The 55,517-nt window shown below is 60.6% G+C and carries 53 protein-coding genes and 2 pseudogenes (2 of these 55 only partly in view); 18 read left to right on the forward strand and 37 right to left on the reverse strand.

Annotation, left to right across the window (positions count from 1 at the left end; all coding sequences use genetic code 11):
• The 3 genes in view from A7317_RS28205 to A7317_RS28215 are tightly spaced (each overlapping or abutting the next) and all read left to right on the forward strand, a layout consistent with a single transcriptional unit that may run on beyond the window.
• Positions 1-350, forward strand: partial view of an amino acid ABC transporter permease gene (locus A7317_RS28205; RefSeq protein WP_017736949.1) — the 3' portion only. It extends 319 nt beyond the left edge of the window; the window shows 350 of its 669 coding nt (coding positions 320-669); the start codon falls outside the window, past its left edge; its stop codon occupies positions 348-350.
• Positions 347-997, forward strand: a complete 651-nt coding sequence (locus A7317_RS28210) for an amino acid ABC transporter permease (protein WP_024078023.1) — start codon at positions 347-349, stop codon at positions 995-997. The genes A7317_RS28205 and A7317_RS28210 overlap by 4 nt, the downstream gene beginning before the upstream one ends.
• Complete coding sequence (locus A7317_RS28215; RefSeq protein WP_024078024.1) at positions 984-1,721, forward strand: amino acid ABC transporter ATP-binding protein; 738 nt, start codon at positions 984-986, stop codon at positions 1,719-1,721. Before A7317_RS28210 ends, A7317_RS28215 begins: the two co-directional genes overlap by 14 nt.
• 4 nt (positions 1,722-1,725) lie before the next feature.
• Here A7317_RS28215 and A7317_RS28220 read toward each other — a convergent pair whose 3' ends face one another.
• From A7317_RS28220 to A7317_RS28240, 5 genes are all read right to left on the reverse strand, one after another.
• Positions 1,726-2,241: a hypothetical protein gene (locus A7317_RS28220; protein ID WP_158244166.1), complete on the reverse strand. Its 516-nt coding sequence runs from the start codon at positions 2,239-2,241 to the stop codon at positions 1,726-1,728.
• A 10-nt stretch (positions 2,242-2,251) separates the two neighbouring features.
• A complete protein-coding gene (locus tag A7317_RS28225; protein ID WP_237141781.1) occupies positions 2,252-4,759 on the reverse strand; it encodes a fimbria/pilus outer membrane usher protein in 2,508 nt (835 codons plus the stop codon).
• Positions 4,760-4,765: 6 nt separating this feature from the next.
• Positions 4,766-5,482 (reverse strand): fimbria/pilus chaperone family protein, encoded by a 717-nt coding sequence (locus A7317_RS28230; RefSeq protein WP_024078027.1) that lies wholly within the window; start codon positions 5,480-5,482, stop codon positions 4,766-4,768.
• Positions 5,483-5,580: 98 nt separating this feature from the next.
• Positions 5,581-6,225 (reverse strand): DUF1120 domain-containing protein, encoded by a 645-nt coding sequence (locus A7317_RS28235; RefSeq protein WP_069077251.1) that lies wholly within the window; start codon positions 6,223-6,225, stop codon positions 5,581-5,583.
• Between the two features lie 139 nt (positions 6,226-6,364).
• Positions 6,365-7,018 carry a DUF1120 domain-containing protein gene (locus tag A7317_RS28240; protein WP_024078029.1) on the reverse strand — a complete coding sequence of 218 codons (654 nt, stop codon included), beginning with the start codon at positions 7,016-7,018 and terminating at the stop codon, positions 6,365-6,367.
• 499 nt (positions 7,019-7,517) lie between these two features.
• Between A7317_RS28240 and ppx the strand changes: the two genes are divergently transcribed.
• Together ppx and A7317_RS30425 are read left to right on the forward strand one after the other, a co-directional pair.
• Positions 7,518-9,020, forward strand: a complete 1,503-nt coding sequence (ppx, locus tag A7317_RS28245; protein WP_069077252.1) for an exopolyphosphatase — start codon at positions 7,518-7,520, stop codon at positions 9,018-9,020.
• A 229-nt stretch (positions 9,021-9,249) separates the two neighbouring features.
• Complete coding sequence (locus A7317_RS30425) at positions 9,250-10,491, forward strand: hypothetical protein (protein ID WP_081329263.1); 1,242 nt, start codon at positions 9,250-9,252, stop codon at positions 10,489-10,491.
• A gap of 521 nt (positions 10,492-11,012) precedes the next feature.
• On the opposite strand, the pseudogene A7317_RS31725 reads toward A7317_RS30425, so the two are convergent.
• The 3 genes and pseudogenes from A7317_RS31725 to hemB form a co-directional block, all read right to left on the reverse strand.
• Positions 11,013-11,126 (reverse strand): annotated as a pseudogene (locus A7317_RS31725) (hypothetical protein); the annotation flags it as partial.
• Between the two features lie 380 nt (positions 11,127-11,506).
• Complete coding sequence (gene ppk1 / locus A7317_RS28255) at positions 11,507-13,735, reverse strand: polyphosphate kinase 1 (protein WP_024078032.1); 2,229 nt, start codon at positions 13,733-13,735, stop codon at positions 11,507-11,509.
• Between the two features lie 18 nt (positions 13,736-13,753).
• On the reverse strand, positions 13,754-14,767 hold the full coding sequence (hemB, locus tag A7317_RS28260) for a porphobilinogen synthase (protein ID WP_069077254.1): 1,014 nt from the start codon (positions 14,765-14,767) through the stop codon (positions 13,754-13,756).
• A 207-nt stretch (positions 14,768-14,974) separates the two neighbouring features.
• Between hemB and A7317_RS28265 the strand changes: the two genes are divergently transcribed.
• Entirely contained in the window at positions 14,975-15,622 is a 648-nt protein-coding gene (locus A7317_RS28265) for a DedA family protein (RefSeq protein ID WP_024078034.1), read from the forward strand.
• Here A7317_RS28265 and A7317_RS28270 read toward each other — a convergent pair.
• Positions 15,603-16,838: a sterol desaturase family protein gene (locus A7317_RS28270; RefSeq protein WP_069077255.1), complete on the reverse strand. Its 1,236-nt coding sequence runs from the start codon at positions 16,836-16,838 to the stop codon at positions 15,603-15,605. The two genes, A7317_RS28265 and A7317_RS28270, sit on opposite strands and share 20 nt — an antisense overlap.
• A gap of 116 nt (positions 16,839-16,954) precedes the next feature.
• Between A7317_RS28270 and elbB the strand changes: the two genes are divergently transcribed.
• Positions 16,955-17,620 (forward strand): isoprenoid biosynthesis glyoxalase ElbB, encoded by a 666-nt coding sequence (elbB, locus tag A7317_RS28275; RefSeq protein ID WP_041161052.1) that lies wholly within the window; start codon positions 16,955-16,957, stop codon positions 17,618-17,620.
• 111 nt (positions 17,621-17,731) lie between these two features.
• On the opposite strand, the gene A7317_RS28280 is transcribed toward elbB, so the two are convergent.
• On the reverse strand, positions 17,732-18,187 hold the full coding sequence (locus A7317_RS28280; RefSeq protein ID WP_024078037.1) for a YaiI/YqxD family protein: 456 nt from the start codon (positions 18,185-18,187) through the stop codon (positions 17,732-17,734).
• 2 nt (positions 18,188-18,189) lie between these two features.
• Positions 18,190-20,085 carry an FTR1 family protein gene (locus A7317_RS28285; RefSeq protein ID WP_069077256.1) on the reverse strand — a complete coding sequence of 632 codons (1,896 nt, stop codon included), beginning with the start codon at positions 20,083-20,085 and terminating at the stop codon, positions 18,190-18,192.
• A gap of 316 nt (positions 20,086-20,401) precedes the next feature.
• Between A7317_RS28285 and A7317_RS28290 the strand changes: the two genes are divergently transcribed.
• Genes A7317_RS28290 through A7317_RS28305 form a run of 4 tightly spaced genes read left to right on the forward strand, consistent with a single transcriptional unit; the run spans position 20,402 to position 23,548 of the window.
• Complete coding sequence (locus A7317_RS28290) at positions 20,402-21,799, forward strand: COG3014 family protein (RefSeq protein WP_069077257.1); 1,398 nt, start codon at positions 20,402-20,404, stop codon at positions 21,797-21,799.
• A 10-nt stretch (positions 21,800-21,809) separates the two neighbouring features.
• Positions 21,810-22,181 (forward strand): YcfL family protein, encoded by a 372-nt coding sequence (locus tag A7317_RS28295; protein WP_024078040.1) that lies wholly within the window; start codon positions 21,810-21,812, stop codon positions 22,179-22,181.
• Positions 22,182-22,216: 35 nt separating this feature from the next.
• Positions 22,217-22,804: a penicillin-binding protein activator LpoB gene (lpoB, locus tag A7317_RS28300; protein ID WP_024078041.1), complete on the forward strand. Its 588-nt coding sequence runs from the start codon at positions 22,217-22,219 to the stop codon at positions 22,802-22,804.
• A 3-nt stretch (positions 22,805-22,807) separates the two neighbouring features.
• Positions 22,808-23,548: a penicillin-binding protein activator LpoB gene (locus A7317_RS28305; protein WP_069077258.1), complete on the forward strand. Its 741-nt coding sequence runs from the start codon at positions 22,808-22,810 to the stop codon at positions 23,546-23,548.
• Between the two features lie 93 nt (positions 23,549-23,641).
• Here the strand turns inward: A7317_RS28305 and A7317_RS28310 are convergent, their stop codons facing one another.
• The 3 genes from A7317_RS28310 to A7317_RS28320 all read right to left on the reverse strand — a co-directional run bounded on the left by A7317_RS28310 (position 23,642) and on the right by A7317_RS28320 (position 26,923).
• The gene (locus tag A7317_RS28310) at positions 23,642-24,274 is read right to left on the reverse strand and encodes a LysE family transporter (RefSeq protein ID WP_069077259.1); all 633 of its coding nucleotides are present in this window, start codon (positions 24,272-24,274) and stop codon (positions 23,642-23,644) included.
• A 172-nt stretch (positions 24,275-24,446) separates the two neighbouring features.
• Positions 24,447-25,013 (reverse strand): mechanosensitive ion channel family protein, encoded by a 567-nt coding sequence (locus tag A7317_RS28315; protein WP_069077260.1) that lies wholly within the window; start codon positions 25,011-25,013, stop codon positions 24,447-24,449.
• Positions 25,013-26,923, reverse strand: a complete 1,911-nt coding sequence (locus A7317_RS28320) for an ATP-binding cassette domain-containing protein (RefSeq protein WP_024078045.1) — start codon at positions 26,921-26,923, stop codon at positions 25,013-25,015. The genes A7317_RS28315 and A7317_RS28320 overlap by 1 nt, the downstream gene beginning before the upstream one ends.
• 50 nt (positions 26,924-26,973) lie before the next feature.
• Here A7317_RS28320 and A7317_RS28325 point away from each other — a divergent pair, with 50 nt between their 5' ends.
• Entirely contained in the window at positions 26,974-27,441 is a 468-nt protein-coding gene (locus A7317_RS28325) for a TIGR02444 family protein (RefSeq protein WP_069077261.1), read from the forward strand.
• A 401-nt stretch (positions 27,442-27,842) separates the two neighbouring features.
• Here A7317_RS28325 and A7317_RS30435 read toward each other — a convergent pair.
• The 10 genes from A7317_RS30435 to exbB form a co-directional block, all read right to left on the reverse strand.
• Positions 27,843-29,218 (reverse strand): IS3 family transposase gene (locus A7317_RS30435; RefSeq protein WP_420492573.1). Its coding sequence is split into 2 segments (ribosomal slippage): positions 27,843-28,724 and positions 28,727-29,218, totalling 1,374 coding nucleotides; the frame shifts between segments, so codons are not numbered across the junction.
• A 111-nt stretch (positions 29,219-29,329) separates the two neighbouring features.
• Positions 29,330-30,730: an aminoacyl-tRNA deacylase and HDOD domain-containing protein gene (locus A7317_RS28340; protein WP_069077262.1), complete on the reverse strand. Its 1,401-nt coding sequence runs from the start codon at positions 30,728-30,730 to the stop codon at positions 29,330-29,332.
• A gap of 77 nt (positions 30,731-30,807) precedes the next feature.
• On the reverse strand, positions 30,808-32,883 hold the full coding sequence (gene recG / locus A7317_RS28345; protein WP_024078114.1) for an ATP-dependent DNA helicase RecG: 2,076 nt from the start codon (positions 32,881-32,883) through the stop codon (positions 30,808-30,810).
• Positions 32,884-32,891: 8 nt separating this feature from the next.
• Positions 32,892-33,806, reverse strand: coding sequence for a hydrogen peroxide-inducible genes activator (locus A7317_RS28350; protein ID WP_069077263.1), 915 nt, complete (start codon positions 33,804-33,806; stop codon positions 32,892-32,894).
• 113 nt (positions 33,807-33,919) lie between these two features.
• Positions 33,920-34,450 (reverse strand): iron transporter, encoded by a 531-nt coding sequence (locus A7317_RS28355; protein ID WP_024078112.1) that lies wholly within the window; start codon positions 34,448-34,450, stop codon positions 33,920-33,922.
• A gap of 20 nt (positions 34,451-34,470) precedes the next feature.
• The gene (locus A7317_RS28360; protein WP_069077264.1) at positions 34,471-35,289 is read right to left on the reverse strand and encodes an FTR1 family iron permease; all 819 of its coding nucleotides are present in this window, start codon (positions 35,287-35,289) and stop codon (positions 34,471-34,473) included.
• A gap of 3 nt (positions 35,290-35,292) precedes the next feature.
• Positions 35,293-35,628: a cupredoxin domain-containing protein gene (locus A7317_RS28365; protein WP_024078110.1), complete on the reverse strand. Its 336-nt coding sequence runs from the start codon at positions 35,626-35,628 to the stop codon at positions 35,293-35,295.
• A gap of 168 nt (positions 35,629-35,796) precedes the next feature.
• A complete protein-coding gene (locus tag A7317_RS28370; protein WP_069077265.1) occupies positions 35,797-36,546 on the reverse strand; it encodes a TonB family protein in 750 nt (249 codons plus the stop codon).
• Entirely contained in the window at positions 36,543-36,968 is a 426-nt protein-coding gene (gene exbD / locus A7317_RS28375) for a TonB system transport protein ExbD (protein ID WP_003195519.1), read from the reverse strand. The genes A7317_RS28370 and exbD overlap by 4 nt, the downstream gene beginning before the upstream one ends.
• A 6-nt stretch (positions 36,969-36,974) precedes the next feature.
• Positions 36,975-37,946 carry a tonB-system energizer ExbB gene (gene exbB, locus A7317_RS28380; RefSeq protein ID WP_069077266.1) on the reverse strand — a complete coding sequence of 324 codons (972 nt, stop codon included), beginning with the start codon at positions 37,944-37,946 and terminating at the stop codon, positions 36,975-36,977.
• Between the two features lie 188 nt (positions 37,947-38,134).
• Here exbB and A7317_RS28385 point away from each other — a divergent pair, with 188 nt between their 5' ends.
• Positions 38,135-38,992, forward strand: a complete 858-nt coding sequence (locus tag A7317_RS28385; protein WP_024078107.1) for an SDR family oxidoreductase — start codon at positions 38,135-38,137, stop codon at positions 38,990-38,992.
• A 136-nt stretch (positions 38,993-39,128) separates the two neighbouring features.
• Here the strand turns inward: A7317_RS28385 and A7317_RS28390 are convergent, their stop codons facing one another.
• The 7 genes from A7317_RS28390 to A7317_RS28420 all read right to left on the reverse strand — a co-directional run bounded on the left by A7317_RS28390 (position 39,129) and on the right by A7317_RS28420 (position 45,242).
• Complete coding sequence (locus A7317_RS28390; RefSeq protein ID WP_069077267.1) at positions 39,129-39,869, reverse strand: hypothetical protein; 741 nt, start codon at positions 39,867-39,869, stop codon at positions 39,129-39,131.
• A 75-nt stretch (positions 39,870-39,944) separates the two neighbouring features.
• Positions 39,945-40,688: a hypothetical protein gene (locus tag A7317_RS28395; protein WP_024078105.1), complete on the reverse strand. Its 744-nt coding sequence runs from the start codon at positions 40,686-40,688 to the stop codon at positions 39,945-39,947.
• Positions 40,689-40,745: 57 nt separating this feature from the next.
• A complete protein-coding gene (locus A7317_RS28400; RefSeq protein WP_003176922.1) occupies positions 40,746-41,126 on the reverse strand; it encodes a RidA family protein in 381 nt (126 codons plus the stop codon).
• Positions 41,127-41,150: 24 nt separating this feature from the next.
• Entirely contained in the window at positions 41,151-43,256 is a 2,106-nt protein-coding gene (spoT, locus tag A7317_RS28405) for a bifunctional GTP diphosphokinase/guanosine-3',5'-bis pyrophosphate 3'-pyrophosphohydrolase (protein WP_024078104.1), read from the reverse strand.
• 60 nt (positions 43,257-43,316) lie between these two features.
• A complete protein-coding gene (gene rpoZ / locus A7317_RS28410) occupies positions 43,317-43,580 on the reverse strand; it encodes a DNA-directed RNA polymerase subunit omega (protein WP_003176920.1) in 264 nt (87 codons plus the stop codon).
• A 167-nt stretch (positions 43,581-43,747) separates the two neighbouring features.
• On the reverse strand, positions 43,748-44,368 hold the full coding sequence (gene gmk / locus A7317_RS28415) for a guanylate kinase (protein WP_024078103.1): 621 nt from the start codon (positions 44,366-44,368) through the stop codon (positions 43,748-43,750).
• A gap of 10 nt (positions 44,369-44,378) precedes the next feature.
• Positions 44,379-45,242, reverse strand: a complete 864-nt coding sequence (locus A7317_RS28420) for a YicC/YloC family endoribonuclease (RefSeq protein ID WP_024078102.1) — start codon at positions 45,240-45,242, stop codon at positions 44,379-44,381.
• A gap of 228 nt (positions 45,243-45,470) precedes the next feature.
• On the opposite strand from A7317_RS28420, the gene rph reads away from it, so the two are divergent.
• Together rph and A7317_RS28430 are read left to right on the forward strand one after the other, a co-directional pair.
• The gene (rph, locus tag A7317_RS28425) at positions 45,471-46,193 is read left to right on the forward strand and encodes a ribonuclease PH (RefSeq protein WP_024078101.1); all 723 of its coding nucleotides are present in this window, start codon (positions 45,471-45,473) and stop codon (positions 46,191-46,193) included.
• A 22-nt stretch (positions 46,194-46,215) separates the two neighbouring features.
• A complete protein-coding gene (locus tag A7317_RS28430; protein ID WP_024078100.1) occupies positions 46,216-46,584 on the forward strand; it encodes a DUF4870 domain-containing protein in 369 nt (122 codons plus the stop codon).
• Between the two features lie 58 nt (positions 46,585-46,642).
• Here A7317_RS28430 and A7317_RS28435 read toward each other — a convergent pair whose 3' ends face one another.
• On the reverse strand, positions 46,643-47,422 hold the full coding sequence (locus A7317_RS28435) for an exodeoxyribonuclease III (RefSeq protein WP_003176915.1): 780 nt from the start codon (positions 47,420-47,422) through the stop codon (positions 46,643-46,645).
• A gap of 82 nt (positions 47,423-47,504) precedes the next feature.
• Here A7317_RS28435 and pyrE point away from each other — a divergent pair, with 82 nt between their 5' ends.
• Positions 47,505-48,152: an orotate phosphoribosyltransferase gene (pyrE, locus tag A7317_RS28440; RefSeq protein WP_024078099.1), complete on the forward strand. Its 648-nt coding sequence runs from the start codon at positions 47,505-47,507 to the stop codon at positions 48,150-48,152.
• Positions 48,153-48,301: 149 nt separating this feature from the next.
• Here pyrE and argB read toward each other — a convergent pair whose 3' ends face one another.
• From argB to coaBC, 4 genes and pseudogenes are all read right to left on the reverse strand, one after another.
• Complete coding sequence (gene argB / locus A7317_RS28445; protein ID WP_024078097.1) at positions 48,302-49,207, reverse strand: acetylglutamate kinase; 906 nt, start codon at positions 49,205-49,207, stop codon at positions 48,302-48,304.
• Positions 49,208-49,228: 21 nt separating this feature from the next.
• Positions 49,229-50,650, reverse strand: a pseudogene (locus A7317_RS28450) (phosphomannomutase/phosphoglucomutase); the annotation flags it as partial.
• Positions 50,651-50,890: 240 nt separating this feature from the next.
• On the reverse strand, positions 50,891-51,346 hold the full coding sequence (gene dut, locus A7317_RS28455; protein WP_041161320.1) for a dUTP diphosphatase: 456 nt from the start codon (positions 51,344-51,346) through the stop codon (positions 50,891-50,893).
• Positions 51,347-51,351: 5 nt separating this feature from the next.
• Positions 51,352-52,560 carry a bifunctional phosphopantothenoylcysteine decarboxylase/phosphopantothenate--cysteine ligase CoaBC gene (gene coaBC / locus A7317_RS28460; protein ID WP_024078094.1) on the reverse strand — a complete coding sequence of 403 codons (1,209 nt, stop codon included), beginning with the start codon at positions 52,558-52,560 and terminating at the stop codon, positions 51,352-51,354.
• Positions 52,561-52,703: 143 nt separating this feature from the next.
• On the opposite strand from coaBC, the gene radC reads away from it, so the two are divergent.
• Positions 52,704-53,378 carry a RadC family protein gene (gene radC, locus A7317_RS28465; RefSeq protein ID WP_024078093.1) on the forward strand — a complete coding sequence of 225 codons (675 nt, stop codon included), beginning with the start codon at positions 52,704-52,706 and terminating at the stop codon, positions 53,376-53,378.
• Positions 53,379-53,407: 29 nt separating this feature from the next.
• Here radC and A7317_RS28470 read toward each other — a convergent pair whose 3' ends face one another.
• On the reverse strand, positions 53,408-55,000 hold the full coding sequence (locus A7317_RS28470) for an ABC transporter substrate-binding protein (protein ID WP_069077268.1): 1,593 nt from the start codon (positions 54,998-55,000) through the stop codon (positions 53,408-53,410).
• Between the two features lie 458 nt (positions 55,001-55,458).
• On the opposite strand from A7317_RS28470, the gene rpmB reads away from it, so the two are divergent.
• Positions 55,459-55,517 carry the start of a 50S ribosomal protein L28 gene (rpmB, locus tag A7317_RS28475; protein WP_003176907.1) on the forward strand. It continues 175 nt past the right edge of the window, so the window shows 59 of its 234 coding nt (coding positions 1-59); it begins with the start codon at positions 55,459-55,461; its stop codon lies off the right edge, out of view.

Below are 55,517 nucleotides of genomic sequence, written 5' to 3' on the forward strand. Positions count from 1 at the left end.
AAATCATCCGCGCCGGTATCCAGGCCATCCCGCGCGGGCAACTGGAGGCCGCCGCAGCGCTGGCGATGACACGCTTCGAAGCATTCCGCCATGTGGTGCTGCTACCGGCGCTGGGCAAGGTGTGGCCGGCCTTGAGCAGCCAGATCATCATTGTGATGCTCGGCTCGGCGGTGTGTTCGCAGATCGCCACCGAGGAACTGAGCTTTGCCGCCAACTTTATCCAGTCGCGTAACTTCCGCGCGTTTGAAACCTATGCCCTGACCACCCTGGTGTACCTGTGCATGGCGTTGATGATTCGCCAGTTGCTCAACTGGATTGGCCGCCGCTTCGTGATGAGGAACAGTCGATGAGTGATTTTTCCTTCTGGGACATCGTCCGCAACCTGGCCACCGGCCTGCAGTGGACATTGTTGTTGTCGTTGGTGGCGTTTGTCGGCGGTGGCCTGATCGGCTTGCTGGTGATGACGATGCGCATCAGCCGCAAGGCTTTCCCGCGTAATGTCGCGCGCACCTACATCGAACTGTTCCAGGGCACGCCGCTGTTGATGCAACTGTTCCTGGTGTTTTTCGGCATCGCCCTGCTTGGCGTGGATATCTCGCCCTGGCTGGCCGCGGCGATTGCCTTGACGCTGTTCACCAGCGCCTACCTCGCCGAAATCTGGCGTGGCTGTGTCGACTCCATCGCCCACGGGCAGTGGGAAGCCTCGGCCAGCCTGGCCCTCAACCCATTTGAGCAACTGCGCTACGTGATCCTGCCCCAGGCCCTGCGAATTGCCGTGGCGCCCACCGTGGGCTTCTCGGTGCAGGTGGTCAAAGGCACCGCAGTGACCTCGATCATCGGCTTCACCGAATTGACCAAGACCGGCGGCATGCTCGCCAATGCCACTTTCGAGCCCTTTATGGTCTACGGCCTGGTGGCCCTCGGTTACTTCCTGCTCTGCTACCCCTTGTCCCTCAGTGCGCGCTACTTGGAAAGGAGACTGCATGCCTCTGCTTAGAATTTCCGCCCTGCATAAGTATTACGGCGATCACCACGTACTCAAGGGCATCGACCTGACGGTTGAAGAAGGCCAGGTGGTGGCGATCATCGGCCGCAGCGGCTCGGGTAAATCCACTTTACTGCGAACCCTCAATGGCCTGGAATCGATCAACGACGGCGTGATTGAAGTTGACGGCGAATACCTCGACGCCGCCCGTGCCGACCTGCGCAGCCTGCGGCAGAAAGTGGGCATGGTGTTCCAGCAGTTCAACCTGTTCCCGCACCTTACGGTGGGCGAAAACGTCATGCTTGCGCCACAGGTCGTACAAAAAGTGCCCAAGGCCAAGGCGACACAATTGGCGCGACAGATGCTGGAACGCGTTGGCCTGGGCGAGAAGTTCGACGCCTTTCCCGATCGCCTTTCAGGCGGCCAGCAGCAACGCGTTGCCATCGCTCGTGCGCTGGCGATGTCGCCCAAGGTGCTGCTGTGCGATGAAATCACTTCGGCGCTGGACCCGGAACTGGTCAATGAAGTCCTCAGTGTGGTTCGCCAGTTGGCCAAGGACGGCATGACCCTGATCATGGTGACCCACGAAATGCGCTTTGCCCGGGAAGTCGGGGATAAGCTGGTGTTCATGCACCAGGGCAAGGTGCATGAAGTCGGTGATCCCAAGGTGCTGTTTGCAAACCCTCAGACTGCCGAGCTCGCGAATTTCATCGGCACTACCGAGGCCTCCGCCTGACCCGTCAGCCTCCTGGCACCAGCTCGAATCGTCCATTGCCCTCCAGCGTGGTTTTATCGCGAACGGCAATGGCCGCACTCGACAGCCAGGTGTCGACCTGCACCTGCGCTGAAAAGGTACGCCCGGTGGCAGGCAACCCACCTGCCAACACAACCAGCACCTGCCCTGGGCGCAGGGCCCCGCCTCGCTCGGCGTGGTTGTACAACTGCGCCAGCTCCACGGGCTTCCCATCCAGCAGGGGATGCTGGAGGGTCAGGTTGAAATAGTCTTGCCGACCAAACCTGTAGCCCTCAGCGTTGGCGGGCGTACCGTCAAAACGCAGCGCAATCACGGTTGCCCCAGGGCACACCACATTCAAACGCACTGTGCGCTTGCCCATGGAAACGGCCTGGCTGGCCGACTGCCCGTCACTTCGCAGCAGGCCATAGTCAACCAGCGGCTGGCTCAAGGACAAACGACAAGCCGCACTGGCCTCACCCGCCAGCAACAGCCCCGCCAGCAGCACACCAGCACGCTTCAAGGCGCCAGCCCTAGCGGCAGGTCGCCGAAGCGGCTTCATAAAATTGGCCATCATTCGTTTGCTCCGCGAGGTCGAGTTTCAGTACGCAAGAAGTCGCATTCGACGAGGATACTTTCAGGGTTTTCAACGCGTCGGCATTACTCAGGAAAATCATGCCGTCACCCACTACCGTGGTCAGGAAAGTATTGTCAGCTCCAAGGACCGCAGCGCCCTGGGGCAAAGGGTTACCCCACGAGTCGGTGGCACGCAGCAGCACTCGTCGCACCTTCACCACATCGAAGTTGACCTGACTGAACGAACCTCGCCCTGCCTCCAGGGTCCGGGTGCCATTCTTGATATCCACTTGTTTCGGCAAGCTTTTGCCTTCGACTTCCAACTGGCTGGTTTGATAGGCCGGCAAGGCGGCAATGACCGCATTGCCCCATGGGTCGGTCCATACGGGGCCTTGCGGCGTGGTAATCCGTGCGCCAGGGATATCGCCGACCGAGACCACGCCAAACGTGTCCTCGACAGGGTAAGGCGATAGCGTGACGCCTTCCGAGTGAGCAACCACACCGCCTTGCACCTGTCCGCTGTAGCTGGTGTTGTAAGAATCGCGGTTGATTCCCAGGCCCACCTGGGCATAGCGGGATGTCGTATTGAGCGTTGCGCCCAGTGTGTTTCCAGCAGGTTCACCCAGCTCATGATCACTGCGGACCTGGTAGTTCAGCGTTTCATCGACGCGCTCGTCATAGGCGGTACCGATGCTGGATCGCAGGCCCTGGCGGCGGGCATACGTACTCAGGGAACGATCGCCACCCAAGGGCACGCTGACCTGCAAGCGCACACCTACGCCGTCGTCGTTTCGGCCCTTGTCCTTTGCCTGGCTGGATTGGCCTACTTGCGAGTCCACCGTCACGCCCACGTTGGCGTACAAGAAGTTCTTGTTCCATGAGCCATAGACGTGCTCGGAAGTGCGGCTGTTGAAATGCGATCCACGCGTATAGCCGATAGAGAAGCCACCGAATAGCGGGTCCGCCCAGCTGAAACCCGCGGTGTACTGGTTCTTGAAGCGCGAGCCTTCATGCCCTTCACGGGATACGGCATCGAGTACGTCCCGGTAACCCTGCGTCTGGGTCGTGGCGCTCAACGCCATCTGCACATCCCAGGGCAATGCAGCGCCTACGGAAATACTGCTTCGGGCGCCCTGTACTTTTTTCGAATGGTCTCGAGACAGGTTATTACGCACCCCGACGGAAAAGCGCTGGGAGAAATTACTGTCCAGCGCCCATCCCAACGAGTTATAGCCTTCAGTGGCCTGCACACCTGCGCTGAGCGCGCTGTTCCTGCCCACCGCCCAAGTGCCACTCCCCATGGCCATCAAGGGCTCCCTGGCGCCTCGCCGCTCGACATCGCGAATCTTGCCCACCGACGCGGCGTAGCCCGACTTGACGGGCACTGCCGCACGAAACGAGGCGGCGGGTACCACAAAGCTGCGCTGGCCACCGCGAGTGTCGATGACGGTGACGTTAAGATCGCTGGTGCCATTGAGCAAGGGCAGGTTCTTCAAGGCGAAAGGCCCCTCTGGCACCACTGTTGTGTAGATCAGGGCACCGGACTGCCTCACCTCGACCCGTGATTGGCTAAGAGCCTGCCCTTCCACCAGGACGCCTGCGTTGGCCGCACGGTTTTCTATACCGTCAGGGAACAGCTGTGCCCCCATCAGTTGCACGCCACCAAACACAGGACTGGTTCCAGTAACCTGTCCGACTTGGAATGTAGAAGCCAGCGGCGCAAAGTCGCGCTGTGCATAGGCGTACAGATGCTCGGACGTGGTGTTACGGTCGTTGGCGATGTAGAGCTGGCGACTGCGGGCAATCCAGTCGCCCAGGTTGAAACCCACCTCGGTGGAGGCGGACATATAACGGTTGGTGTCTGCTCGCGAGTGACTATTGACTGCCTGAATGTCGTAATTGAGCAGTGCGGCGGTGCCCCCCCGAGCGTAGCTGCCGGAACCTCGCTGACCATCGTGCAGCGCGTCCGTGGGCACCACTAACGCCACTTCTTCACTTCCAGGACGCAGGGTCGTGACCGTCTTGGGGTACTCGGCCCGAAAATCATGGCAGGCGTGATCAGCGTCGGCCCCCTTGTCAATCACCGAGGAAGGCACACGCAGGCCTGCGCGCTCCAGCAAGGCACGGGTAAAACACAATTCGCCCTCGCTATCGAAGCGTGCATCCGTCAAGCCAATACGTTCACCATTCACGGTCAGGTCTACGACCCTCAGGCCCTCGCTAAAACGCGGGGCGCTACGGAAATACTGGGCAACCGAAGGGCTGATGCCACGCGCCTGCAACGTCGCCAGATCAAAACCCGCGATGGTCGATGTCGGTGCCGCATAAGACCCCGTCGCCACCCCCGACATCATCACTACACACACCGACAGGCTCAGGCCATTGACGCTGAACAGCGGCTGGGGTGTTTGTTTTTCACGTGAACGACTACGAACCGTGCCGGTGACTCCGTTGATATCACTCATGGCGGATTACGGTGCGTTCGCTACGAGCAACGCTTCGTAGCTATCGACGGAAAAACCATACACGGTGGCAGGCTCGAGGGTGACGGAGGTCGCCCCTGGTGCCGCTGTCTTCAACTCCACGCTCAATACTTCGCCCGGCAGGATGTAGGTACGGGGAAGGCTGGTGCTGATTTTCTGTGGATTGAGCCGTACTTCAGCCGCCAAACGAACCACATAGGGGCTGTCGTTACGCACACTCAAGGTTTTGTTCCGGAGTTGCCATGCCAGCAACTCCCAGGGTGCCTCGTGCCGCGGCAGTCCCTTCGGATGCAGGATCAGCGGCAGATTCTGTCGAAGGCTGATACCGATGGTTGCGCCCGAACCGGGTTGAGCCTGGGGAATGCCTTCGAAGGAAACGCGCTTCAACCGCTGGGTCTTGAGCGGTTCCTTGGCGGTTATCAGGAACCTCACCATTTGCCGCTCACCACCATCGACCCGTGCAACCGGCGGGGTCAACACCACCAGGGGCTCAAGATCTTCTGGAATATCCTCGATGGTCGAATGCAGCAACGCGGGTCGGGCATCCGTATTTGTCACATTGATGCTGGCCTCCCCATCGGCCTCATTCAAAACGACGACAGTGGTTTCAGGTTGCATGCCATCGCCCACCGCCACGCTGCATAAAAGAAAGTTGAAGCATACAAACAACGAAAGGAGAGCCTTTGCCTTTGACACTATTATCATTTGTTCTTCCCTTCATTTAACGAGCATCAAAACGATTGGTGCAACTTCCAGCACGCCACGCAAGAGCACTGATTTGCCCTGACCACACCCACTACCCCTTAGAGATAGCGCAACTCCAAAGTCGCGAGACCGTCCAACCTGGCCACATCCTTAAAATTCAATTCAGAGGTTTTATTGATGACGGCTTGAAACTGTAGATATCCAGAAATAACAGTAAGCCGCACAGGCGCCATTGTTCCTGAATACCAGCTGGTTAAATGTCCCCCCTGCCCCAGCGCACCCTCACCCCCCACCCAGCGTCCTTGACCGTCCCCATAAAGAGGCAAAACAGGCCTTCCGTCAGCGGTGGAATTAAGCAATTGCATTATGTAACCACCAATCTTTTGATTCGCCGCGGTCAACCCAAGCCCGAAATTGAAGCGATCAGTAACCGGATGATCGAACTGACGTCTCATCATGTCCGGAATTTTACTGGCGGCGCGATTATCTACAGCGGTCACAGCCAACTGGGTTCCAGAAGAGCACTTAATGTTATAAGGCGTACTTTTCGCTTCCAGCGTGGTGTAGTTTGTAGCGCTTAATAGTTGAGGGTCAATGGCGCCATAATCGATGACCGCATTGACCAATGTGAAGCTGCAACTTGCAGGCACAATAAAGCCCTTTACACGCACATCAATAGCCTGGGCATTAAAACCTGCGACAACCAGAAATATGCCCGTCATCACTGCAACTATTTTTTTCATACAATTTACCGCTCATAAGACTGTCTGTTGCAGGTTTTGTAGTCCTGCCCCAATCACGCCTCTCTGACAGGTAATGAAATCCAATACTGTTAAAGGGAACGTTCACGAGACAGGAACCTGTAGCAGGTGGGCACACGTCTTAGAGGTAGCGCAGCTCCAGTGTGGCCTGACCATCCAGGCTTACCCGGCTACTCAAGTCGAGCTCGGACGTTTTATTGATGACGGCCTGGACTTCCAGGTTTCCGGAAAGGGTATTGAGTTGAATAGGGGTAGCGGTGCCCGAGTACCACGAGGCAACATTGGAAACGAGCCCCAAGGCTTGGCCACCCGCCGACCAACTTGCACCATTATTGGTGGAGGTCAGAACGCCGACCGCTTTACCATCCGCTACCGAATTGCGCAGGTGAACAACATAGCCGCCAACCTTCTGATTTTTGGAATTAACGCCCAGGCCGTAGTTGTAAGTATCCGTGTAGCTACTACCGAACTGAGACACCATCAAGTTAGGGATGCGGGTACTGGCACGGTTATCGACTGCCTTGATGCCCACTTTGGCCTTGGCGTGAGATCCGCACCTTATTGCATACGGCGTGCTTTTCTTTGCGAGCTTGGTGTAATTTGTTGCACTCAGTGTATTCGGATCAATACTGCCATAATCAATAACCGAGTTAGTAATAGTAAAGCTGCAGCTGGGAGGAGCAATGGATCCTTTTACGCGTAGATCTGCCGCTTGAGCTGTCAAGCCAGCAACAGCCAAAAATACACCTGCGAATATTGCTATATTCTTCTTCATCTAAAGCGCACCTTAATCAAGAATTAGAGGGTGTATCAATAAAGATCAAAAAGCTCCTCATGCGCGCCCGGCGACGACGCCTACCAATATCTTCTTCCTGAAACGCTGACCGATAGATCAATAACACCACGGCACAATCGCCGGTCGGAAGTATCAACGCTTCACATCGGCGATAAAGCCGGAAAAAATATCAATTTCCGTAAGAACCATCAGCCGCGTAACGCGAAACCTTCAACCAGGGCCGTACGAATAAAAGCGCCACCAATAAGGTACAAAGATAAATCCAGTAGGACTTAGCCAATAAATCAGTAAATTTACGGGTAGCGGAACATGTCTTACAGCGGCTATCCGCCTTGCAATACAATATTTATGAACATTTCTTACATCCCTTACTCAATTGCCCTACCGAGCACGCAGCAAAAATCCCCTGGCACTACGCGTTGGCTCCAGCGGTCGATCGTGGCACGATGGTCAGGTTATCGACCGAGACCCCCAAACCATGCCGCAATCCCAAGCCAAGAATCTGTCCCTGATCGCCGCCATCGACCTGGGCTCCAACAGTTTTCACATGGTCGTGGCCAAGGCCCAGAACGGCGAGATCCGCATCCTTGAGCGGCTCGGCGAGAAAGTACAACTGGCAGCCGGGATCGACGATGAGCGCCAGCTCAATGAAGAATCCATGCAACGCGGCCTCGACTGCCTCAAGCGTTTTGCCCAACTGATCAACGGCATGCCCCAGGGCGCCGTGCGCATCGTCGGCACCAACGCTTTGCGCGAAGCACGCAACCGCGGCGAATTCATCCGCCGCGCCGAGGAGATCCTCGGGCACCCTGTAGAAGTCATCTCCGGCCGTGAGGAAGCCCGCCTGATCTACCTCGGCGTGTCCCACACCCTGGCCGATACCCCTGGCAAGCGCCTGGTGGCCGACATCGGCGGCGGCAGTACCGAATTCATCATCGGCCAGCGCTTCGAACCGTTGCTGCGCGAAAGCCTGCAGATGGGCTGCGTCAGTTATACCCAGCGTTATTTCAAGGACGGCAAGATTACCCCGGCGCGCTATGCCCAGGCCTACACGGCGGCACGCCTGGAAATCATGAGCATCGAGCACGCCCTGCACCGCTTGACCTGGGATGAGGCTATCGGCTCTTCAGGCACCATTCGCGCCATCGGCCTGGCCTTGAAGGCCGGTGGCCATGGTACCGGCGAGGTCAATGCCGAGGGCCTGGCCTGGCTCAAGCGCAAGCTGTTCAAGCTGGGGGATGCCGAGAAAATCGACTTCGATGGCATCAAGCCGGACCGTCGCACCATCTTCCCCGCCGGCCTGGCGATCCTCGAAGCGATCTTCGACGCCCTCGAACTGCAACGCATGGACCACTGTGACGGCGCCCTGCGCGAAGGCGTGCTGTACGACCTGCTGGGCCGTCATCACCATGAGGACGTGCGTGAGCGCACCCTCAGTTCGTTGATGGAGCGTTATCACGTCGACCTTGAACAAGCGGCACGCGTGGAGCGCAAGGCCCTGCATGCCTTCGACCAGGTGGCCGAGGACTGGGATCTGGAAGACGGCGTATGGCGCGAGCTGCTCGGCTGGGCGGCCAAGGTGCATGAGGTGGGCCTGGACATCGCCCACTACCATTACCATAAGCACGGCGCCTACTTGATCGAGCACTCCGACCTGGCCGGCTTCTCCCGGGAAGACCAGCAGATGCTTGCGCTGCTGGTGCGCGGCCATCGCCGCAATATCCCCAAGGACAAATTCGCCGAGTTCGGCGATGAAGGCATCAAGCTGATTCGCCTGTGTGTGCTGCTGCGTTTTGCAATCCTGTTCCACCACATCCGTGGCACCCAGGAAATGCCTCAGGTGACCCTGCGCGCCAACGGCGACAGCCTGGACGTGGTGTTCCCGAAAGGCTGGCTGGACGAAAACCAGCTGACCCAGGCGGACTTCGCCCAGGAAGCGGAATGGCTGACACGGGTGGGTTTCAGCCTGAACCTGCGCTGAGCCGATCCAAGACACACCGCAAACCAAATCTGGGAGGGGCACACCGCCCCTCCCAGATTGGCTCGCGTAAGACACCTCGCTCTTCCCCCCCGTCACCACTCGTACAGACCTGTCAAATATGACAGTTGCGCACGCCTGCCGATCAGTTTTTACTCACGCTCACCCCCTCGCGTAACAGGCAGTAACGCCAAGGGCCAACAGACCGTCTCGTTCCAGGGAAGGGCACACTATGAAATTATCAGCGATCACGCTTACAGGCCTAGGCCTCTGGACTGCTGGCCTGAGCATTGCTCATGCAGCCACATGGACACCTTTCTCCGCAACCGTAGGTGCACAATGCGCGCCGGTCGACATCAACGATAGTGGCACGACCGTGGGCAACTGCAAGCCGGCCAGCGCCACCGCCAACAACATCCCATGGGTGGCCGACGGCTCCGCACACGGCCCCCAAACGGCACTGCCCCCTCTGGCGAGCGGGCAACCCTGCAGCGTTTGGGTAGTGTCCAACAATGGGAAAGTGGCGGGCAATTGCAGGGACGCCAGCAATTCCCACTTTGCAGTGGTGTGGGACGCCGCGTCTCCCGGAACGGCGCCCACCAAGCTGGATTCGCTACCCGCTACATTGTTAATCCCCCTGCTACGCCCCAAAGATGTCGCTACCGAAAGCGTTGCGATCAATGACCAAGGCGACGTGGCGGGTTCAAGCTTCGATGCCGATAGCCGGGGAACCGTAGTGTTTTATGCCTCCGGCAGCGGGACACCTGAACGCGTGTCCGGCTGGGGGGACAATTGCACCGTCGCAGATATCAACCGGCCCACCACCGGCACCCCGCAAATCGCGCTCAATTGCCCGAACAATGCAGGTAATACCACCCCGCGAGTCGCGGAAAAAACCGGACTATCCTACAACCTGACTGACTTGGCCCTGCCCACTGGGGCTAGTTACTGTACGGTCAGCAGCGCCACTAACACTGCAAGGTTTGTGGGGACATGCATTTATCCAAACTCGTCAGTAAACGTGGCGAAAAGTGCCTTCTGGAGCAGCAAGAATGCCATGCCCCTGGTACTGAACTTGTCCTCGGGCTCAAAAAACATGGCCATCGATATCAACGAGGAAGGCCTGGTGCTGGTGTCCCAGAACACCGCAGATGGGCGATACCAGTACATGACCTGGGTACCCTCCGTGCTCCCTATCCCGGTCATCACGATCATCCCTCTTCCGAGTGGAAGCGTATGGGGCGAAGCCGGTGCGATTTCCAGCAGTAATGTCGTTGGGTTGAACATCCTTACCAGCGACCAATACTCACAGGGTTGCACCTGGACACCGACGGCAGGAACGGTATGCCTGCCGTCGATTGGCGGCGGCAAAAACAACCAGGTGACGGTCATTTCCAAAAATGGAACGTACATAGCCGGAGTGGTCATGGACAGCACACAAACCGTTGTTGCTGTAACGACGCAGACCCCCTGAAAAGCAGGTTTGCGGGACATCAATAGCCATCGCGGCGCTGCATGCACTGAAAGAAGGAGTTGCACTTATGAAATGCAGAATGGTTGTCAGCGGCCTCCTGTGTCTATGGGCCGTCAGTCAAATCACAATGCCGCCATCTGCTGAAGCCGGGAGTTGGCACGACAAAGCACGCACTAAAGCATTAGGCCTTCCAGAGTTGCTGGGAGTATGGGATGTCTCTAATAGCTTGGATAGTGATGTGGCAGTACCGAGTGTCCCTGGCTTGGGTAGTGACTCAAATTCAGGGCCTGGCACTTCGGTCACTGAGCACAACTTACCTAACCCTGCCGTCTGTAAGGGTGGATACCGATGGGGGCGAGTAAACCCTGACGACTTCATCACAAAAATCTATTGCTAAGTCCTTAACCAAAGCATCGAGGGCGACTGACAGCTAGCCAACAACATCGAAAAAACAGCGGGGGCTTTCGCCCCCGTCTTCCATCTTCGCTGTTTGAGGGCATTCCCTAAGCCCGAGTACCGCCTCAGTTCACCGACAGAATCGGGCTACCCAACCTCTCCAACAACGTCGCCTGCGCGCTGCGTGGGTTCTGGTTGCCAGTTGGCGTATTACGCACATAGCGCCCGTCCGACTGCAGTTACGGGACATCAATAGCCATCGCGGCGCTGCATGCACCGAAAGAAGGAGTTGCACTTATGAAATGCAGAATGGTTGTCAGCGGCCTCCTGTGTCTATGGGCCGTCAGTCAAATCACAATGCCGCCATCTGCTGAAGCCGGGAGTTGGCACGGCGGTGGACTCAATACGGGAGGAGAATTGAATTCCCGTCAATGGGGTAGTGTTTGGAGAAGCGACCTGAGCGTGGCACTTTGGACATTGGGCCCAACGCAAATAACCCTGCGGCCTGTAAAGGTGGGCGACTGACAGCTCGCCAACAACATCGAAAAAAAAGCGGGGGCTTTCGCCCCCGTCTTCTATCTTCACTGTTTGAGGGCATTCCCTAAGCCCGAATACCGCCTCAGTTCACCGACAGAATCGGGCTACCCAACCTCTCCAGCAACGTCGCCTGCGCGCTGCGCGGGTTCTGGTTGCCGGTTGGCGTATTGCGCACATAGCGCCCGTCCGACTGCAGGCTCCAGCTGTGGGTGTTGTCGGTCAGATAGCTTTCCAACTCTTTCTTGACCCGCATGATCAACTTCTTGCCTTCCACCGGGAAGCAGGTCTCCACGCGCTTGTCGAGGTTGCGCTCCATCCAGTCGGCGCTGGAGAGGAACATCTGCTCTTCGCCGCCGTTGAGGAAGTAGAACACCCGCGTGTGCTCCAGGAAGCGGCCGATGATCGAGCGCACATGGATATTGTGCGAGACGCCGGCAATGCCTGGGCGCAGGCAGCACATGCCACGCACCACCAGGTCGATGCGCACGCCGGACTGGCTGGCCTTGTACAGCGCGCGGATGATCTTCGGATCGGTCAGCGAGTTGAACTTGGCGATGATATGCGCCGGCTTGCCTTCGAGGGCGAACTGGGTCTCGCGGGCAATCATGTCGAGCATGCCCTTCTTCAGGGTGAACGGCGCGTGCAGCAGCTTCTTCATGCGCAAAGTCTTGCCCATGCCGATCAACTGGCTGAACAACTTGCCGACGTCCTCACACAGGGCGTCATCGGAGGTCAGCAAGCTGTAGTCGGTGTAGAGTTTGGCGTTGCCGGCATGGTAGTTACCGGTACCCAGGTGCGCGTAACGCACGATCTCGCCGGCTTCGCGGCGCAGGATCAGCATCATCTTGGCGTGGGTCTTGAAGCCCACCACGCCGTAGATCACCACCGCACCGGCCGCTTGCAGGCGGCTGGCCAGTTGCAGGTTGGACTCTTCGTCGAACCGCGCACGCAGCTCGATCACTGCCGTGACCTCCTTGCCGTTACGCGCCGCATCGACCAGCGCATCGACGATTTCCGAGTTGGCGCCGCTGCGGTACAGGGTCTGGCGTACGGCCAATACATGCGGGTCCTTGGCGGCCTGGCGCAGCAGGTCGACCACCGGGGTGAAGGACTCGAACGGGTGCAGCAGCAGGATGTCCTGCTTGCTCACGACGCTGAAGATGTTCTCGCTGTTTTGCAGCAGTTTCGGGATCTGCGGCGTGAACGGCGTGTATTGCAGCTCTGGATGGCTGTCCAGGCCAGTGATGCTGAACAGGCGCGTCAGGTTGACCGGGCCGTTGACCTGGTACAGCTCGCTCTCGCCCAGGTTGAACTGTTTGAGCAAGTAGTCCGAGAGGTGCTTCGGACAGGTGTCGGCCACTTCCAGGCGCACCGCATCGCCGTAGCGCCGCGAGAACAACTCACCGCGCAGGGCACGGGCCAAGTCTTCGACGTCTTCGGAATCCAGAGCCAGGTCGGCGTTGCGGGTCAGGCGGAACTGGTAGCAGCCCTTGACCTTCATGCCCTGGAACAGGTCATCGGCGTGGGCGTGGATCATCGACGACAGGAACACATAGTTATCGCCAGCGCCCCCTACCTCTTCCGGTACCTTGATGATCCGTGGCAACAGGCGCGGTGCCGGGATGATCGCCAGGCCGGAATCGCGACCGAACGCGTCGATACCTTCAAGCTCAACGATGAAGTTCAGGCTCTTGTTCACCAGCAACGGGAACGGGTGCGTCGGGTCGAGGCCGATGGGCGTGATGATCGGTGCGATTTCGTCACGGAAGTAGCGGCGCACCCAGGTCTTGATCTTGGTGGTCCAGTGACGACGACGGATAAAGCGGACCTGATGTTTTTCCAGTTCCGGCAGCAGGATGTCGTTGAGGATCGCGTACTGGCGATCGACATGCCCGTGCACCAGCTCACTGATGCGCGCCAGCGCCTGGTGTGGCTGCAGGCCGTCGGCACCGGCTTGTTCACGGGCGAAGGTGATCTGCTTCTTGAGGCCGGCGACGCGGATTTCGAAGAACTCGTCCAGGTTGCTGGAGAAGATCAGCAGGAATTTCAGCCGTTCCAACAATGGGTAGGACTCATCCAGCGCCTGCTCCAGCACGCGGATGTTGAATTGCAGTTGTGACAGCTCACGGTGGATGTACAGGCTGCTGTCATCCAGGTTGGTCACCACCGCCACCGGTGCCGGCGCGGGCACGGGCGCTTCGGCGACCGCAACGGGCGGGGCCGGCTCCAGCTCCGGCGGGGTCTCGGCGATTTGTTCAACCACCGGGTGAGCGTCTTTTACGGCAACTTCGGAGAGTCCTTCGGTATTCATCGAGTGTTCCTGTGAGGGCTATTGTTGCTCTCTAAGCAATTGGGCAGCGCGGGCAGCGAAGTAGGTCAGGATGCCATCAGCACCCGCACGTTTAAAGGCAGTCAGGGATTCGAGGATCACCCCTTCGCTCAACCAACCATTCTGGATCGCGGCCATGTGCATGGCGTATTCACCGCTGACCTGATAGACAAAGGTCGGCACCTTGAATTCCTCTTTGACCCGGTAAAGGATGTCCAGGTAGGGCATCCCGGGCTTGACCATCACCATGTCGGCCCCTTCGGCCAGGTCGGCCGCCACTTCGTGCAGGGCCTCATGGCTGTTGGCCGGGTCCATCTGGTACGAGGCTTTGTTCGCCTTGCCCAGGTTCAGTGCCGAGCCCACCGCATCGCGGAACGGGCCATAGTAGGCACTGGCATATTTGGCCGAGTAGGCCATGATCCGTACATTGACGTGGCCGGCCAGTTCCAGGGCTTCGCGAATCGCCTGGATGCGACCGTCCATCATGTCCGACGGGGCGACCACCTGGGCACCGGCGGCGGCGTGGGACAAGGCCTGCTTGACCAGCGCGTCAACGGTGATGTCGTTCTGAACATAGCCGTCTTCATCGAGGATGCCATCCTGCCCGTGGGTGGTGAACGGGTCCAGGGCCACGTCGGTGATCACCCCCAGCTCCGGGAACCGTTTGCGCAAGGCGCGGGTGGCGCGCTGGGCAATACCGTCCGGGTTCCAGGCTTCGGCAGCGTCGAGGGACTTGAGTTCAGAGGGGGTCACCGGGAACAGCGCCAACGCCGGAATACCCAGCGCCACCCAGTTCGCGGCTTCTTCGAGCAGCAGATCAATGGTCAAGCGCTCTACCCCAGGCATCGATGCCACCGCTTCCCGACGATTCTCACCGTCGAGCACGAACACCGGCAGGATCAGATCGTTCGTCGTCAGCACGTTTTCACGAACCAGGCGGCGAGAGAAATCATCACGGCGATTGCGACGCAGACGAGTGGCAGGGAACAGGCGATTGGCAGGGGTAAAGCTCACGACAGACTCCTGAGCCCGTGTTTACGGGCGAGCGTTGCAGTTATAAGCGGCCATTATGACGAAGGAATGACAGTTGTGCTTATCGATGCGACCTGTAGTCGCATTCGTCGTTTCTGTAGGAAATGTTCACTTCGTGACACATCTCGATACTTTCATGAATGATCACGAAGGCGTAGGCTGCGCGTTCATTTCGCCAGCACCCAGACCATGCTTCAACAATTTCTGCATGACTTCGGCTACTTTGCCCTGTTCCTAGGCACGTTCTTCGAAGGTGAGACCATCCTGGTACTCGCAGGCTTCCTGGCGTTCCGTGGATACATGGATATCAACCTGGTGGTCGTCGTTGCCTTTTTTGGCAGCTACGCCGGCGACCAGCTGTGGTACTTCCTGGGGCGCAAGCACGGCCGCAAACTGTTGGCGCGCAAGCCGCGCTGGCAATTGATGGGCGACAAGGCCCTGGAACATATCCGCAAGCACCCGGACATCTGGGTGCTGAGCTTCCGGTTCGTCTACGGCTTGCGTACGGTGATGCCGGTGGCGATTGGCTTGTCAGGCTACCCGCCGGCCCGCTACCTGATCCTCAATGGGATAGGCGCAGCCGTCTGGGCCGCCGCGCTCGGGGCCGCAGCCTATCACTTCGGCGCGGTGCTGGAAGGCATGCTGGGTAGCGTCAAGAAGTACGAGCTGTGGGTGCTGGGCGCATTATTGCTGTTGGGCCTCGGCCTGTGGCTGCGCCGCCGCTTCAAGAACGCACGCATCACCCGCCAGGCGTGCGCCGACGCCAAGGCCCGACTGGCCGAACAGCAACAGGCCGAGCCCGCTAAAGTCGATGCGCCTAAGACGCCAATCGAGTAAGCCGGCCTCTGCAGCAGTAGAGGCCGATCACACTGAGCAAGCTGTAACTGAGCAGCCCCAGCCAGCCCAGGTAGCTGGCCGGCCATAGCCCCAGCAGCGGCGCCAGCCACACCAAGGGCACGTTCAGCGCCAGGCGCACCAGCTCCGCCTTCAACGCCCATGGGCGATTCTCCAGGGCCACGCCCAACGTAAACAGGCCCAGCGCCATTGCACTCCAGCCCAGGATCAGCGCAGCCGTGGGCAAACCTTCGCCGAAATTCATCAAGTAGCTGCCAAACCCCACATACGCCGCAAATTGCAGGGCGATATAGACCTGCTGGCGCGCGTCCAGCGGCACGTCGAATTTACGGAACTGGCTCAGGTCTGGCTTGGCCAACGGGTATTTGGCCTTCACGTCCGCCGGGCGCCAGCCGGTACGCATGAACCAGATGCGCAGCTTGTCCCACCAGCGCTCGGTGCGTCGCGCATCACTCCACAACTGCGCATAGAACTGCAGGTTGGCCCACAACGGATTCCAACTGGCCAAAGGCGTGGTCACGCCGAAAATCACCGGCTCGTTGTCGTCTTCTTCCTGGAAGGTGCCGAACAGCCGGTCCCAAATAATGAACACCCCGCCGTAGTTGCGATCCATGTAGAGAGCGTTCTGTGCATGGTGGGCCCGATGATTGGATGGCGTGACGAAGAACCACTCGAACCAGCCAAGCTTGGGCACATGGCGGGTGTGAACCCAGAATTGGTACAACAGGTTGAGCGAAGCCACGCTGATAAACACCACCAGCGGCACGCCAAGCACGGCCAGGGGCAGGTAGAAGATCCAGCTCAGCAGAAAGCCGGTGCTGGTCTGGCGCAGGGCGGTGCTGAGGTTGTAGTCCTCGCTCTGGTGATGCACCGAATGGGCGGCCCACAGGATATTGCGTTCATGCCCCATGCGGTGCAGCCAGTAGTAGCAGAAGTCGTAGAACACAAAAGCGAACACCCAGGTCCAGGCACTCTGGGCAGGCAACTCGATAAGTGCCAGGTGCTTGAGGGCGAACGCATAGGTCAGCAGCCCCACGCCCTTGGTCAACAAGCCCGTGGTGGTAGACAGCACGCCGGTGCTGAGGCTGTTGATGGCATCCGCCACCCGGTAGTTACGCTGGCTGCGCCAACGATCGGCCAGCAACTCAACCACGATCAAGGCGATGAAAAACGGTACCGCGTAAGGCACGAAGTCCATGGGCTAGTCCGGTCTATTTTTGTTACATCAAGATTAGGTGCTGCGGCGAGAGTTCCCATTGGCAACAGATGACAAATTAGTAGACATTTAACGCCAAGACCCCAGGAGAAATGCCCATGAGCAAAAAGATTGCAGTGATCCTTTCCGGCTGCGGCGTGTATGACGGCGCAGAGATTCACGAAAGCGTGATCACCTTGCTGCGCCTGGACCAGCGCGGTGCTCAGGTCCAATGTTTTGCCCCGGATATTGCGCAACTGCATGTGATCAACCACCTGACGGGCGAAGAAATGCCTGAATCGCGCAATGTGCTGGTGGAGTCGGCACGCATTGCCCGGGGCAACGTGAAGGACATCCGTGACGCCAACGCCGAAGACTTCGACGCGTTGATCGTGCCTGGCGGGTTTGGCGCGGCGAAAAACCTGTCGAACTTCGCCGTCGAAGGTGCCGGTTGCAGTATCAACCCGCAGGTATTGGCACTCGCCGAAGCCTTTGCCGAAGCGGGCAAGCCGATAGGTTTGATCTGCATCTCGCCGGCCCTGGCGGCGAAGATCTATGGCCCGGGCGTCACCTGCACCATCGGCAACGATGCCGACACCGCGGCCGCCATGGACAAGATGGGCGCCACCCACCAGGAATGCGGGGTTGAAGACATTGTCGAGGACAAGGCGCGCAAGCTGGTGAGCACCCCGGCCTACATGCTCGGCAAGAACATCAGCGAGGTCGCGTCAGGCATCAACAAGCTGGTGGACCGAGTGCTGGAGCTGACGCACGAAAACGATTAGTCGCGATGAATAGGCTTCTGTGGCAAGCCCCCTTGCCACAACAAGCTCACTCTCGACAACAAGCTCTCTCCACAGCAAGCGCCTTCTCCACAACGCTCAATCTCCACAGGATCAGGTCTGGCGCATCAACCGCGTCAGTATCCTGTCGAGTGCGTTGGCAAACGCCTGCTTGTCCTTTTCCCCATGGGGCGGCGGGCCGCCGCCCATCTGGCCCTGCTCGCGCAGATCGGTGAACAGGTTGCGTACCGCCAACCGTTCACTCATGTTTTGCGGGCTGAATTCCTTGCCCCGTGGATCAAGGGCTGTAACCCCCTTCTTCACCAGGCGGTCAGCCAGGGGGACATCGCTACAGATCACCAATTCGCCGGGCACTGCGTGCTCCACCAGGTAATCATCCGCCGCGTCCGGGCCGCTGGGTACCACGATCAGCTTCACGCAGGCAAAGCTCGGCTTGATCTGGCTCTGCCCCGCCACCAGCACCACCTCGAACTGACGCTTGAGGGCAAATTTCACCACCTGATCCTTGGCGGCCCGAGGGCAGGCATCGGCATCGATCCACACGCGCATGGTCAGGCCGCCAATCGGCGCTTGTCAGCCACACGGCTGCGGCTGTACAGCACCACAATTGCCAGGATCGCCACCACCTGTGCACTCAGCGAGTAGGCATCGGCGTGGATACCCAGCCAATCGAAGTCAAAGAACGCCACTGGCCGCGTGCCGAAAATGCCCGCTTCCTGCAACGCCTTCACGCCATGCCCGGCGAACACCACCGACAGCGCGCACAACAGGGCGGCGTTGATACCGAAGAACAGCGCCAATGGCAGCTTCGCCGAACCGCGCAGGATCACCCATGCCAGGCCCACCAGCAGCACCAACGCCGTGGCACCACCCGCCAGCACAGCGTTGTGCCCGGCCGGGCCGGCTTGCAGCCACAGGGTTTCGTAGAACAGGATCACCTCGAACAGTTCGCGGTACACCGAGAAGAAGGCCAGCACCGCAAAGCCAAACCGCCCACCGCCGCCCACCAGGCTGCTCTTGATGTAGTCCTGCCAGGCTGCCGCGTGGCGCCGGTCGTGCATCCACACGCCAAGCCACAGCACCATGACGCTGGCGAACAGCGCCGTGCAGCCTTCGAGCAATTCGCGCTGTGCGCCGCTGACGTCAATCACATACGCCGCCAACGCCCAGGTCGCGAGGCCGGCCAACAACGCCAGGCCCCAGCCAATATTGACGCTGCGCACCGCCGATTGCTGGCCGGTATTGCGCAGGAAGGCGAGGATCGCCGCCAGCACCAGAATCGCTTCCAACCCTTCGCGCAACAGGATCAACAGCCCGGAAATAAAGCTCAGCGACCAACTCAAACCGTCGCCGCCCAGTAAACCGGCAGACTCGGTGAGCTTGCCCTTGGCCACGTCCAGACGCTGCTGCACCTGTTCGATCGGCAAGCCATCCTGCAACGACTGCCGATAGGCCATCAGGGCCTTTTCGGTGTCCTTGCGTACAGTGGCGTTGACGTTATCCAGGGAGCTTTCCACCAGCTCGAAGCCTTCCAGGTACGCCGCGACCGACAAGTCGTAGGCCTGTTCACGATCACCGTTGCGGAACGCGGCAAGGCTCTTGTCCAAGGTCGCGGCGGTGTAGTCGAGCAACTGCGCCGGGCCACGCTTGACCTGCGGCGGTTGCGCGCGCTGGGCCCGGAACGTCGCGGCAGCGGCCGGACCGGCACTGGCCAGCACTTCATTGGGTGTCTGACGGGCGAGGTCGGCAAGGTTGAAGGGGTGTTCGCTTTTGGCTGCGGCCGGATCGGCTGTAAAGCCTGCGATGTAAGTGGCCAGGTCCCAACGCTGGCGATCGTCCAGTTGGTCGGCGAAGGACGGCATGTCCGTGCCTTCGACGCCCAGGCCAAGGGTGTTGTAGATCGCATACAGGCTCAGGCGGTCCAGGCGTACAGCATTTCGCAGGTTCGCCGGAGGTGGCGTCATGCCTACGCTCGCCGGGCCATCACCGGTACCCGCCGTGCCGTGGCAGACCGAACAATGCTGTGCATAGAGCGGTGCACCTCGCGTTGGGTCAGGGGTGATTGCCGGGGCCTGGCTGACTTCATACGCCACCGCGAGCTTGGCGCCCAACTGACGGGCCTGGCGGGCCACGGTCGCGCCATCCTGACGAGCCGTCACGGCCGCCTGTAATTCATCCACACCCTTTACCAGCTCGGCGTGCTCGGGTTTCGACGGCAAGTCCACGACCAGGCCCTGCAAAACCCCAAGAAACTCCACCTGCTCACGGTATTCCGACTCATCAACGACTTTGCCCGCCGCCACTGTCGGGGGGTAGTCCGCGCCAATGTAATCCAGCAAATGCAGGGCTTTTTGCGCGCCTTCAGGACTCGCGGCCAACAGGTTGAAGCTGCACGACATCAACGCCGGCAACACCAGCCAGGCGAGAACACGGAAGGGGGCAGTCATGAATGAATCTCAAGGGGAAATACGAAGTAACACATTGTTGAGGTTTATGCGCTTTGACTCAAGGCGTATGTGATTCGCAGAGCAGAAGAAGAACCGAGCCTTTTGAAAAGCCATGATGGCTTTTTGTCGATTAGATCACAGCAAAAAGCCATTGTTTTGCCATTAATGACGCCTATAATGCCGCGCCCTGTTATCGCGAAAGGGAATTTTGCTCCTCGTTTTTATGAGGAATTAGTAGGACGCGCCGTGCATCCTGCGATTGGTGATTCGAGCCGACCAGCACCTCGGCTGATTACGTTCAGGGAAGAAGCTTGCCATGGCATTTCGCGCCTTAACCCCGCTAGCGCTCGCGGCGGTCACCGTGTTGTCCGGTTGCTCGATGTTTCGTAGCTACGATTCCGAGCTGCAAGCCACCAATCAGCAGTTGGCCACCGGCAATGTCGACGCCGCCCTGACCCTGCTGGAAAAGAACAACACCGGCGAAGACAAGGACCTGCTCTATTTCTTTGAAAAAGGGGAATTGCTGCGGGCCAGGGGCGACCTGACTGGCAGCCAGACCGCCTGGCGCAGCGCCGACCTGCAAGTCTACAAATGGGAAGAGTCGGTCAAGTTCGACAGCGAAAAGTACCTTTCCCAATTCGGCAGTTTCCTGGTCAACGACAAAGTGCGTCGCTATGAAGGCTATGACTACGAAAAAGTCATGCTGACCACCCAGATGGCCCTGAACCTGCTGGCCCTGAATGACTTCGACGGCGCGCGCACCGAGATCAAGAAGACCCACGAACGCGAAGCCGTGATCGCCGACCTGCGCGACAAGGAGTACCTCAAGCGCGAAGACGAAGCCGAGCGCCAGGGCGTGACCACCCAGATCAAGGACCTGCGCGGCTATCCGGTGCAAGCCCTGGACGCTCCCGAAGTGGTCGGCCTGAAGAACAGCTACCAGAGTGCGTTCAGCCATTACCTCGCCGGGTTCGTCTACGAAGCCCTGGGTGAAAAAGACCTGGCCGCACCGGGTTATCGCAAGGCGGCCGAGTTGCGCCCCAATACCCCGCTGCTGGAACAGGCCTTGCTGGACCTGGATAAATCCAAGGTCGGCGCCGATGAAACCGACGTGCTGATCGTGGTCCAAAGCGGCCTGGCACCGGCCCGCGATTCGATCCGCCTGCCCTTGCCGATACCGATCAACGGCAACCTGGTGATCACCCCACTGTCGTTCCCGGTGATCAAGGCAGACACCTCCACTCCGGCCTTCGCCCAAATCGGTGTCGACGGGCGGCAGCAGAACCTCACCGCGCTCAACAGCACCACCGCGATGTCCCGTCGCGCACTGCGTGACGACATGCCGGGGATCATCCTGCGCACCACCGTGCGCGCGATCAGCCGTGGCGTGGCGCAAAACAACCTGAACAAGACCAACCCCATGGCGGGCCTGGTGCTGGGTATTGCTTCGGCCGTGGCCGAAGGCGCCGACACCCGGACCTGGCGCACCTTGCCGGATATGACCCAAGTCACGCGCCTGCGCCTCAAGCATGGCGAGCACCAGGTCAGCCTGCCCAACGCCCTGGGCGGCACGCTGGTGACGATCAAGGCCGATCAGCGCTACCAGGTGATCACCCTGCGCGTAGTCGGCAACCAGGTGTTCGCCGGCGGCCTCGCGGCCCATGTGGTCCCGAGCACTCAACCCCAGGCTATCGCCACCCTCAAACAACCCTAAGGAGCGCGCTATGCGTCATTTCATCCTCGGCGCCTTGGCGCTGGTCCTGCTCGCCGGCTGCGCGACCCCGCCGCCCCCGGCACCCGGCAGTGCCGCCAGCAAGATCGTGGTGATGGGCAAGTTCAAGGGCATCGCCGTCGGTGCCATCCGCGTCGCCCGCGAGAACGGTTTTCTAACGGCCAAGGTGCAGTTGAGCAACATCACCAGCAGCAACCAGATGATGTATTACCGCTTCGCCTGGCTGGGCGCCGACGGTTTCCCGGTAGGCGATGAAGAGACCTGGAAGGTGCTGAATCTGTACGCCAACCAGGCCACGTTCCTGCCGGCCATCGCCAATTTGCCCCAGGCGGCGGACTTCCGTCTTGAAGTGAAGACGCCTTGAAGCCCTCCTCCCTCCGCTTACAGAGAGATATCCCCATGTTTGCACGCTTCTCGATGCTCGCCGTGGTCGCCGTCCTGGCCAGCGGCTGCGCCAATACTTCACCGGTATTGGGCGGCAAAAACATCAGCTACGGCGATACCAAGGCTGTGGAACTGGTGACCAACGAATTCGGTTCCACCGACCTGCAGATGATCGCCGAGAGCATGACCCGCTCCCTGGCCCAGTCCGGCATCCTCCAGGGGCGCCCGGTAGTGCAGGTGTATGACGTGAAGAACAAGACCAGCGAGTACATCGATACCCGCGAGATCACTACGTCGATCAAGACCCAGCTGATGAAGACCGGCACCGCGCGGTTCGCCAGCGACAACACCGATATGCAAAGCCAGGTCGACCAACTCAAGCTGCAGAACCAGAGCGGCCTGTACAAGAAATCCACCGTGAGCAAGACCGGCAATATGGTCGCCGCCAAGTACCGCCTGGAAGGCTCGATCAGCTCCATCGTCAAGCGCAGCTCGGACTACAAGGACGTGTTCTACAAGTTCAGCCTGCAACTGATCGACGTCGAGAGCGGCCTGGCCGAATGGATGGACGAAAAAGAAATCCGCAAGACCACGGAGCGCTAAGCAATGCGTGCATGGATCGGCATGATCAGCCTGCTGTGCGCCTTTGGCGCATCGGCCGCGCCGAAGATCGCGGTGACCGACCTGGCCTATGAGGCACAGGTCGAGGAGTACATTCACCAGGTCTCGGCCAGCAACAACTTCCAGGCCGGCGCTTACCACGCCAGTGGCGCGTCAAACTACAGCGAGTACGAAAGCCGCACCCGCTACATCGAACAGACCGAGCTGCGTAAATTCAGCGGTGACATCAAGGGCGAGATCCTCAAGTCGCGCCAGTTCCAACTGGTGCAGGGCACGCCTTACACGGCCGACGCCAAGGCAGACGTCTACGATGTGATCAAACGCATCAAGGCCGGCAACTTCAAGGGTGCGGACTACGTGCTGTTCGGCACGCTGTCAGACATCGACTTCACCCAGGACATCAACGCCCTGGACCACACCAACAGTTACTCGGCGGTGCTGGGCCTGACACTGGTGGCGGATTTCAGCCTGATCAACACCCGCACTTTCGAAATCACCTCGGCGTTCACCGCCATGGGTGAGGGCCAGGACACCAAGCTGGTGAACAGCCGTGATGTGCGCGTAAGCCTGAACCGGCCGCGTGTGGTGAAGGAGGTGTCGAAAGCGCTGGGTGAAGATGTGGCGCGGCAGTTGGCGGAGCAACTGGGCGGAGAGTATCAAGACCCCGGTCAGCCGGTGTTGCGCAACAACCTGCCAAGGGATGAAGCGCCGAAGATCCTGCGCTGACGCCCTATTCACACACACCGCAAAACTAATGTGGGAGGGGCGGTGCGACGATTCGACTTGCCCCCTCCCACAGTTTTGATTCGGTTTCGTCAGTTATGCCGTGGCGCGGTGAAGGCTGGCGAGGAAGCCGGCAGCCCCTACGAACAACCCGGCAAACGTGCGGTTCATACGCTTCTGCTGCTTAGGCGTGCGCAACAACCGCAACACCTTCGACGCCAACCCCGTATACCCCGCCATCACGATCATATCGACGCTGATCATCGTCGCACCCAGGATCAGGTACTGGATCAACAGCGGCGCCTGCGGGTTCACGAATTGCGGCAGCACCGCGAGCATGAACACCAGCGCCTTGGGGTTGCTGGCGTTAACCAGAAAACCCCGGAACATCATCGCCATCGACTTGCCGATCGGGCGCACCGCCGCGTCATCGGTCATGTCCATGGGCAGCGCACGCCATTGCTTGACGGCCAGGTACACCAGGTACGCCACGCCAAACCATTTGATCGCATAGAAGGCGGTGGAAGATGTCGCCAGAATGGCACCCAGGCCGCAAGCAACGACCGCAATCTGCATCGCCAGGCCCAGTTGCAGGCCAATGGCATTCCAGTAACCGCGCAGGAAACCGTATTGCAAGCCACTGGACATCGAGGCGATGGCGCCAGCGCCAGGAGAAAGGGAGATGATCCAACTGGCCAGGAAAAAGGCCAGCCATGTGTCGAGTGCCATTACACACCTCGGGAAAGAGTCAGCGATTGTTGTGCCTTAAGCTAACTCCGACGACCAAGGAATGGCTATAGATTTCTTGCAGGAGCGAGCTTGCTCGCGAAAAGCCAAGAGGCGCCGCTGGGCGTCAGGCTCCCCGCGGTATCGTTCACGTTCTTCGCGAGCAAGCTCGCTCCTACAGAGGTGAGACGCTTGTATCGCGCCAACGTCGTACCGAACGCTGGAAGAACAAGCTGTTGGGCACCTGCACCACTGCGCTGCCGGTCCCTGCTTCCTCGACCTCGATCAGCGTGGTGTAGAGCAGGTTGATCGCCACCACCCGGCCTTTCACGCCGGGCTTGTCGACGGTGTCTACCAGCTCGACGATATCACCGAGACGAAACGGCCCGACCGTGAAAATCAGGATCGCGCACAGCAGGTTGGACAACACCGACCACATGGCAAAGAACGCCACCGCCGCCACCGCCACAAACCCCGACAGTGCCGTCCACAACACCGTGGCGGAAACGCCCAGGCGCTCCAACACAAAGATCAGCGCGCTGCCCATGATCAGCCAGCGCAAGCCGCCGCGCAGCGGCATCAGCAATTGTGGCGGGAACGGGTAACGCTCACCCAGGCGGGTCAGGCCTTTTGCGACAAAGCGCTGGGCAAGGTAGCCGGCCAGCAGGATCAGCAGGATTTGCACACCGATCCACACCGGCTCGACCCATTGCGCCGGGAACGGCAGCTGCAACGTATCCATCAGGACAGCGCCTCCAGCTCCGCTTGCAGGCTTTCGAGCAGTTCGAGGGCTTCCATCCAGCTTTCCTCCAGTTGCCCTTCACGGACCTTGAGCTTGGCCTGCTCGGCCAGCAGGTCGCGCAGTTCGTCCTTGCGGGCCGCTTCATACACGGCACTGTCGCCCAGGCTGGCTTCGATTTTGGCCAGGCGTTCATGGACCTTGCCCAGCTCGGCTTCCAGCTTGTCGGCCTCGCGTTTGTGCGGCGCCAACTGCTGGCGCAGCGCGGCAGCGGCCTGGCGCTGGGCTTTCTTGTCGGTCTTGTCCGGGTTGACCGGGGTGTTGCTGACCGGTGCGTTGCGCAGGCGGTAATCCGTCAGCCAGCGCGCATAGTCGTCCAGGTCGCCATCGAACTCTTCGACTTTGCCATCGGCCACCAGCAGGAAGTTGTCCGTGGTGCTCTTGAGCAAGTGGCGATCGTGAGACACCACCAGTACCGCACCGCTGAATTCCTGCAGGGCCATGGTCAACGCCAGGCGCATCTCCAGATCTAGGTGGTTGGTGGGCTCGTCGAGCAGCAACAGGTTCGGTCGGTCCCAAGCGATCAACGCCAGGGCCAGGCGAGCCTTTTCGCCACCGGAGAAGTTCAACACGGGCTCATCGATCCGTGCGCCACGGAAGTCGAACCCGCCGAGGAAATCGCGCAAGGTCTGCTCGCGCTCGGTCGGTGCCAGGCGCTGCAGGTGCAGCAACGGGCTAGCCTTGGCATCGAGGGAGTCCAACTGATGCTGGGCGAAGTAGCCCACTACCAGGTTCTCGCCACGGGTCAGGCGGCCGGCCAGGGGCTGCAGCTCACCCGAGAGGTTCTTGATCAGCGTCGACTTGCCCGCGCCGTTAGGCCCGAGCAAACCGATGCGTGCGCCCGGCGTGAGCTGCAGCTTGACCTTCTCGAGGATGGTTTTGTCGCCATAGCCCAGGCGCGCATCCGAGAGGTCGAGCAGTGGGCTGGAGATTTTCACCGATTCGCGGAACACAAAATCAAAGGGCGAATCGACGTGGGCCGCCGACAGCTCTTCCATGCGCTCCAGTGCCTTGATCCGGCTCTGGGCCTGGCGGGCCTTGGTGGCCTGGGCCTTGAACCGAGCGATGTAGCTTTCCATGTGCGCACGCTGCGCCTGCTGCTTCTCGTAGGCTTGTTGCTGCTGGGCCAGGCGCTCGGCACGGGCGCGTTCGAACGCGGTGTAGCCACCCCGGTAAAGGGTGATTTTCTTCTGTTCGACGTGGGCGATGTTGTCGACCACGGCGTCGAGGAAATCCCGGTCGTGGGAAATCAGCAGCAAGGTGCCTTGGTAGTTCTTGAGGAAGTCCTCCAGCCACAGGATTGCATCGAGGTCCAAGTGGTTGGTCGGCTCATCGAGCAGCAACAGGTCCGAGGGGCACATCAGCGCCTGGGCCAGGTTCAGGCGCATGCGCCAGCCGCCGGAAAAGTCAGCGACCGGGCGGTCCATCTGCTCGTTGGTAAAGCCAAGGCCGGCCAGCATCTTGCGCGCGCGGGCGTCGGCGGTGTAACCGTCGGCACTGTCGAGTTCCGAGTGCAGGCGCGCCTGGGCGGCACCGTCCTGGGCTTTCTCGGCCTCGGCCAGGTCGTGCTGAACCTGGCGCAGGCGCAGGTCGCCATCGAGCACGTAGTCGATCGCAATGCGGTCCAGGGTGTCGATCTCCTGGCGCATATGGGCGATGCGCCAGTCGGCCGGCAGCAGGCAGTCCCCGGAATCCGGGGTCAGCTCACCCAGCAACAGGGCGAACAACGTGGATTTGCCGGCGCCGTTGGCACCGATCAGGCCGGCTTTGTGACCGGCGTGCAGGGTCAGCTCGGCGTCTTCGAGAAGACGTTGCGGGCCACGCTGTAATGTTAGGCTTTGAAGTCGGATCATAATGGCGGCGGAGTCTACCAGCTTCGCAGGCCGCTGGCTTGGGTGTGAATATGTGTGCTGACCTGTGGAGCTTTGCCCTCTCGACTTACACCCGCCCGGGCGTGGAGGCCGCGTGCCTGCGCCTCCAGGAACAAGGAGCGGATGTGTGCCTGTTGCTCTGCGGGGCCTGGCTGGAACAACGAGGTGTAGGGTGTGTACCCGAGCGCGTGCAGGCACTGCAACAAATTGCCCGGCCTTGGCAGATGCAGGTCATCGAACCCTTGCGTCGGGTGCGGGTGCAATGGCGAGAGCTGGCACAGCAGGATGAATCATTGGCGGCATTGCGGGAACGGGTCAAGGCCCTGGAGCTGGATGCCGAGCGACAGTTGCTGGCACGCCTGGAGGCGTTGGTTCTGGGATGGCAGGCGGGTGATGGCGTGGGTCAACCGCAATGGTTGGAAAGACTGGCGACTGAGGATGCCGCCAACCTTGACCCCGACGCGCTGCAGCAGCTGCGCGTCGAAGTCACCGGCACTTAGGAAGCGCTGGTTGGGGTGGTGCTTGGCGCTACCGGTGCAGGGGTGCTGCTGGCCGATGCGGTTGGAGCGGTGGTCGCTGCCGGGCTAGCAGCAGGCGCTGCTGGAGCCGTTGGCTTGGCCGGTGCAGGCTTGGCAGCAGCGGGTTTCGCGGCAGCGGCTTTAACGGCCGGCTTGGCGGCTGGTTTCGCAGCAGCGGCTTTAGCAACTGGCTTGGCAGCTGGTTTTGCAGCAGCGGCTTTAGCGACTGGCTTGGCGGCTGGTTTTGCAGCAGCAGTTTTAGCAACTGGCTTGGCGGCTGGTTTTGCAGCAGTGGCTTTAGCAGCTGGCTTAGCGGCTGGTTTTGCAGCAGCGGCTTTAGCAACTGGCTTTGAAGTGCGCCCCAAAAGCTGGACAGCTGTTGGTTAGGCTACAGCGGACCGGGTCCTGTACGCTACAGGGCTCAGTCCGCCAAGCTTCACTTTGATTCGCTTATGGTTGTAGTAATGGATGTACTCATCCAGCCCCGCTTGCAACTGCTCCACGCTTTCAAAGCTTTCCCGATAGTAGAACTCTGACTTCAGCGTGCCGAAGAAACTCTCCATTGTGGCGTTGTCATGGCAGTTTCCTTTGCGTGACATGCTTTGCTCCAGCCCTGCTTTTTCTAGCCTCTCCCGGTACTTTGGATATCGATAGTGCCAGCCTTGATCTGAATGCAGCATTGGCTTGCCGCCCTCAGGTAAGCCTTCAATAGCTTTTTCCAGCATCTCGCCCACCAAGGCATATTGGGGACGTATTGCCGTCTGATAGGCCACGATTTCTCCGTTGTACAAGTCCAAAACTGGGGACAAGTACAGCTTTTTGCCGGCCACTTTGAACTCGGTGACATCCGTCACCCATTTCTGATTCGGTTGCTCAGCCTCGAACTGACGAGCCAAGGTGTTGGGCGACACTTCGCCCATCGGCCCTTTATACGACCTGTATTTCTTAGGCCGCACCGTGCATTTCAGACCCAGCTCCCCCATCAGTCGTCGTACCGTTTTACCGTTGATCAGCGATCTTTCTTTACGTAGTTCTAGCGTCATCCGACGGTAACCAAAGCGGCCCTTATGCTCGTTTTGGATGGTCTGGATAGAAGCTTTGATCGAGGAAAGTCGGTCCGCAACGCCCATCGCCTTGAGTTGGTAGTAGTACGTACTTCGCGCAAGGCTCACTAGCTTGAGCAAGTCACGCAAGGGAAAGTGTTGCTTAAGCTCACTGACTAATCGGGCTTTTTCTTCTGTTCTTTCTCCCGCCTCATCACCGCCTCGCCTAACTCCCCAAGCTTTTTTAGATAAGCGTTCTCCATCCGTAGGTATTGGAGCTCATCAAGTAACGTCTTGTGCTCAGGCTCAGGGCTGGTGAGTGGGGCAGCGGTTTTGCGTGGTTTAGCAGGTGGTTTAGGCATAGCGGTGCTCAGTCCTCTTTTCCCTGACTCCAGGGCTTCAATACCGCCACTGTAATACTGCTGTTGCCATCTGCCCACCTGAGTGGAATCCCCCAAGTTGAAAAGCGCCGCTGCGCGGCGCAAGGAAAGGGAGTCATCCCACATGCACCGTAGAACAGAGAACTTGAACAAGGCACTGTAACGCTGGCCGGTACTGCTCAAGCTGGCCTCACCGTGTAATCGATAAGCCTCGACCCAACGACGAAGCAAGGTGGGGTCCATTTGAAATTGAGCGGCGACCCGGCGAAACCCTCGGCCTCGCTCAAGGAAAGCGGTGATGGCAGATAGCTTGAACTGCGTGGTGTACTTGCTCATGAAAACGCCCCAGAAATTGGATGGGTGTCCAACTTCTGGGGCGCACTTCAGTTCGCAGATCAAAATGTGGGAGGGGACTTGCCCCCGATAGCGATCTGACAAGCTACCGATTCAGCCCTGGCTGAACTGGGACGCCAATTCGCGCAACAGCACTTCGGCATCCAGCACTTTGCCCACCACTTCCTCGGCCTTGTCACGGCTCAAGCCCAGGCGCTCGAGCAGCACATCCGGGATCGTTTCATCCGGGCCGGAACCAATGCCACGGCTGCGCAACAGGCGCACGGCCAGGCATACCAGGTTCGGGTACTCGGCATACTGGCCGTCGTAGGTCGGGTCGTGCTGGAAGCGCAGGGCGGTGGACAGTTCGTCCGGCATGTCCCAGTAGCGCATCAGCCAGGCGCCGATCTGCTCGCGGCTGATGCCCAGCAGATGCTGCTCGACATAGCTGTGGCACAGGTGCGGGTTGACCTCCAGGTGCCGGCAGATCAGCGAGAAATGCGGCGGGAACACATGGGCCAGCAGCAGGTAGCCGAAGTTGTGCAGCAAGCCGGCCAGGTAGGTCAGGCCGGCTTCGGGGCGCTGGGCGCGTGGCATGGCACGGGTCAGGCCTTCGATCACGGCGGCGGTGTAGATCGATTGGTGCCAGTACGGCGTAGCCTGGTGCGGGTGGTCCTTGGGCAGGCTCAGGGTTTTGCCCAGGGCCAGGCCAAGCGCCAGGTTGATCACCAGGTCAAAGCCCAGCACCCGCACGATGGCGTCTTCCACCGAACGGATCTTGCCCGGCGAGGCGTAGTAGGGCGATGCGGCCCAACTGACCACCTGGGCGGCCAGGGCCGGGTCGGTTTCCACCACGCCGGTGATATCGTCGATGGTCGCATTGGGGTCGACGCGCAGCTTGATGATCTTCTGCGCGGTGTCAGCCAGCGGCGGAATCTCGATGGTCGCTTCCAGGCGTTGCTGGATGCGGCGGGCCGTGAACGCCTGCATCGCTTGGGTGATTTCCTCGCGGTCATCATTGGGGCGGTCGAGGTTGGGGCGGATGTTGCTCAGCGGCTCACCGAACTGGCCGGCGCTGGCCTTGGTGAGCATGGTCTTGAAGGCTTCGCTGGAGATTTCCAGCAATACCCCGGCTTCGCCTGAATGCACCAGCAGGCTGGGTTCGTTGAGCAGGCTGCCTTCGTACAGGCACGGTGAACTGGTCAGTGGTGGCAGGCCCGGCAACAGGCTCAGGTCGTGCTTGCCCAGCATGCGTTTGACGCGATCCGGTGATACCGCCGTGAGGCGACGCCCGGTGAGTTCGGTGAGGCGGTTGAGGTCGAGCAACTGGCTCTGTGGGAACAGCACCATCAGTGCGCCCACGGCATCTTCCAGCAACACCGCCTGGACCTTTTGCGCAGGATTCAGGCCCGGTTGTTCGGCGACTTCCGTGTAGCTGATGGCGAGTTTTGCAAGCAACGCCCGAATAACCGGCGGGGCGGTCAGTGGGGTTGTGGCGAGGGCAACTTCTGACATGGCCTGATCCAATTTCTTACAGTCAACGAAGTATAACCAGCTTGATACAACTGTAGGTCGGATAAGTGAGTCAGGCGTCACACTTGGCCGTATTGCTGCCCATGGCGAAGCCAGCGATCCAGCAGCGGGCTGACGTGATGCGGCCAGCGCTCCAGCAGCGCTTGCGCCGCATCGCGCACAGCGGGCAGCAGGTCGGCGTCGCGCATCAGGTCGGCGACCTTGAATTGCAGCAGGCCGGTCTGGCGGGTACCGAGCATCTCGCCGGGGCCGCGCAGTTCGAGGTCTTTCTCGGCAATGACAAAACCGTCGTTGGTTTCACGCATGATGCCCAGGCGCTGACGACCGATCTGCGACAGTGGAGGGTGGTAGAGCAGCACACAGTGGCTGGCGGCGCTGCCCCGGCCGACGCGGCCGCGCAACTGGTGCAGTTGCGCCAGGCCCAGGCGCTCGGGGTTTTCGATGATCATCAGGCTGGCGTTGGGCACGTCCACACCGACTTCGATGACCGTGGTGGCCACCAGCAGTTGCAGGTTGCCGGCCTTGAATTCGGCCATCACCGCAGCTTTCTCTGCCGGCTTCATGCGGCCGTGGATCAGCCCGACCTTGAGCTCGCCGAGGGCGCTGGTGAGGTCTTCATACGTGGTCTCGGCGGCCTGGCAGGTCAGCTCTTCGGATTCTTCAATCAACGTGCACACCCAGTACGCCTGGCGCCCTTCGGCACAGGCGCCACGCACGCGCTCGATCACTTCCACGCGGCGGGTGTCGGTGACCAGCACGGTGTTGACCGGGGTTCGGCCGGGAGGCAGTTCGTCAAGGATCGAGGTGTCGAGGTCGGCGTAGGCACTCATGGCCAGGGTGCGCGGGATCGGCGTGGCGGTCATGATCAGTTGGTGCGGGCTCATGCGGCCGCCCACGCCTTTCTGACGCAGGGCCAGGCGTTGTTGCACGCCGAAACGGTGTTGTTCGTCGATGATCACCAGGGCCAGGTTCTTGAACGTCACTTCGTCCTGGAACAGCGCGTGGGTACCCACCACCATCGGTGCGCCGGCGGCGATCTGTTCGAGGGCGGCTGCGCGGTTCTTGCCCTTGAGCTTGCCCGCCAGCCATGCCACTTCCAGGCCCAGGGGTTCGAGCCAGCGCTTGAAGGTGATGAAGTGCTGCTCGGCGAGGATCTCGGTGGGCGCCATCAGCGCGACTTGGTACCCGGCTTCCAGGGCCTGCAAGGCGGCGAGGGCGGCAACCACGGTCTTGCCTGCGCCCACGTCGCCCTGGATCAGCCGCAGCATGGGCTCCTTCTGGCTCAAGTCGTAGGCGATTTCATTGCCCACGCGCTGCTGGGCGCCGGTCGGCGCAAAGCCGAGGTTGGCCAGGTACTGCGCAGGCAGGCGCGTGGCCTTGGGCATCGCTGGTGCGCGCAGGGAGCGCATGCTTTCGCGTAGGCGCTGTTGGGACAGTTGGTGGGTCAGCAGCTCTTCGAACGCCAGGCGATGCTGGGCCCAGTGATGACCCAGGGCCAATTCGTCGACATCGGCGTCGGCCGGTGGGTGGTGCAGGTAGCGAATCGCATCAGCCAGCGGCGCCAGCTGGTAGTCGCGCGCCAGCTCCTGGGGCAGCCAGTCGGGCAGGCTGGTGGGGCCGAGCATCGTCAGGGTCTGCATGCACAGTTGGCGCAGGCGCTGTTGGGTCAGGCCTTCGGTCAACGGGTAGATCGGTGTGAGCGTGGTGTCGACCGGCGGTGGCTCGTCGCCGGTAATGGCGCGGTATTCCGGATGATAGATTTCCAGGCCAGAAGCGCCGGGCCGCGCCTCGCCGTAGCAGCGCACGCGGGTGCCGCGCTTGAGGCCTTCCTTCTGCGCGTTGCTGAAATGGTAGAAGCGCAGGCTCAGGCCACCGGTGCCGTCCTGCAGGCGCACCACCAGGCTGCGGCGCTTGCCCATGACCACGTCGGCGCCGCTGACGGTGCCTTCGACCACTGCGTCCTGTCCAGGCCGCAAGTGGCCGATGGGCACTACGCGGGTGCGATCCTGATAGCGCAGGGGCAGGTGGAACAGCACGTCCTGGAGGTTCTCCAGGCCGACCTTGGCCAGCTTCTCGGCCATGGCTTCACCGACACCCTTGAGTGCCGTCACTGGCACCTGCGACAGCTCTGTCATACCGTTGCTTAGCTCGCGGCAGGCGGCTTGGCCACCGAGCACAGGCGGATCGAGTCAGCGAGGATCTCGATGGCTTTGGGCCGCGGGAAACTGGCGCGCCAGGCGATTGCCACGGTGCGGAACGGCACCGGTGGCGTGAGTGGGCGCACTTCGATCACGCCGGGGGCGTAGTGATGGCTGTCCACCGCCGACAGCGGCAGGATCGAGATGCCGAGGCCGGAAGCGACCATGTGGCGAATGGTTTCCAGGGAGCTGGATTCCACCGTGGTGTGCTTGGCGCCGTCGTTGCCCTTGGTCGGGCAGGCTTCCAGCACTTGGTCGCGGAAGCAGTGGCCCTCACCGAGCAGCAGCAGGCTCTTGTCGTTGAGCAGGGCCGCGTCGATGGTGTCTTTTTGCGTCCACGGGTGCGAGGCCGGCATCAATACGTAGAACGGCTCGTCGTAGAGCGGCAGGGTGAGCACGTCCGCCTCGTTGAACGGCAGGGCAATGATGATCGCGTCCAGCTCGCCGTTGCGCAGTTTGTCGCGTAGCACGTGGGTGAAGTTTTCTTCGATATACAGCGGCATCTGCGGCGCGACGCGGTGCAGTTGCGGAATCAAGTGCGGGAACAGGTAGGGGCCGACGGTGTAGATGGCGCCGACTTTCAGCGGTGCGGTCAGCTGGTTCTTGCCGGCCTGGGCCAGTTCGCGAATGCTTTGCGCTTGTTCCAGGACCTTCTGGGCCTGGGCAACAATGCCTTCACCCACCGGGGTCAGGCGCACGGCGCTTTTGCTGCGCTCGAAAATCAGCACACCGAGTTCGTCTTCAAGCTTCTTCACGCCCACCGATAGCGTCGGCTGGCTGACGTGGCAACGCTCGGCCGCGTGGCCGAAGTGTTGTTCTTGGGCGAGGGTCACGATGTAGCGTAATTCTGTAAGAGTCATAGCGGGCGTCCATGAGGTTGCAAGCCAAGCATACCGGCTGCAATCGATAGACGCACGTTATCAGAGAGGATGGGGTTTACGACACCTGGTAATCAGGTGTCGCGTTCATGCTTTCAGCTTTGCGGGTATTTGAAGGTGAAGGTTTTGGTGAACGGCCCCCACCATTCCGGTACGCCGGTTTCCTTGTCCACGTGGTGGAAGAAACCTTTGATCTGCGGGCTTTCGTAGCGCAGTACCACAGTGTAGGTGCCGGGGCCGTCCATTTTCACGTTGTTGGCGTAGTGGGCGCCGTCTTTGGCCACCATCGGCAGCAGCGTGCCGATTTCCTTGTAGTCGGGCGAACCCTGCTTGACCAGCGAGTAGGTGATGGTCAGGTAGGGCACCCACTCGCCATTGGACAGGCCGTATTTGTTGTCGGCGGTGGCATGCACATCCGTTTCAAGGTGCACCGAATCCTTGCTCATCACCATGCCCGGTGGCATGGGGGCCATTTCGATGCCCACCAGGTAGGAGGAGGCGATTTCCATGTCGTTGACCTGGACGGGCCCGCCAATCGGGTACTCGCGGGCTTGGGTCAGGGTTGAGGCGGCCAGGGCGCTGACAAGTACCAGTGCGGTGGCCAAGGGGTTGCGCAGGTGTTTCATGGCGTGGCTCCTTGAGGCAGTTAACGTGATTGCGTCGGGCGTGAATGCAGCAAGCGGTTACCCAGCACCAGGAGCGCAAGGGTGACGGACCAGGCGACCAGTTGGACGCCCAGCGGCCGGTCGGTGTAGCCCACCAGCGCGGTCAAGGCGCGGCCGGTGAGGCTGGCGTCGGAGACCAGCCAGGACGTGTCCCAGAGTTGGTAGCCCCAGGCGGGGATCAGGTCGATACCGGCGAGGATCGCGGCCGCCCGCCCCGCCATGCCGGCGGCGAGCAAGGCGATCATCCAACCGGTAATCGAAAACAGACGCTTGAGGCTGATGGCGACCAGGCCGCGGTACATCAGCCAGGACAGCGCGGCGCCGGCGGCGATGCCGAGCACGCCACCGGCCAGCATCGACAGTGGGTCTGCCTGGCTCGACGCGGCGATGCCATAGAGGAACAGCACGATTTCCGAGCCTTCGCGCAGCACCGCCACGGTGATCACCACGGCCAGCGCCCAGAGTGATTTTTCGCCGTTGAGTACCGCATTGCTGGCGCTGCGCAGTTGGGTGGCCAACTCGCGACCATGGCTGGCCATCCACAGGTTGTGCCAGCCCAGCATGACCACGGCGACCACCAGAATGGCTGCGTTGAAAATCTCCTGGCCAAAGCCCTGGAGTGCCTGGGTGATTGCGCCGGTAAAGAGTGCGAGGATCCCCGCGCCCAGTACGCCGGCTGCGATCCCGCCGCCGATAAACAGCCCGCGCCGCGCCAGGCCCTGGGTGGCGGCCATCACGATCCCCACCACAATCCCGGCTTCCAGCACTTCTCGAAACACGATCAACAGACAGGCCAGCATGGCTTACTCCTTGGCCTCGACGGCAGTGACCGTGCCTTTGGCCTGGTCGGGGTGGTAGTCATCGAAGAAGGTGTAAGTGCCGGGATGCAGCGGGCCGGCGAACACCGTCACGGTGTTGCCGGGGACGATGATTTTTTCGAATTTCATGTCATAGCTTTCGAACTCATCGACGCTTTCGTCGTGGCTGGTGAGTTGAATGCGAAAGCGCTCACCGGCCGGCACCTCGAAACTTGAGGGGCTGAAGGTGTGGTTTTGAATGACCAGGGTGACCAGTTGATCCGCCTGCGCAACGACGGGAAAAGCCAGCAGGAGGAGAGCCAGCCGGGCAAGAGTGGGCATGCCGAATGTCCGCTAATGAGAACGATTCGCGGATAATTGGCTTTGTATTTAAATGTTACAAGTGAAGATGGAGATAGGTCGCAGGCTGTTCAACCCTGGTTCAGGTTGCGGCAATGCGCGGGGGAGGGAGCAGCAGCCGTGGGCACCCTAGAGTGCCCACGGTGAGGATTACCGGCGACGTTTTTCGATGTTGTAAACGAACGGCGCAACGATCTCGATGCTGCCGCCTTTCAACATGTCGGCCGGTGGCTTGGGCAGTGGCTGGGCACGACGGATCATGTCCAGGGTCGCACGGTCCAGGTCGGCGTTGCCGGAGCGGCCCACCAGCTCATAGGACAGCACGTTGCCATCGGCATCCACCACGAAGCGCAAGCGGTTCAGGCCTTCCTTGCCTCGGGCCTGGGCGCCCGGCGGGTACTTCTTGTACTTCTGCAAGTGCGCCAGCAGGGTGCCTTCCCAGGACGCCTTGGCGGCCACCTGTTGCGGCGATGGGCCAGGAACCGGCTGGGCCGATTTTTCCGCCGGAGCGTTGGTCTGTGGCGATTCGCTCGGTGGGTCCTCGGAAGGTTTTTCCTTGGGTGGCTCGGGCTTCTTCTCCACCGGCTTGGGCGGCTGGGGTTTGGGCTTGGGCTTGACCGGCTTGGGCACCTGGATCGTCGGCTTGGGCGCCTCGGCCAGTTTTGGCAGCGGCAACTCTTCCACCGGGGCAGGCGGTTGCGGCGGCGTCACCACTTTCGGCGGCGCTGGCGGTGGTGGCGCTGGCGCGGGTGCCAGGTCAATGACCATGGCTGCCGGTGGCAGCAGCACCTGGCGCGGTGCCGACCAGTGGAGTGCGATGGCAATCGCGATGGCGTGCACGCCCAGCACGACGGCGAGGCTGGTGCCATAACGCGTCAGTTTGTGGCGCGTCGTGATCATTTCTTGGCTGCCGTCTCAAGTCCGACCAGGCCCACCTTCAGATAGCCGGCCGCCCGCAGGGCATCCATCACGCTCATCAGGTCGCCGTAGTCCACGCCTTTATCAGCCTGGAAGAAGATCGTCGTGTCCTTTTTGCCTTGGGTCTTGGCATCGAGCACTGGCCCCAGGGTTTCGGCTTTGACTTCTTCTTCGCCCAGGAACAGGCGCTGGTCCGCCTTGACGCTGAGGAAGATCGGCTTCTCCGGCCGCGGCGCCGGCTTGGCGCTGGAGGCGGGCAGGTCGACCTTGATGTCCACGGTGGCCAGGGGTGCCGCCACCATGAAGATGATCAGCAACACCAGCATCACGTCGATGAATGGCGTGACGTTGATTTCGTGGTTCTCGACGAGTTCGTCGTCGCCTTGATTCAAATGCAGGCCCATGGCCGATTACCCCACTTTCACCATGTGCGGTTGCGAGCTGCGCTCGGTAGGCAGGTGGTCGAGGTCGCGGCTCACCAGCAGCAGGACTTCTGCCGACGCGTCCGATACCTGGGCCTTGTAGCCGGCAATCGAACGGGCGAAGACGTTGTAGATCACCACCGCAGGAATCGCGGCAACCAGGCCCAGGGCTGTAGCCAGCAGGGCCTCGGCGATGCCGGGGGCAACGACGGCAAGGTTGGTGGTCTGGGTTTTGGCGATGCCGATGAAGCTGTTCATGATGCCCCACACGGTACCGAACAGGCCGACGAACGGCGCAGTGGAACCGATGGTAGCCAGCACGCCGGTGCCGCTGCTCATGTTACGACCGCAGGCTGCGACCAAACGCTCCAGGCGGAAGGCTACGCGCTCTTTGATACCTTCTTTTTCGCGGGTGTTGGCCGATAGGCGCATTTCTTCCAGCGCGTCGTGCACCAGGGTATTGGCCAGGGTGCCCTTTTGGGTCGCGCTTTCACTGGCTTCCTTGAGGGTGGTGGCTTTTTTCAGGTGGACGATCTCGGTGCGCAGACGACGCTTGGCGCCCAGCAGCTCGAAGCCCTTGGCGATCCAGATGGTCCAGGTAATGATCGAGGCAATGGCCAGGCCGATCATCACGGCTTTCACCACCACGTCAGCATTCTGGTACATGCCCCATGGGGACAGGTCGTGGGCCATGCCCAGGGTGTTGTCTTCTTCCAGTACTACGCCGGACTCGTCGGCAGCGGCTGGCACTGCCGGATCGGTCGCGGCTGGTGTCGCGGCAGGTGCAACCGCAGGGGCGGCGTTCTGTTCGGCGGCAGGCGGGGTGGCCGGCGCCGTGGCATCAGCGAATGCGGCGGTCGGTGCCAGCAGTACGCTGAACAGCAACGCAGCAATCGCACGCCAGGCGCGGGATGGGCTGTGAGGCTTGGTTGGCGAAGCGGGGTTTGTATGACGTGTCATGCTGGCCGGACCTGAGAGAAAAAATGAGTGATCGTCCTTCCAGACCGAGCGAGGTCGAGGACAAATGGGCGGTTATTATTGCAAGTAATTCTTGTTAACAAAAGTAATACAGTAACTTTATTTGCCCTTTTTCTGGCCGCCGGTCTACCGAGACGGCTAATCTAGACCTTTCAGTTCGGAGTTTTGTGATGTCTGCGCCTTCTGTTGTGATTGCCGGATGTGGCGATGTGGGGAGTCGGCTGGCCAGCCAACTGCTCGCCTCGGAATGGGAGGTTCATGGCCTGCGGCGTGATATTTCGCGCCTGCCCGATGGCGTGATTGGCATTGCCGGCGACCTGTTCAACAAGGATTGCCCTGACACCTGGCCAATCGGTGGGGTGGATTACCTGGTGTATTGCGCCGCCGCGACGGATCACGATGAGGCCGGTTATCGCGCCGCTTATGTGCAAGGGTTGCAGCACGTACTGGAGTGGCTGAAGGATTACGGCCAGGAGCCCAAGCATCTGTTGTTTGTATCCAGCAGCAGTGTGTATGGGCAGCAGAATGGCGAGTGGGTCGATGAAACCTCCGAGACCCAGGCGAAAGGCTATTCCGGGCAGGTGATGCTGGAAGCTGAGCAAGTGGCGCTGAACAGTGGTATCCCGGCGAGCGTCGTGCGGTTGACGGGGATCTATGGCCCGGGTCGTGAATGGCTGCTGACCCAAGTGCGCCAGGGTTATCGCGTGGCGATCGATCCGCCTTTATATGGCAACCGGATTCATGTCGATGACGCGGCGGGCCTGCTGGCCTTTTTGCTGCGGCATGTGGAGCAGGGCGGCTCGTTGGAGAAGATTTACATCGGTGTTGACGATGCGCCGGCGCCATTGGCGGAGGTGGTCGGTTGGTTGCGCGACTATTTGGGCGTGACCGAATGGGCCGACGACGCCAGTGTGCGCCGCGCGGGCAGCAAGCAATGCAGTAATGCGCGGGCCAAGGCGCTGGGCTGGGCGCCGGTCTATCCGACCTATCGCGAGGGGTATGCTGCGATTCTCGAAGGTCAGCGCTGACAGAGGAGCCCAAGGGCGAATGCCAGTCAGTTAAGAGATAGAACGAGCAAACAGTAACCTGTGGCGAGCGGGCTTGCCACAGTTGCAGTGTTCCTCCTTACTGGCTGGCATTACCCGAACAAGGGCTCTTTTTTCGTCACTGTTGTTCCAGCAGCCATTGGCGTGGGCCTGGAGCGAGTTGGGGAATTTCGTCCGGTTGGGCATGATTGATCGCGTTCAAAATTTCCATCCGCTTGCCGTGACGGACAAAAATCCATACGTCTGCGACATCGCCCTTGCCGAGAGAGAGCGTGTCATTGCCAGCGCCTTGAGTGGCGCAATCGCCGCCCAGACAGAGCTCGTACCGGTCATTTTGTGCCAGTCCGGACAGGCTGCCATCAGCATTGAACACCACGCTGTTGCCGACGCCTTGGCCTTCAATGATTTTCCACTTCCCGCCCATGTAGGCTGAATTCAGTGCCTGTCTGAAAGTTGTACCCCACCTTGCACCCTCGGGGGCTGGCTGGGCCGGGCGCCGGAACACTTGGCCGGCAAAAAATGCTTTGGCCTGCTGGATAAGCTGGTTGCCATCCCAGTGCAGTTCGTCGGTGCCATGGCCGTCATAGTCGACAACCCATACGCCTGGTGCCTTTGACCGCAGCTGACCTTCGCCGGCTTCGAATGCATTGCTGAATAACGCTTTGCCGCCACGGGCGTCGATGTTCCATTCCAGATTCAGGCCATTGGCGTCCAGTGCTTTGAGTAATGGACGACCTTGGGCGGCGGTATCAATAGCGGCCTGGTTGATCCACAGTCCGCTGATGTCGGCAGATTGCGGCGTGTGCGAGCAACCGGCCAGCAGGAACGGGCTGAGGCTGAGCGCGAGTAACTTGTGCATGAGGCCATCCGCTTATGCGTGAAAACAATGGCGCAGGCTAAAGAAAAAGGAGCCGGTGGGCTCCTTTGTTGTGTATCACGGTTTCTCGAGCAACCACTGCCGTGGCCCCGGTGTAAACGAGGGCACTTCATCCGTCTGTGCGGTGTTGACGGCCTGGAAGATTTCCAGTTGTTTGCCCTTGCGCACGAAGATCCAGGGGTTGCCCTGGCCGTTGAGTTGCAGCCAGATGCTGTCATAGCCGCCGCTCATGGAGGCGCAATCGCCCGCCAGGCACAGTGAGTAGCGATCGACGCCAGGCAGGCCGGCGACCTTGCCGTCAGCCTGGAACTGTACCGTGGCGCCGTTTCCGAAGCCGTCGGTGATCTTCCAGTCGCCACCCATATAGGCCGCGTACAGCGCCCGTTCGAAGTTGGCGCCCAGTGGCGCGCCTTCCGGTGCGGGGTCTTTGGCGCGGGCGAACAGCTGTTCGGGCTCGTTGTCGTTGGCCGTTTGCAGCAGTTGTTTGTTTTTGCGCTTGAGTTCGGTGGCGGTGCTGCCGTAGAAGTCCACGCTCCAGGCGCCGGATTGCTCGCCGAGCAACTTGCCTTCGGCAACTTCAAAACCGTTGTAGTAGCGCGCTTGCGAAGCCTTGGTGTTGACCTCCCATTCGAGGTTCGGACCATAGCTTTGCAATGCTTCACGCAAAGGGCCGCCCTTGGCTGCCGCATCGATGGCGACCTGGTTGATCCAGGTGCCGCTCACATCCAGGTCGGCGGGATTGCTGGCACAGCCGCCGAGCAACAGGGCGAGCAACGAGGAGGCTACAAGCGCTTTGCGCATCATGAAATCCTTCTGAAACGAAGTCGGCGCAGCCTGGTTGAGGCTGCGCCGGGTGTTTTACTCGATGACCAGGATCGCGTCCATCTCAACCTGCGCGCCTTTTGGCAGCGCTGCGACGCCAATGGCGGCGCGAGCAGGGTAGGGCTGTTCGAAGTACTTGCCCATGATCTCGTTGACCTTGGCGAAGTGGCTCAGGTCGGTGAGGAAGATGTTCAGCTTGACGATATCCTTGAACGAACCGCCCGCGGCTTCTGCGACGGACTTGAGGTTTTCGAAGACCTGTACGGTCTGGGCTTCGAAGCCTTCAACCAGTTCCATGGTCTTTGGGTCCAGCGGGATTTGGCCGGACATGTAGACGGTGTTGCCCGCCTTGATCGCCTGGGAGTAAGTGCCGATGGCGGCCGGGGCTTTATCGCTGGTGATAACAGTCTTGGTCATGAATGACTCCTTGTAAGAGGTGGGCTATGCACGCATGCGGGTGATGCGGATCACGCCGGTCAAGGCGCGCAGTTTCTTGATCACGCGGGCCAGGTGTACGCGGTCGTGCACGCTGACCACCAGTTGGACCACGCTGATGCGGCCATCGCGTTCGTCCATGCTGATTTTCTCGATATTGCCGTCGGCCGCATTGACGCTGCTGGCCAGCAGGGCGATCAGGCCACGCTGGTGCTCAAGCTCCACGCGAAGCTCGACGTTGAACTCGCCGGTGACATCCTTGGCCCAGGAGAGCTGGATGCATTTTTCCGGGTTGTGGCGGATTTCGCTGATGTTGCGGCAGTTGTCCAGGTGCACGACCATGCCTTTGCCCGCCGACAGGTGGCCGACAATCGGGTCGCCCGGGATCGGTGTGCAGCACTTGGCATAGCTGAGCACCAGGCCCTCGGTGCCGCGAATCGCCAGCGGACCCTCCGGGCTCGGCAACTGTTCGCCTTCGCCGAGCAGGCGGCGGGCTACTACGTAGGCCATGCGGTTGCCCAGGCCGATATCTTCCAGCAGGTCTTCGATGGTTTCCTGGCGGTACTCGTGGAGCATCGCTTGAACACGCTCACCCGGGATCTTGTCCAGGGCGCTGTCGAAACCATTGAGCACCTTGTTCAGCAGGCGTTCGCCCAGGCTGATGGACTCGGAGCGGCGCTGCAGTTTCAGCGCATGGCGAATATGGGTGCGCGCCTTGCCAGTGACCACGAAGTTGAGCCACGCGGGGTTTGGCCGTGCGCCCGGCGCGCTGACGATTTCCACGGTGGAGCCGCTTTGCAGCGGTTCCGACAGCGGGGCCAGGCGACGGTTGATGCGGCAGGCGATGCAGCTGTTGCCGACGTCGGTGTGCACCGCGTAGGCGAAGTCGACGGCCGTGGAGCCTTTGGGCAGCTCCATGATCCGGCCCTTGGGCGTGAACACATAGACCTCGTCCGGGAACAGGTCGATCTTCACGCTTTCAATGAATTCCAGGGAGTTGCCGGCACGTTGCTGCATTTCCAGCACGCCTTTTACCCACTGGCGCGCGCGGGCATGGGTGCCTTTTGGCTGCTCGTCGCCACTGGACTTGTACAGCCAATGGGCGGCGATGCCGTTGTTGGCCATTTCTTCCATTTCCCGAGTGCGGATCTGGATCTCGATCGGCACCCCGTGCATACCAAACAGCGTGGTATGCAGCGACTGATAGCCGTTGGCCTTGGGAATCGCGATGTAGTCCTTGAAGCGGCCCGGCAGGGGCTTGTACAAATTATGTACAGCGCCCAGCACGCGGTAGCAGGTATCGACCTTGTCCACGATGATACGGAACGCGTACACGTCCATGATCTCGTTGAACGCCCGGCGCTTGCCGCGCATCTTCTTGTAGATGCCGTAGATGTGTTTCTGCCTGCCGCTGACCTCGCCCTCGATCTCGTCGATCGCCAGGCAATGGCTCAGGGATTCTTCGATCTTGTTGACGATTTCCTTGCGGTTGCCCCGGGCACGCTTGACCGCCTGGTAGATGCGCGCCGAACGCATCGGGTGCATGGCCTTGAAGCCGAGGTCTTCGAATTCGATGCGAATGGCGTGCATGCCCAGCCGGTTGGCGATGGGCGCGTAGATTTCCAGGGTTTCCTTGGCGATGCGCCGGCGTTTTTCGCCGGACAGCACTTCCAGCGTGCGCATGTTGTGCAGCCGGTCGGCCAGCTTGACCAGGATCACCCGGATATCCCGGGCCATGGCCATGGCCATCTTCTGGAAGTTCTCCGCCTGGGCTTCGGCTTTGGTCTCGAAGTTCATCTGGGTCAGTTTGCTGACCCCATCGACCAGTTCGGCCACGGTTTCGCCAAATTGCGCACTGAGCGCTTCCTTGGCAATACCGGTGTCTTCGATCACGTCATGGAGCATGGCGGCCATCAGGCTCTGATGGTCCATGTGCATGTCGGCAAGAATATTTGCCACCGCAAGAGGATGGGTGACATACGCCTCGCCACTCCGGCGGCGTTGGCCGTCGTGGGCTTGTTCGGCGTAGAAATACGCTCGGCGGACCAGGTTGACCTGGTCGGGGCCGAGGTAGGCCGATAAGCGATCGGCGAGGGCGTCTATGCTCGGCAAAGTGTGAACTCCTGCCGTTGGCTGTGACCCCGCGCCGTGCTACGTCGACCAGGCATAGGTTTAGACGGCCTCGTTGGACTCGTCCTCGAACGCTGCAAACAGCGGTTCGTCTTCAACGATCTCAGCGTTGGCGATGAACTCGTAGCTCATCAGGCCTTCAGCGATTTCACGCAGGGCTACAACGGTAGGCTTGTCGTTTTCCCACTGGACCAGGGGCTCTTTGCCGCCAGTGGCCAGTTGACGGGCACGCTTGGTAGAGAGCATGACCAGCTCAAAGCGGTTATCCACGTGTTCTAGGCAGTCTTCAACGGTTACGCGGGCCATGGTATTCCTCGGAGCGAATGCAAGATGCGCGCTGCCCGGCTGGGCGAGCGGACTAAACAGTTTAAAAAATCACCAGCGTTTAGGGAAGCGCTGATTTTTCGCAGGCCCTCGCAAAACCGCTACAAGTGCCAATGTAAGGCCCCTGCAGCAGTTTTGGGAAGAGCCAATCAACCGAGCAGTTCGGCCAGTAATTTGCCGAAACGCTGCTGTTGGCGTTTTTGCTGGAGCTGATTGGCGCGGAAAATCGCCTTCAAGTCGTCCAGCGCGTGAGCAAAATCGTCGTTGATGATCAGGTAGTCATAGTCGACGTAGTGGCTCATTTCGCTGACGGCTTCCCGCATGCGGCCTTCGATGATCGCGTCGCTGTCCTGGCCACGGTTGGTCAAGCGCTGGTGCAACGCTTCCAAAGACGGCGGCAGGATGAAGATCGAGCGCGCCTTGGGCATCAGTTGGCGCACTTGCTCGGCGCCCTGCCAGTCGATTTCCAGGATCAGGTCGTGGCCTTCGTCCAGGGTTTGCTGCAGGTGGCTTTGCGAGGTGCCGTAGAGGTTGCCGAACACTTCGGCGCGCTCGAGGAAGTCGCCATGCTCGATCATCTTGACGAACTCGGTGCGCTCGACGAAGTGATAATGCACGCCGTTCACCTCACCCGGGCGCATGGCGCGGGTGGTGTGCGAGACCGAGATGCGGATCTGATCGTTGGTGTCGGTCAGGGCCTTGACCAGGCTGCTCTTGCCTGCGCCCGAAGGGGCGGAAATGATGTAAAGGGTGCCGGTGCTATGGGTCATGGAGGTTGCCTTACTCAATATTCTGTACTTGTTCGCGCATCTGCTCGATCAACACTTTGAGGTTGACCGCAGCGGTGGTGCTGCGTGGGTCGAACGCCTTGGAGCCCAGTGTATTGGCTTCGCGGTTGAGTTCCTGCATCAGGAAGTCCAGGCGCCGACCGGCGGCACCGCCTGACTTGAGCACGCGGCGCACTTCGAGGATGTGGGTGCTGAGGCGGTCGAGTTCTTCGGCGACGTCACTTTTTTGCGCCAGCAGGACCATTTCCTGCTCCAGGCGCACCGGGTCAAGGTCGGCTTTCATGTCGGCGAAGCGATCGAGGACCTTCTGGCGCTGGGTCGCCAGCATTTGTGGCACCAGCTCGCGCAGGGTGACCACATCCTCCTCGATCGAGGTCAGGCGCTCGTTGATCAGGCGGGCCAGTTCGGCGCCTTCGCGCTCGCGGCCGGCCTTGAGCTCCTTCAAGCCCTGAGTGAACAGGGCGAGGGCTTCGGCGTTGAGGGCTTGCGGGTCGACGGCATCGGCCACCAGCACGCCGGGCCAGGCCAGCACTTCCAGGGGGTTCAGCGCCGCGGGCTGCTGGATCAGGCTGGCGATAGTCTCGGCGGCCGCGACCAGTTGCGCGGCGCGGTCGCGGTCGACCTGCAGTGGCTTGCCGGTGGTTTCCTCGGTAAAGCGCAGGGTGCATTCCAGCTTGCCGCGTGAGATGCCTTGGCGCAGGGCTTCACGTACGGCGCCTTCGAGGTCGCGGAACGATTCCGGCAGGCGCAGGTGCGGTTCCAGGTAGCGGCTGTTGACCGAGCGCAGTTCCCAGCTCAGGGTGCCTTGGGCGCCGGCTTTTTCGACGCGGGCGAAGGCGGTCATGCTGTGCACCATGGAGGTACCTCGCGTTGCAGTCCCGCGAAAGCGGGCTGATGGATAAATTGGAGCCGACTGGCTGCGAAGGCGCAGGAGTGTAGCGCAGTGGTGCGATAGGCCCCAAACGCGGGTGCTGACATCGCATCACAAGCCGAGCATTCGTAACCAGATTTTAAGAAGTGCCCCGAATCGGCTCGCGGCTCTATAATGCTCGGCAGTTTTTCGTCCTTCGTACAGGTATCCCCTATGAAACGTCCAAGTGGTCGCGTTGCCGATCAGCTCCGCTCGATCCGCATCACCCGCAACTACACCAAACACGCCGAGGGATCCGTACTGGTCGAGTTTGGCGATACCAAGGTGATCTGCACCGTCAGTGTCGAAAACGGCGTGCCACGTTTCCTCAAGGGCCAGGGCCAGGGTTGGTTGACCGCCGAATACGGCATGCTGCCGCGCGCCACCGGCGAGCGTAACCAGCGTGAGGCCAGTCGTGGCAAGCAAGGCGGTCGTACCCTGGAGATCCAGCGCCTGATCGGTCGCTCCCTGCGTGCAGCGTTGGACATGTCCAAGCTGGGCGACGTGACCCTGTACGTCGATTGCGACGTGATCCAGGCCGACGGCGGTACTCGTACTGCGTCCATCACCGGCGCCATGGTCGCTCTGGTCGACGCGCTGAAAGTGATCAAGAAGCGTGGCGGCCTGAAAGGCGGCGATCCGCTCAAGCAGATGATCGCTGCCGTATCGGTGGGCATGTACCAGGGCGAGCCTGTGCTGGACCTGGACTACCTGGAAGACTCGGCCGCCGAGACCGACCTGAACGTGGTCATGACCAGCACCGGTGGTTTTATCGAAGTGCAGGGCACCGCTGAAGGCGCGCCATTCCAGCCGGCCGACCTGAATGCGATGCTGGCCCTGGCCCAGAAGGGCATGACTGAGATTTTCGAACTGCAGAACGCCGCACTGGCTGACTGAACACGCTTCAAGGAGAAGTGCCATGAGTGACAGCCAGTTGCCGGTTCCGGCACCGTCCAAGGAAGTTCGCCAGTGGGCGATGCTGTGTCACTTCGCGGCATTCCTGGGGTTGGTATTCCCCTTCGGCAGTCTCTTGGGGCCGCTGATCCTGTGGCAGATCAAGAAAGACATGGACCCGCTTATCGATGATCAGGGCAAGGAAGCGCTGAATTTCCAGATCACCGTGGCGATCGCCTGGCTGGTGTGCATGGTGCTGGGGTTCGTGGTGATCGGCTTTGTGCTGATGTTGATCCTGGTGGTTGCGGCACTGGTGCTGACAATTATTGGCGGGATCAAGGCCAACAATGGCACGGCTTACCGTTACCCGTGGACCTGGCGCCTGATCAAATAATGAGCGCCCACAAAAAAACCGACAGCGATGTCGGTTTTTTTGTGCCTGGAAAAAGACCTCAAATGGTCAGTGTCCAGTCGTAGTCCACGATCAGTGGCGCGTGCTGCGAGAAGCGTGGCTGGCGCGGCAGGCGTGCGCTGCGTACGAACCGACGCAGGCCTGGGGTCAGCAACTGGTAGTCGAAGCGCCAGCCCAGGTTGAGCATCTCAGCCTGTTCATTGTCTGGCCACCAGCTGTACTGGTCGCCTTCGCGGCTGACTTCGCGCAGGGCATCCACATAGCCCATGTTGCCGACAATCTCGTCCATCCAGGCCCGTTCCGGCGCCAGGAAGCCAGGGGATTGCTGGCTGTCGCGCCAGTTCTTGATATCCAGCTTTTGTTGCGCCACGTACAACGAGCCACAATAAATGTACTCGCGACGTTTGCGTCGCTGTTTATCCAGGTAACGGGCGAAATCGTCCATTAGCTTGAACTTCTGGTTCAAGTCTTCATCGCCGTTCTGCCCTGATGGAAGCAGCAAGGTCGCGATACTGACCTTGTCGAAATCGGCTTGCAGGTAGCGCCCGTAGCGGTCGGCTGTCTCGAAGCCGAGGCCGCTGATGACCGCCTTGGGTTGCAACCGCGAGTACAAAGCCACGCCACCTTGGGCGGGTACTTCGGCATCGCAGGCATAAAGGAAGTAGCCATCCAGTTGGAAGGCTGGGTCGTCCAGTTCAAAGGCGGAGGCGCGGGTGTCCTGCAGGCAGATGACGTCGGCATTCTGGGCTTGCAGCCAACTGAGCAAACCACGCTCGACTGCAGCCTGAATACCATTAACGTTCACACTGATGATCCGCATAAATGGCCCCAAAAATCGCGTGCGTGTATGATACACGCCGTCTACCTAATTAGCTAAATCCGTGGTATCTGAGGCTTTTTTCATGCAGGCGTATCAACGCGATTTCATTCGTTTTGCCATCGATCGCGGGGTTTTGCGCTTCGGTGAGTTCACCCTCAAGTCCGGGCGCACCAGCCCGTACTTCTTCAATGCAGGCTTGTTCAACTCGGGTTCGGCCCTGGCCCAACTGGGTCGTTTCTACGCGGCAGCCATTGTTGAAAGCGGTATTTCCTTCGATGTCTTGTTTGGTCCGGCCTACAAGGGCATTCCCCTGGCCGCCGCGACTGCCGTGGCGTTGGCTGAGCATCACGGGCGGGATCTGCCGTGGTGCTTCAACCGCAAGGAAGCCAAGGCCCATGGCGAAGGCGGCAGCCTGGTGGGTGCGCCGCTGACTGGCGATGTGCTGATTATCGACGATGTGATCACCGCCGGTACCGCCATCCGTGAAGTGATGCAGATCATCGCCTCCCAGGACGGCGCCAAGGCTGCCGGTGTGTTGATCGCACTGAACCGCCAGGAGCGTGGCAACGGTGAATTGTCGGCGATCCAGGAAGTGGAGCGCGATTTCGGCATCCCGGTGGTGAGTATCGTGTCGTTGAACCAGGTGTTGCAGTTCCTGGAAGACGATCCGCAGCTCAAGCAGCACTTGCCGGCAGTGCGCGCGTACCGCGAGCAGTTCGGCGTCCAGTAATCGCCGCACAACAAAAAGCCCCACCCTCTGTAGGAGCGAGCTTGCTCGCGAAGAACGCCAACGATGACGCGTTTATTCTGGATGAACGCGGCGCCTTTACGTTTTTCGCGAGCAAGCTCGCTCCTACAGAGGGTGGGGCTTTTTAGTGTTTAAGGACGCTTGCGGTTGCTGATCAGCGTACCTACACCGGTGTCGGTGAAGATTTCCAGCAGGATCGCATTCGGCACCCGGCCGTCCAGGATCAGCGAACTGCCCACGCCGCCCTGCACCGCTTCCAGCGCGCAACGGATCTTCGGCAGCATGCCGCCGTAGATCGTGCCGTCGGCGATCAGCGCGTCCACCTGTTGGGTGGTCAGGCCGGTCAGCACCTTGCCTTCCTTGTCCATCAGGCCAGCAATATTGGTCAGCAGCATCAGCTTTTCAGCCTTCAGTGCTTCAGCCACCTTGCCCGCCACCAGATCGGCGTTGATGTTGTAGGACTCGCCATTGGTGCCCACGCCAATTGGCGCGATCACCGGGATGAAGTCGCCCTTGACCAGCAGGTTCAGCAGATCGGTGTTGATGCCGATCACTTCGCCTACCTGGCCAATGTCGATGATTTCCGGCTGGGTCATCTCCGGCGTCTGACGGGTAACGGTCAGTTTTTTCGCGCGGATCAGCTCCGCGTCTTTGCCGGTCAGGCCGATGGCGCTGCCGCCGTGGCGGTTGATCAGGTTGACAATGTCCTTGTTCACTTGGCCGCCGAGGACCATTTCCACCACGTCCATGGTCTGTGCGTCAGTCACGCGCATGCCATCGATGAAGTGACTCTCGATCGACAAGCGCTTGAGCAGGTCGCCGATCTGCGGGCCGCCACCGTGGACTACCACCGGGTTGATCCCTACGGCTTTCATCAACACGATGTCGCGGGCAAAGCCGGTTTTCAGCTCGTCGCTTTCCATGGCATTGCCGCCGTACTTGATCACCAGCGTCTTGCCGACGTAGCGTCGAATGTAGGGCAGCGCTTCGGACAGGACCTTGGCGGTGTTGGCAGCGGCTTCGCGTTCGAGGGTCATTCAGGGCTCCGGTACAAAAAATCAGAACGGTAATTGGAGATCAGGGGCAACACGTTTCAACTGGGCGTGGAACACGTCCTTGATGCGCTGCAACTCAGCCTCGGTATCCGCCTCGAAACGCAGCACCAGCACCGGTGTGGTGTTGGACGCGCGAACCAGGCCCCAGCCTTTGGCGTAATCGACTCGCACACCATCAATGGAGGTCAGGTTGGCGCCTTCACCCCATTGCGCATCGTGCAATGCGTCAATGATGCTGAATTTGCTCTCTTCGGTCACATGGATATTGATCTCTGGCGTAGAAATATCATTCGGGAAGGTCTCAAACAGCCCTTGCGCGGTGGATTTTTCCTTGCTGAGGATCTCCAGCAGACGGGCAGCGCTGTAAATACCGTCGTCAAAGCCGAACCAGCGTTCCTTGAAGAATACGTGGCCGCTCATTTCGCCGGCCAACAGGGCGCCGGTTTCCTTCATTTTCTTTTTGATCAACGAGTGACCGGTCTTCCACATTAGCGGACGACCGCCGTATTCCTTGATCAGCGGGGTCAGGCGGCGGGTGCATTTGACGTCGAAAATGATCTCGGCACCGGGGTTGCGCGCCACGACGTCACGGGCAAACAGCATCAGCAGGCGGTCCGGGAATACGATCTCACCGGTTTCGGTTACTACGCCCACGCGATCGCCGTCGCCATCGAAGGCCAGGCCCACATCGGCGCCGGTTTCCTTGACCTTGGCAATCAGGTCCACCAGGTTTTCAGGCTTGCCTGGGTCCGGGTGGTGGTTGGGGAAGTGGCCGTCGACCTCGCAGAATAGCGGGATCACTTCGCAGTTCAGGGCTTCGAGCAGTTGCGGGGCGATCACGCCGGCCGCGCCGTTGCCGCAGTCCACCACCACTTTGAGGCGGCGCGCGAGTTTGACGTCGCGGGTGATTTCGTCGGAGTAGCGCTGAAGAATGTCGACCTTGGTGATGCTGCCGGGGCCGCTGGTCAGGTCGTTGGTCTTCAGGCGTGTGTGCAGGGCCTGGATCTGTTCGTTGGCCAGGGTGTCACCAGCGATGACGATCTTGAAACCGTTGTAGTCCGACGGGTTGTGGCTGCCGGTGAGCATCACGCCGGATTTGCCGGCCAGTACGTTGGCCGCGTAGTACAGCGCCGGGGTAGGCACCAGGCCGACGTCGCTGACGTGGCAGCCACTGTCTGCCAGGCCCTGGATCAGTTGTTCCACCAGCTCCGGGCCGGACAGGCGGCCGTCACGGCCTACCGATACGTTGGGTTCGTCCTGGGCCAGGCTTTGGGCGCCGATGGCGCGGCCAATCCAGTAGGCCGTTTCGGCGGTCAGGGTCTTGGGTACTACGCCACGGATGTCATAGGCGCGAAAGATGCTGTCGGGAAAGGTCGGGGCTACTCGGGCTGCGTTACTCATCGCGGGGGGAAACTCCATCTGAAGGGGGCAAGGCTGGCCATAATGTGGCTGACCGGCAGGCTCAAACTGAAGGGTATGACGGTGTTTTCGGCAGAGAGTTCGTGGTGCAAAAGTGCCACCTGAGCGGGAGCTCGATGGTTTATCTTTCGTAATGCATTGATTCCCCTGGGGAAATCTCGCTGATTAGATTCGCGCATTCTTCATCCTGAAAGGCCATGCGGTGGCGTCTGGCCGGACGAACGTACCCGGCCAGGTTCAGCCGGGTCAGTGACTGCCGGAGTGCCCAAAACCACCTGCGCCACGTTGGGTTTCGTCGAATTCCTGTACCAGCTCGAAGTGCGCCTGCACCACCGGCACCAGCACCAGCTGCGCAATGCGCTCGCCGACCGCGATATTGAACGCGGTCTGGCCACGATTCCAGCACGACACCATCAACTCACCCTGGTAGTCCGAGTCGATCAGGCCGACCAGGTTGCCCAACACGATGCCATGTTTGTGACCCAGGCCGGAGCGCGGCAGGATCAGTGCGGCCAGGCCAGGGTCACCGACATAGATCGACAGGCCGGTAGGAATCAACAGGGTCTGGCCTGGCTCGAGGACAGTGTCTTCCTTGAGCATGGCGCGCAGGTCCAGGCCGGCGGAGCCCGGGGTGGCGTAGGCCGGCAGTGGGAATTCGCTGCCGATGCGAGGGTCGAGAATCTTGGCTTGCAAAGCGTGCATGGACATTAAACCTGGTTCAGCCGTTGGGCGATAAAAGAGATCAGTTGGCGGGCAATCTTGCCTTTGCTGGTCTGGGCGAAAAGGGTGGCGTGCAGCTCGCGGTCGATCACGCTGCAGGCGTTTTCCTCGCTGTTGAAGCCGATGCTTGGGTTGGCGACATCATTGGCGACGATCAGGTCGAGGTTTTTATCTTTCAATTTGCGTGCGGCGTAGTCCAGCAGGTGCTCGGTCTCGGCGGCGAAACCGACACTGAATGGGCGATCCGCACGGGTGGCGATGGTGGCCAGGATGTCCGGGTTGCGTACCATTTGCAGGAGCAGGCCGTCGCCGCTTGTAGGGTCCTTCTTGAGCTTTTGCGGGGCGACTACTTCCGGTCGGTAGTCCGCAACTGCTGCCGAGGCGATAAACAGGTCGCAGGGAATCGCCGCTTCACAGGCTGCCAGCATGTCCCGGGCGCTGACTACGTCGATTCGGGTGACTCTGTCGGGCGTTGGCAAATGCACCGGACCGGTGATCAAGGTGACGCGCGCGCCTGCCTCAACCGCGGCTTCGGCCAGGGCAAAGCCCATTTTTCCTGAGCTATGGTTGGTGATGTAGCGCACCGGGTCGATGTTTTCCTGGGTCGGGCCGGCGGTGATCAGCACGTGCTTGCCGGTCAGGGCCAGGTGCTGGAAGCACTCGGCGGCGCACAGCGCCAGGTCGGTGGCTTCGAGCATGCGGCCCATGCCCACGTCGCCGCAGGCCTGGCTGCCGGAGGCCGGGCCGAACACCTTGAGGCCACGGCTTTGCAGGAGTTGGGTATTGGCCTGGGTGGCCGGGTCGCGCCACATGGCCTGGTTCATGGCCGGGGCGATGGCGACGGTGGCGTCGGTAGCCAGTACCAGGGTGGTGAGCAGGTCATCGGCGATGCCCTGGGCCAGGCGGGCGATCAGGTCGGCGGTGGCCGGGGCGATCAGTACCAGGTCGGCCCATTTGGCCAGCTCGATATGGCCCATGGCGGCTTCGGCTGCCGGGTCCAGCAGGTCCAGGTGAACCGGGTGGCCGGACAAGGCCTGCATGGTCAGTGGGGTGATGAACTCACTGCCACCGCGGGTCATGACCACGCGCACTTCGGCGCCCTGGTCAAGGAGCCTGCGAACCAGCTCTGCGCTCTTGTAGGCGGCAATGCCGCCGCCGACGCCGAGAACGATGCGTTTCCGATACAGACGCTGCATTGGTTTGCCTTTCCAGTTCAGTGAAGCCAGTTCAGTGACGCCTGCGATGCCCCCTCCCCAGGTGAAATCGCACGCAAAAAAGAGGGCCTACGATAACACAGCGCCTGCCAGGCAACAGCGGCGCACGTATACAGGAAAGAGGGATGAGTATTCGCGATTGGCCCGTAGCGGAACGTCCGCGGGAGAAACTTCTGGAATGGGGCGCGGCGAGTCTGTCCGATGCCGAGTTGTTGGCCATCTTCCTGCGCACCGGGGTTTCCGGGCGAAGTGCGGTGGACCTCGCACGCCACCTGTTGGTGCAATTCGGTGGCCTGCGCCCGCTGCTGGAGGCCAGCCAGGCGCTGTTCAGCCAGCAACTGGGGCTGGGGCCGGCGAAGTTTGCCCAGTTGCAGGCGGTGCTGGAAATGTCCCGGCGCCACTTGGCCGAGCGGTTGCGGAGTGACTCTGTATTGGAAAGCCCGGTGGCCGTGCGTGATTACCTCAAGGCGTTGCTGCGCCATGAGCCCCACGAGACGTTCGGTTGCCTGTTTCTCGATTCAAAACATCGTGTACTGGGTTTCGAGGCGTTGTTCCAGGGCACCATCGACGCCGCCATGGTTTACCCCCGGCAGGTGATCAAGCGCGCCCTGGCGTACAACGCGGCGGCGCTGATCCTGTGTCACAACCATCCTTCGGGGAATGTGGAGCCCAGCGCCGCTGATCGAAAATTGACCAAGGTGCTGCAAAAGGCCCTGGAAGTGGTGGATGTGCGAGTGCTGGATCACATCATCGTGGGGGATGGGGATCCGTTGTCGATGGCGGAATACGGATGGATGTAGCCCCCGCCCATTGGATGGGGGCTATTGGGTCAGGGCTTGACGCTGACTTTCGAGAAGTCCTGCCGCCCGAACGGGCTCACCTGGTAGCCCTCGACGGTTTTGCGCGCCAAGGCAAACGCCGTCGGGTGCGCCAGGGGCAACCACAAGGCCTGCTGCTGGATCTGCGCCTGGGCCTGTTGGTACAGCTTGCTGCGCACCCCTTGTTCGCTGGTGGTCTTGCCGGCGCTGATCAGCTTGTCCAGGGCAGGGTCGCAGTAGCGGGCGAAGTTGGTGCCGGATTTTACGGCGGCGCAGGAGAACTGCGGGGTGAGGAAGTTATCCGGGTCGCCGTTGTCGCCGGCCCAGCCCATGAACAGCAGGTCGTGCTCACCGGCTTTGGCACGGCGAATCAGTTCGCCCCATTCGATCACGCGGATTTCGGCCTGGATGCCGACCTTGGCCAGGTCCGCTTGCAGCAGTTGCGCACCGAGGTTCGGGTTCGGGTTAAGCAGGCTGCCGGTGGGGCGTGTCCAGATTGTGGTCTTGAAACCGTCCTTGAGCCCGGCACGTTCGAGCAAGGCCTTGGCCTTGGCGAGGTCCTGTGGATAACCGGGCAGCTCTTTGGCGTAGCTCCAGGTGTTGGGCGGGAAGGGGCCATCGGCGGCTTCGGCGGTACCTTCGAACACGGCCTTGAGGTAGCTGGCCTTGTCGAATGCCAGGTTGATTGCCTGGCGCACTTCCGGCTTGTCCAGGGGCGGATGCTGGCTATTGATTGCAACGAATGCGGTCATGAATGCGGCGGTTTTTTCCACCTTGAGCGCGGGGTCCTTCTCGGCTTCGCCGACATCCAGCGGTTTGGGGGACAAGGCGATCTGGCATTCATTGCGGTGCAATTTCTGCAGCCGCACGTTTGCGTCTGGCGTAATGGCGAAGATCAAGTTATCCACAGCCGGTTTGCCGGCAAAGTAGTCGGGGTTGGCCTTGTAGCGAACCACGGCATCTTTCTGGAAGCGCGTGAAGATGAACGGCCCGGTGCCGATCGGTTGGCTGTTGAGTTTTTCCGGGGTGCCCGCCTTGAGTAATTTGTCGGCGTATTCGGCCGGGTAGATCGAGGCAAAACCCATGCTCAAGGCCGCCAGGAAGGTGGAGTCGGCGTGGTCCAGGGTGAAGCGCACGGTCAGTGGGTCGAGGGCGTCGATCTTCTTGACCAGGGTCGGCAATTGCAGCGACTGGGCATGGGGGAAGCCGCTCTGGGCGATCTTGTGCCACGGGTTGGCCGGGTCAAGCATGCGCTCGAAGCTGAAGCGCACGTCTTCGGCAGTCAGCGTGCGACTCGGGGTGAAGTACTCGGTGCGATGGAATTTAACGTCCGGGTGCAGCTTGAACGTATAGGCCAGGCCATCCGGCGAAACCTCCCAGCTATCGGCAAGGCTCGGCACCAGCTTGCCACTGGCGGCGTCATAGTCCACCAGACGGTTCATCAGCACGTCGGCCGAGGCGTTGGTGGTCGTCAGCGAATTGTATTGCACCACGTCGAACCCTTCGGGGCTGGCCTCGGTGCAGACGCTCAAACTGGTGGCCGCCAGGGCCTGCGGCACGACAAATAGAGGGGCTAGCAATAGCGGTAGGGCAGCGAGGCGCATATTAGGTTTCCTTTGCAGATCGAAGGCCCATCTGCGAGTGCAGTCTGGAAAAGTCCTACCGTAGTGGTCTGATTCATAAATGACTAGCCCATTTTTGCCTGTGCTTTTGGCTCAAATGCTGTTTTGATGGCGCCTCAGCGCGTTTCGCTGTGCGCCTCACTGCGCGCGCGAGCGCTGTAAGTCATTCTGTGCGACGAGCGGTCGGCTGTTACAGCGGCCCCTCCTGGCAACGGTTCGGGCGTATGTCGCCGAGATTTACGCCGGTAAAAACACACGGGCTGTTGTTGCACTTGGGTCTTTCTGGTATAAAGCAGCGCTCTTTTCTAGGGGCCCGGTTCCTTCGCTTGTAGGTGTAGCCGGTAAGACCCTAAAGAAACGCGGCGCCTGGCGCCAAATGACTGAGAGATTAAGCGGCCAACCCATGCCGGGTTGGGCATGTGGTTTTAGAGGGCTGAGGCATGTCGAGAGTCTGTCAAGTTACCGGTAAGGGTCCGGTGACTGGGAATAACATTTCCCA

It is taken from the genome of Pseudomonas fluorescens, assembly GCF_001708445.1.
Lineage (GTDB): Bacteria > Pseudomonadota > Gammaproteobacteria > Pseudomonadales > Pseudomonadaceae > Aquipseudomonas > Aquipseudomonas gorinensis.

What these genes read in the sequence shown, in the direction of transcription:
- A7317_RS28210 (WP_024078023.1), top strand. Translation starts at nt 347, where the DNA reads ATGAGTGATTTTTCCTTCTGGGACATCGTCCGCAACCTGGCCACCGGC.
- A7317_RS28215 (WP_024078024.1), top strand. Translation starts at nt 984, where the DNA reads ATGCCTCTGCTTAGAATTTCCGCCCTGCATAAGTATTACGGCGATCAC.
- A7317_RS28225 (WP_237141781.1), bottom strand. Translation starts at nt 4,759, where the DNA reads ATGAGTGATATCAACGGAGTCACCGGCACGGTTCGTAGTCGTTCACGT.
- A7317_RS28230 (WP_024078027.1), bottom strand. Translation starts at nt 5,482, where the DNA reads ATGATAATAGTGTCAAAGGCAAAGGCTCTCCTTTCGTTGTTTGTATGC.
- A7317_RS28235 (WP_069077251.1), bottom strand. Translation starts at nt 6,225, where the DNA reads ATGAAAAAAATAGTTGCAGTGATGACGGGCATATTTCTGGTTGTCGCA.
- A7317_RS28240 (WP_024078029.1), bottom strand. Translation starts at nt 7,018, where the DNA reads ATGAAGAAGAATATAGCAATATTCGCAGGTGTATTTTTGGCTGTTGCT.
- ppx (WP_069077252.1), top strand. Translation starts at nt 7,518, where the DNA reads ATGCCGCAATCCCAAGCCAAGAATCTGTCCCTGATCGCCGCCATCGAC.
- A7317_RS30425 (WP_081329263.1), top strand. Translation starts at nt 9,250, where the DNA reads ATGAAATTATCAGCGATCACGCTTACAGGCCTAGGCCTCTGGACTGCT.
- ppk1 (WP_024078032.1), bottom strand. Translation starts at nt 13,735, where the DNA reads ATGAATACCGAAGGACTCTCCGAAGTTGCCGTAAAAGACGCTCACCCG.
- A7317_RS28265 (WP_024078034.1), top strand. Translation starts at nt 14,975, where the DNA reads ATGCTTCAACAATTTCTGCATGACTTCGGCTACTTTGCCCTGTTCCTA.
- A7317_RS28270 (WP_069077255.1), bottom strand. Translation starts at nt 16,838, where the DNA reads ATGGACTTCGTGCCTTACGCGGTACCGTTTTTCATCGCCTTGATCGTG.
- elbB (WP_041161052.1), top strand. Translation starts at nt 16,955, where the DNA reads ATGAGCAAAAAGATTGCAGTGATCCTTTCCGGCTGCGGCGTGTATGAC.
- A7317_RS28280 (WP_024078037.1), bottom strand. Translation starts at nt 18,187, where the DNA reads ATGCGCGTGTGGATCGATGCCGATGCCTGCCCTCGGGCCGCCAAGGAT.
- A7317_RS28285 (WP_069077256.1), bottom strand. Translation starts at nt 20,085, where the DNA reads ATGACTGCCCCCTTCCGTGTTCTCGCCTGGCTGGTGTTGCCGGCGTTG.
- A7317_RS28290 (WP_069077257.1), top strand. Translation starts at nt 20,402, where the DNA reads ATGGCATTTCGCGCCTTAACCCCGCTAGCGCTCGCGGCGGTCACCGTG.
- A7317_RS28295 (WP_024078040.1), top strand. Translation starts at nt 21,810, where the DNA reads ATGCGTCATTTCATCCTCGGCGCCTTGGCGCTGGTCCTGCTCGCCGGC.
- lpoB (WP_024078041.1), top strand. Translation starts at nt 22,217, where the DNA reads ATGTTTGCACGCTTCTCGATGCTCGCCGTGGTCGCCGTCCTGGCCAGC.
- A7317_RS28305 (WP_069077258.1), top strand. Translation starts at nt 22,808, where the DNA reads ATGCGTGCATGGATCGGCATGATCAGCCTGCTGTGCGCCTTTGGCGCA.
- A7317_RS28310 (WP_069077259.1), bottom strand. Translation starts at nt 24,274, where the DNA reads ATGGCACTCGACACATGGCTGGCCTTTTTCCTGGCCAGTTGGATCATC.
- A7317_RS28315 (WP_069077260.1), bottom strand. Translation starts at nt 25,013, where the DNA reads ATGGATACGTTGCAGCTGCCGTTCCCGGCGCAATGGGTCGAGCCGGTG.
- A7317_RS28320 (WP_024078045.1), bottom strand. Translation starts at nt 26,923, where the DNA reads ATGATCCGACTTCAAAGCCTAACATTACAGCGTGGCCCGCAACGTCTT.
- A7317_RS28325 (WP_069077261.1), top strand. Translation starts at nt 26,974, where the DNA reads ATGTGTGCTGACCTGTGGAGCTTTGCCCTCTCGACTTACACCCGCCCG.
- A7317_RS28340 (WP_069077262.1), bottom strand. Translation starts at nt 30,730, where the DNA reads ATGTCAGAAGTTGCCCTCGCCACAACCCCACTGACCGCCCCGCCGGTT.
- recG (WP_024078114.1), bottom strand. Translation starts at nt 32,883, where the DNA reads ATGACAGAGCTGTCGCAGGTGCCAGTGACGGCACTCAAGGGTGTCGGT.
- A7317_RS28350 (WP_069077263.1), bottom strand. Translation starts at nt 33,806, where the DNA reads ATGACTCTTACAGAATTACGCTACATCGTGACCCTCGCCCAAGAACAA.
- A7317_RS28355 (WP_024078112.1), bottom strand. Translation starts at nt 34,450, where the DNA reads ATGAAACACCTGCGCAACCCCTTGGCCACCGCACTGGTACTTGTCAGC.
- A7317_RS28360 (WP_069077264.1), bottom strand. Translation starts at nt 35,289, where the DNA reads ATGCTGGCCTGTCTGTTGATCGTGTTTCGAGAAGTGCTGGAAGCCGGG.
- A7317_RS28365 (WP_024078110.1), bottom strand. Translation starts at nt 35,628, where the DNA reads ATGCCCACTCTTGCCCGGCTGGCTCTCCTCCTGCTGGCTTTTCCCGTC.
- A7317_RS28370 (WP_069077265.1), bottom strand. Translation starts at nt 36,546, where the DNA reads ATGATCACGACGCGCCACAAACTGACGCGTTATGGCACCAGCCTCGCC.
- exbD (WP_003195519.1), bottom strand. Translation starts at nt 36,968, where the DNA reads ATGGGCCTGCATTTGAATCAAGGCGACGACGAACTCGTCGAGAACCAC.
- exbB (WP_069077266.1), bottom strand. Translation starts at nt 37,946, where the DNA reads ATGACACGTCATACAAACCCCGCTTCGCCAACCAAGCCTCACAGCCCA.
- A7317_RS28385 (WP_024078107.1), top strand. Translation starts at nt 38,135, where the DNA reads ATGTCTGCGCCTTCTGTTGTGATTGCCGGATGTGGCGATGTGGGGAGT.
- A7317_RS28390 (WP_069077267.1), bottom strand. Translation starts at nt 39,869, where the DNA reads ATGCACAAGTTACTCGCGCTCAGCCTCAGCCCGTTCCTGCTGGCCGGT.
- A7317_RS28395 (WP_024078105.1), bottom strand. Translation starts at nt 40,688, where the DNA reads ATGCGCAAAGCGCTTGTAGCCTCCTCGTTGCTCGCCCTGTTGCTCGGC.
- A7317_RS28400 (WP_003176922.1), bottom strand. Translation starts at nt 41,126, where the DNA reads ATGACCAAGACTGTTATCACCAGCGATAAAGCCCCGGCCGCCATCGGC.
- rpoZ (WP_003176920.1), bottom strand. Translation starts at nt 43,580, where the DNA reads ATGGCCCGCGTAACCGTTGAAGACTGCCTAGAACACGTGGATAACCGC.
- gmk (WP_024078103.1), bottom strand. Translation starts at nt 44,368, where the DNA reads ATGACCCATAGCACCGGCACCCTTTACATCATTTCCGCCCCTTCGGGC.
- A7317_RS28420 (WP_024078102.1), bottom strand. Translation starts at nt 45,242, where the DNA reads ATGGTGCACAGCATGACCGCCTTCGCCCGCGTCGAAAAAGCCGGCGCC.
- rph (WP_024078101.1), top strand. Translation starts at nt 45,471, where the DNA reads ATGAAACGTCCAAGTGGTCGCGTTGCCGATCAGCTCCGCTCGATCCGC.
- A7317_RS28430 (WP_024078100.1), top strand. Translation starts at nt 46,216, where the DNA reads ATGAGTGACAGCCAGTTGCCGGTTCCGGCACCGTCCAAGGAAGTTCGC.
- A7317_RS28435 (WP_003176915.1), bottom strand. Translation starts at nt 47,422, where the DNA reads ATGCGGATCATCAGTGTGAACGTTAATGGTATTCAGGCTGCAGTCGAG.
- pyrE (WP_024078099.1), top strand. Translation starts at nt 47,505, where the DNA reads ATGCAGGCGTATCAACGCGATTTCATTCGTTTTGCCATCGATCGCGGG.
- argB (WP_024078097.1), bottom strand. Translation starts at nt 49,207, where the DNA reads ATGACCCTCGAACGCGAAGCCGCTGCCAACACCGCCAAGGTCCTGTCC.
- dut (WP_041161320.1), bottom strand. Translation starts at nt 51,346, where the DNA reads ATGCACGCTTTGCAAGCCAAGATTCTCGACCCTCGCATCGGCAGCGAA.
- coaBC (WP_024078094.1), bottom strand. Translation starts at nt 52,560, where the DNA reads ATGCAGCGTCTGTATCGGAAACGCATCGTTCTCGGCGTCGGCGGCGGC.
- radC (WP_024078093.1), top strand. Translation starts at nt 52,704, where the DNA reads ATGAGTATTCGCGATTGGCCCGTAGCGGAACGTCCGCGGGAGAAACTT.
- A7317_RS28470 (WP_069077268.1), bottom strand. Translation starts at nt 55,000, where the DNA reads ATGCGCCTCGCTGCCCTACCGCTATTGCTAGCCCCTCTATTTGTCGTG.